This window comes from Tsuneonella rigui (assembly GCF_003958625.1).
Taxonomy (GTDB): Bacteria; Pseudomonadota; Alphaproteobacteria; order Sphingomonadales; family Sphingomonadaceae; genus Tsuneonella; species Tsuneonella rigui.
The window spans coordinates 113,101-167,821 of record NZ_RSEL01000015.1; the positions used below are offsets into that span (position 1 = coordinate 113,101).

The window sequence follows — 54,721 nt, forward strand, 5'->3', positions numbered from 1 at the left end:
GGCGAGGACAAGCCCGCCCTGATCACCGAATGGATCATGCAGTTCTTCGTCTGATCGCTCCTCCCCGGGGATCGGACCAACTTCGCTTAGCTACAGGAATTGACCATGCGTGACGCCGTCATCGTCTCCACCGCCCGCACCCCGCTCGCCAAGGCGGGCCGCGGGGCGTTCAACAACACCCATGCGGTCGAGCTGGGCGCGTTCTCGGTCAAGGCCGCCGCCGAGCGCGCGGGCCTCCAGGGCAGCGAGATCGACGACGTGATCATGGGCGCGGCGAGCCAGCAGGGCATGCAGGGGATGAACGTCGGCCGCCAGATCGCGCTGATGGCCGGCTTCCCCGACAGCGTGCCGGGCATGTCGATGGACCGCCAGTGCTCGAGCGGCCTGATGAGCATCGCCACCGCCGCCAAGCAGATCATCGTCGACCGGATGGACATCTGCGTCGCCGGCGGCCTCGAATCGATCAGCGGCATGGCCGCGGGCGGCGGCCGGCTGGTGCAGAGCGAGGCGTTGCTGGCGCTCCACCCCGACATCTACATGCCGATGATCGGCACCGCCGAAGTGGTCGCCAAGCGCTACAACATCAGCCGCGAGGCGCAGGACGAGTACAGCCTCGAATCGCAGAAGCGCACCGCCGCCGCGCAGGCCGCCGGCAAGCTCGACGACGAGATCATCCCCGTCACCGCGACGATGAAGGTCACCGACAAGGCGACCGGCGAGACTAGCGAACGCGAAGTCACCATCTCGATGGATGACTGCAACCGCCCGGACACCACGCTGGAAGGGCTCGCCAGCCTGAAGCCGGTGATGGGCGAAGGCCACACGATCACCGCCGGCAACGCCAGCCAGCTCGCCGACGGCTCTGCCGCCTCGGTGCTGATGGAGGCCGAAGTCGCGAAGGCCCGCGGGCTGACCCCGATGGGCCGCTACGTCGGCATGGCAGTCGCCGGCACCAAGCCGGACGAGATGGGCATCGGCCCGGTGTTCGCGATCCCCAAGCTGCTCGACCGGTTCGGCCTCAAGATCGACGACATCGGCCTGTGGGAGCTCAACGAGGCCTTCGCGGTGCAGGTGATCTACTGCCGCGACCAGCTCGGCATCCCGAACGACCGGCTGAACGTCAACGGCGGCTCGGTCTCGATCGGCCACCCCTTCGGCATGACCGGCGCGCGCTGCGTCGGCCACGCGCTGATCGAGGGCAAGCGGCAGGGCGTGAAGTACGTCGTGATCACGATGTGCGTCGGCGGCGGCCAGGGCGCGGCCGGGCTCTTCGAAGTCCTGTGATATGAGGCTGCGCACCCCGCGCGTCGCCCCGCTCGACCCGGCCGCGCTCTCGCAAGAGCAGGCCGAGGCGCTGGCGCCGGTGACGCGCGAGGGCGCGCGGCCGCTCAATATCTTCCTGACCTTCGCCCGCGCACCGGAAGCGCTCACGCGGTTCCTGGCGTGGGGGAACTACATCCTCAGCCGCAAGAACACGCTCGACCCGCGGCGGCGCGAGATCGCGATCCTGCGCACCGGGTGGAATTGCCGCTCGGGTTACGAGTTCGCGCAGCACGAGCGGATCGGCCTCGCCTCGGGCATGAGCGAGGCGGAGGTCGCCGGCACGATGGAAGGCCCGCACGCCAAGTGCTGGGACGACCTCGACCGCGCGATCGTCACCGCCTGCGACGAGCTGGTGCGCGATCACTTCGTCTCAGATGCGACCTGGGCGGCGCTCGCGCCGCTCGGCGACAAAGGCCGGATGGACCTCGTCTTCACCGTCGGCCAGTACACCCAGGTCTCGATGATGCTGAACAGCTTCGGCGTGCAGCTCGAAGACGACAGCCAACTCAACCCGGAGCTCGATCTCCGGTGACGGGGCGGCTGGCGGGCAAGATGGCGGTGGTCGTCGGCGCGGGCCAGCAACCGGGCGAGACGATCGGCAACGGCAAGGCGATCGCGCTGACTTTCGCGCATGAGGGCGCGGAAGTTCTGTGCGTCGATCGCGACCTCCCGCGCGCTGAAGGGACGGTAGCCGAAATCATGGCGGCGGGCGGCACGGCGTTCGCGCTTGGCGCTGACATTGTCGTCGATTCAGAGGCGATCGTCGCGGCAGCGCTGGAGCGCTGGGGCCGGATCGACATCTGCGTCGACAACGTCGGCATCGGCCACCGTGGGGATGGGCCGGCACACGCCCACGACGATGAGGCTTTCGAGACGGTGTTCGCGGTCAACTTCACCGGCGCGCGGCGGCTGGTGAAGGCGGTGCTCGCGCCGATGCGGGAAGCGGGCGCTGGGTCGATCGTACTGATCAGTTCGCTCGCCTCAACCGCGGGCGCGAATATGGTCGCGTACGAAATCTCGAAAGCCGCGCTCAACCGGCTGGCGATCGCGACTGCATTGGGCTCGGCCAAGCGCGGGGTGCGCTGTAACGCCATCCTCCCTGGGTTGATCGATACTCCGATGGGCGTCGGTGGGACCGCAGAGCGCGACGGACGCGACCTCGCCGCCCAGCGCGAGGCGAGGAGCGCGATGGTGCCGCTGAAGGGCGGCATGGGCACCGCCTGGGATGTCGCCAACGCGGCGCTGTTCCTCGCCAGCGACGAGGCGAAGTTCGTCACCGGCGTGCTGCTGCCGGTCGATGGCGGCCAAGGGGCCCGCATCGGCTGATTGCGCGTTACCTCCGGCGGGCGCATGCTGAGCCCGCAAGAGGAGCGCTTATGGGCATCGTCGAAGTTCTCGGGCTCGCCGGCAGTGTCAGCCTGCTCGCCGGCTGGCGGCTCTATCTCGCGATCCTCGCTACCGGCATCGCCATGCGGGTGGGCGCGCTGCCTTTGCCCGATCACCTCCATTCGCTCGACGTGGTCGCAAATCCGTGGGTGATGGGCGTCGCCGCAATCGCCGCGTTGGCCGAGTTCTTCGCCGACAAGGTCGCCTGGCTCGATAGCGCGTGGGACGCGGTGCACACGGTGGTGCGCCCGATCGGCGGCGCGCTGCTGGCGCTGGCGATCGTCGATCCGGGCGATCCGGCGACCCAGGCGATCGCCTTCATCCTCGGTGGCGGCGCGGCGCTCGCGGCGCACGGCGGCAAGGCGGGCGCGCGGGCGGTGGTCAACGCCAGCCCGGAGCCGTTCAGCAACATGGTCGTCTCGACCGCGGAGGATGTCGCCAGCGCCGGCCTGCTGTGGCTCGCCTACGCGCACCCCTACGTCGCCGGCGGCATCGCGCTGGTGCTGCTGGCGCTGACCGTCTGGCTGCTCCTGCTCGCCCGGCGGGTGCTGCGACGGCTGTTCGGCCGCCGCAGCGCGGCGCCGGAGGTCACGCCGCCAAGCTAGCCGATCCTGCCATCCCCGGCTTGAGGACGATCTTGGTGTAAGTGTCCTGCTCGTCGTGGAACTTCTGGTAGCCGGTCGGCCCTTCCTCCAGCGCCATCCGGTGGCTGATGAGGAAGGTCGAATCGATCTTGCCCTCGGCGATCGCGGTGTAGAGCGGGCGCGTGTATTTCTGGACGTGGGTCTGCCCGGTCTTGAGCGTCAGGCCCTTCTCCATCAGCGCGCCGAGCGGGAACTTGTCGACGAACCCGCCGTAGACGCCGGGCATCGATACCCGCCCTCCGCGCCGCGCGGCCATGATCACCTGGCGGATGACATGCGCGCGGTCGGTGCCGAGGAAGGTCGAGACCTTGATCTGGTCGATGATATTGTCGGCGAACGCGCCGTGGGCTTCGAGGCCGACGCAGTCGATGCAGGCGTCGGGGCCGATCCCGCCGGTCATGTCCTGCAGCGCCTCGTAGACCTTGGTTCGCTCGAAGTTGATCGTCTCGGCGCCGAACTGCCTGGCGAGCTCGAGCCGGTGCGGGAAGTGGTCGATCGCGATTACCCGCTGGGCGCCCATCAGGAACGCCGACTGCACCGCGAACAGCCCGACCGGGCCGCAGCCCCACACCGCAACCGTGTCGCCAGGTTCGATGTCGGCATTCTCCGCCGCCATCCAGCCGGTGGGGAGGATGTCGGTCAGGAACAAGACCTTGTCGTCCTCGACGCTGTCGTCAGGGATCACCAGCGGGCCGACATCGGAAAACGGCACGCGGACGTATTCCGCTTGGCCGCCCGAATATCCGCCGGTCATGTGGCTGTAGCCGAACACCCCGCTCATCGGCTGGCCCAGCCCTTCGCGGCCGATGTCGTGCTTGTCGGCGGGGTTGCTGTTCTCGCAGGCGGAGAACTGCGCCTTCTCGCAGTGGTAGCACTTGCCGCAGGAAATGGTGAACGGCACCACCACACGCTGGCCCTTCTTGAGCGTGCTGGCGGCGCCCACTTCCTCGACCACGCCCATGAATTCGTGGCCGAGAATGTCGCCCGGCTTCATCGCGGGCACGTAGCCGTCGTAGAGGTGGAGGTCGGAGCCACAGATGGCGGTCGAGGTGATGCGGATGATCGCATCGCGCGGGTTGAGGATTTCGGGATCGTCGACCGTGTCGCAGCGGACGTCGTGCTTCCCGTGCCAGGCGAGTGCCTTCATGCCCCTGTCTCCTCGAGTTCGCGGGTGATCGTCTGGTCTTCGTTGCGCTCCTCGCGCTGGCGGCGGTTCCGTGCGCTGGTGGCGATCTCGCCTGCTTCCATCAGCTGCTTGAAGCGGTGGAGGTCGCGCCGGGTCTGGATGCGCGGCTCGCGCTGGAACAGCTTGGCGACGATCCGGCCGATCGCGCCTGCCGGCGGGTCGTAGGCGATTGTCGCGCGCACCACCGTGCCGCGCAGCTCTGCATCCTCGAAGCGGATGCGGCCCGAATTGGCGACGTCGGCGCCATCTTCGGACTGCCACGACAGCTCGCGGTCGGGGATGTCGTTGGTGATCGCGGCGACCCAGCTCACTTCCTTGTCGCCCGGCGCCTTGACCGTCCAGCGGAAGCGGTCGGCGCCCTCGGGCACGATCGAGACCACGTTCTCCATCACCGCGGCAAGCTTGGTCTGGTCGCGCCAGAACTGGTAGAGTTCGCTCGCCGGGCGGTTGATGGTCACCGCCTCCTCGATCAGCGTGCGGTCGGGATCGGCGACCTTGGAGTAAGCGACGGGAGCGTCGTCAGGCGCGTCTGAGTGGTCGGACAAAGGGGGCATCCTCGGCTGAGTGGTACAGCCGGCCAATCCCCCGCCGCGGCGTTAAGTTCCTGTATTAACGTGCATCAAGCGGCGACGCGCAGCGCCTTTGCGCCGTGCCGAGCGATGAACGCTTCGACCACCGGCGCGATCTTGTCGCGCCAGCGGCTGCCGTTGAAGATGCCGTAATGACCCGCGCCCTCGGCCAGCAGGTATTGCTTCTTCGCCCTGGCGAGCCCGGTCGCGAGATCGAGCGCCGCCTTGGTCTGGCCGATGCCGGAAATGTCGTCGCGCTCGCCCTCGACCGCCAGCAGTGCAGTGTCGCGGATCGCGCCGAGGTCCACCACCTCGCCGTGGTGCACGAAGGTGCCGTTCGGCAGCGAGTGCTTCTGGAACACCTCTTCCACCGTCTGGAGGTAGAACTCGGCAGTCATGTCGCAGACGCTGCGGTACTCGTCGTAGAAGTCCTTGGTCGCCTGCGCGCTTTCCTCGTCGCCGGCGGTGAGATGCTTGAACATCTCGTAGTGGCTCATGAGGTGGTTGCCGAGGTTCATGCTCATGAACCCGGCGAGCTGCAGGAAGCCCGGATAGACCTGCCGGCCCGAGCCGCGATACTGCAGCGGCACGGTGGCGATCACGTTCTGCCGGAACCACGCGATCGGGCGGTTCATCGCGAGGTCGTTGACCGTGGTCGGGGATTCCCGCGTGTCGATCGGCCCGCCCATCATCGTCAGCGTCGCCGGGCGCGCCGGGTGGCGTTGGTTGTTCATCGCCGCCGTCGCGGCGAGCGCGGGGACCGAGGGCTGGCACACCGCTATCACGTGCGTGTCAGGACCGATGAAAGCGAGGAAATCGATGAGATAGTCGATGTAGTCGTCGAGATCGAACTTGCCCGCGCTCGCCGGTACGTCGCGCGCGTCGGCCCAGTCGGTGATGTAGACCTCGCTGCTCTCCACCATCCGCGCGACCGTGCCGCGCAGCAGGGTGGCGTAATGCCCGCTCATCGGCGCGACGATCAGCACCTTGGGCGCATCGTCCGGCAGGCCATCGCGGGTGAAGCGGCGCAGGTCGCCGAACGGCTTGTTGTAGACGATCGCCTCGGTGACCGCGCGCGAGCGGCCGTCGAGCGTGACCGCCTCGATGTCGAAGGCCGGCTTGCCGTAGGTCTGTGTCGCATGCGCGAACACCTCGAGCGCGCTTGCCGCCATCGGACCCATGCCCATGTAGGCGGCGGGGTAGCGCGGGTTGGTCATCAGCTCGGCGCCGATCGAGGCCCAGGCGCTCGCGCCGCTGAGCCAGGCGCGCTGCAATTCGTATGCGTGGTAAAGCAACCGTATTCCCCTGCTGACGCCTCTTTCGAGCGTTCGGTATGGGCATCCTGCCGACAATCCGATTCTTGTGCAACGCACAAACTGCGCGGTCGGGTCCCTTCGCAGTGCAGCACTGTGGATTTAGCTCACGGGCGGGCTTATGTGCGCGGCAATGGACGAGAGCGAGCGCGGCGACCTCGAAGGGGTCGAGACGGAACCTGCAGGCGAGCGGCGCGGGCTGTTCAGGCGCAAGCTGCGCGACCCCGGCGAGCCCAAGCCCGCCCGGAGCGTGCGCCCGCTGCTGATGATCTGGCGGCAGGCCCTGCAGTACCCCGGCCGCGTGGCGCTGGCGCTGGTCGCGCTGACGATCACCGCCGGAGCGACGCTGGCGATCCCGTCGGGCTTCAAGCTGATCATCGACCGCGGTTTCTCCGCCGGCGGCAACCCGGACGATATCGCGCGCTGGTTCCGCTACCTGTTCCTGATCGTCGGTGTGCTCGCGCTCGGCACGGCGATGCGGTTTTATTTCGTGAGCTGGCTGGGCGAGCGGGTCGTCGCCGACATTCGCGAGAAAGTGCAGGACAACCTCCTGCGCCTCGCGCCGGGGTTCTACGAGCAGAACAGCCCCAAGGAAATCTCCAGCCGAATGACCAGCGACACCACGCTGATCGAGCAGGTCGTCGGCACCACAGTCTCGGTCGCCCTGCGCAACACGCTGATGGGCGTGGGCGGCGTCGCCTACCTGTTCTACCTCGTCCCCCAGCTGACGATGTGGATGGTGCTGGTGATCCCCGCGGTGGTGATCCCGATCACCGTGTTCGGCCGCCGCCTGCGCAACGTCTCGCGCACCAGCCAGGACCGGGTGGCCGATATCGGCGCGATGGTGTCCGAAGTGCTGGGCGCGATGAAGATCGTGCAAGCGTTTGGCCAGGAAGAGCGGGAGCAGAAGCGTTTTCGCGACGCGGTCGAGCGCAGCTTTGCCACCGCGAAGCGGCGAATCATGATCCGCGCGGCGATGACCGCGCTGATCATCTCGGTGGTGTTCGGCGCGATCGTGCTGCTGATGTGGCGCGGCGCTGTCGGCGTCGCGAGCGGCGCCATCTCGGGTGGGACGATCGCCGCGGTGGTGATCACCGCTGGCCTCGTCGCCGGTTCGCTCGGGGCGCTGACCGAGGTATACGGCGATCTCCTGCGCGGCGCGGGCGCGGCAAGCCGCCTCGCCGAACTGCTCGAAGAGAAGCCCACCATCGCGCCGCCCGCACGCCCCGAGGCGCTGCCCGAGCCGCCGCGCGGATCACTCTCCTTTCGCAACGTCAGCTTCCGCTATCCCACCCGGCTGGAAAGCCCGGCGCTGCGCGATTTCACGCTCGAGGTGCAGCCGGGCGAGACGGTGGCGATTGTGGGCCCTTCGGGCGCGGGGAAGAGCACGATCTTCCAGCTGGTCGAGCGGTTCTACGATCCGCAGGCGGGCACCATCCGGCTCGACGGGGTGCCGCTGACCAGTGCGGACCCGGCCGAGATCAGGAAGCGCATCGCGTTTGTCCCGCAGGAGGGCGTGCTGTTCAGCGCCAACGCGCGCGACAACTTGCGCTACGGCAACTGGGACGCGAGCGACGAGGACATCTGGGAGGCTGCCCGCGCCGCCAACGCCGAGGCGTTCCTGCGCGCGCTGCCGCAGGGCCTCGACACCTTCCTCGGCGAGAACGGCACCCAGCTTTCGGGCGGTCAGCGTCAGCGCATCGCGATCGCCCGCGCGATCCTGCGCAAGGCGCCGATCCTGCTGCTCGACGAGGCGACCAGCGCGCTCGATGCCGAGAGCGAGCGGTTGGTGCAGGACGCGCTCGACCGGTTGATGGCGGATCGCACCACTTTGGTCATCGCCCACCGCCTCGCGACCGTGCGGCAGGCGGACCGGATCGTCGTGATGGACGACGGCCGGATCGTCGAGCAGGGCAGCCATGGGGTGCTGGCCGAGGGCGGCGGACTCTACGCCCGGCTCGCCAAGCTGCAGTTCGGCGGAGCCGAAGCGGCTTAAGTTCCGGCCCAATCGACCAAATGCATACCGTACTCGCTCAACGGCGTTGCGCGCGCGCGGGCCGCGGGGGATGAGGTCCAGTCATAGCAATCACAATCGATTGCCATTGGTTGGGGACTCACACATGAACCGCATGTTCGCCACGCTGGCCGCGGCCGCGTCGTTTTCCGCTATCGCCATCGCCGCGCCGGCCGCCGCCGAGGATGCGCCGGCTGCCGGTGCGCCGGCGGTCCAGCAGGAGTACCGCCTGCCCGAGTACGGCGGGTGGGGGTTCAATCCGGCCGAGCTCGACCAGAGCGTCAAGCCAGGCGACGACTTCTTCAAGTACGTCAACGGCAAGTGGGACGCGGCTGAAGTAATCCCGCCGCAGTATCCTTACAGCGGCGTGGCCCTTGGCCTGCGCCTCGGCGCGGAGCGCGACATCAAGGCGATCGTCGACGAGATGGCCGCCGGCACCTATCCCGCCGGCTCGCTCGAACAGCGGGTGAGCGACCTCTACAAGGCCTATCTCGACGTCGACGCGATCAACGCCGCGGGCCTCGCCCCTGCCAAGCCGTTCCTCGACAAGATCGCCGCGGTGAAGACCCGCGCCGACCTCGCGCACGCCTTTGCCGCCACCGGCATTCCGGCGCCGCTCGGCATGTACGTGTCGATCGACACCGCCAGCCCGAAGGACAACGCGCTCTACACCGGCATCGGCGGGCTCGGCCTGCCCGACCGCGACTACTACCTGGTCGATAGCGAGGCGAACCTGGCGATCCGCGCGAAGTACAAGGATTACCTCGCGTTCATGCTCGGCAAGGCCGGGTACGCCGACCCGAAGGCGACCGCCGAGCGGGTCTATGGTCTCGAGAAGCAGTTCGCCGAACTCGGCTGGGATCGCGCGCTGTCGCGCAATCCGGAGCTCACCACCAACCGCGTCACCGTCGACGAGTTGAAGGCGATGTCTGGCGGGTTCCCGGTCGAGCTGGTGCTGCAAGACCGCAAGGTCGCCGATGTCGCCGGCCTCTACGTAGCGCAGCTGCCGCCGACGCAGGACGAGATCGCCAAGCTCGGCCTGACGCCGGAGCAGCTCGCCAAGCTCGGCGGCGGGATGCCCGCGATGCTGTCGCTGCTCAACACCGCGCCGATCGAGGACATCAAGGCGTGGATGGCCGCCCGCTTCCTGTCGGGTGCGAGCCAGGTCCTGCCGAGCGACATCGATGACGCCAACTTCGAATTCTACGGCAAGACCCTGCAGGGCAAGACCCAGCAGCGCGAACGCTGGCAGCGCGCGCTCGACTTCGTGCAGGGTGCAATGGGCGAAGGCCTCGGTAAGATCTACGTCGAGCGCCACTTCCCCGCCTCGAGCAAGGCGGCGATGGAGGAGCTGGTCGGAAACTTGCGCTTGGCGCTGGGGTCGAACCTCAAGGACCTCGCTTGGATGACGCCGACCACGCGTCTCGCCGCGCAGAAGAAGCTCGACGCGTTCGGGGTGAAGATCGGTTACCCCGATAAGTTCGAGACCTATGACGGTCTCACCGTCGTTCCCGGCCAGGCGCTCGCAAGCGCGATGGCGGTCAGCGAATGGGGCTGGAACGACCAGCTCAAGGACCTGCGCGAAGGGGTCGACAAGACCCAGTGGCTGATGACCCCGCAAACGGTGAACGCCTACTACATGCCGCCGGCGAACGAGATCGTGTTCCCCGCCGCTTACCTGCAGCCGCCGTACTTCAACCCCAAGGCCGACGCCGCGGTGAACTACGGCGCGGTGGGCGCGACGATCGGCCACGAGATCGGCCACGGGTTCGACGATTCGGGTGCCAAGTTCGGCCCCACCGGCGCGCTGGAGAACTGGTGGACGGATACCGACCGCAAGACCTTCGAGGCGCTCGGCAACAAGCTCGCCGCGCAGTACGATGCGCAGTGCCCGTACGATGACGGTAAAACTTGCCACAACGGCCGCCTGACCCTGGGCGAGAACATCGGCGACCTCGGCGGCATCTCGATGGCGTACCAGGCGTACAAGCTGTCGCTGAAGGGCAAGCCTGCGCCGATGATCGACGGGCTGACCGGCGACCAGCGCTTCTTCCTGTCCTATGCGCAGGCGTGGCGCTGGAAGTACCGCGAGGCGTTCGCCAAGCAGTTGCTCAAGACCGACAGCCACAGCCTGGCCGAAGCGCGGGTCAACGCGGTCGTGCGCAACTTCGACCCCTGGTACGCGGCGTTCAACGTCAAGCCGGGCGACAAGCTCTACCTCGCACCCGAAGACCGCGTGCACATCTGGTAAGCTGCTGAAACCTGAGCCGGAGGGCGCCCGTCGCGGCGTCCTCCGGCTTGCCGTTCAGCGCCCGGTCAAATCCGCTGTGCTGACACGTGAACAAGCGTTGCCGAATGGGACTTACCTATCGTAAGGTAGGCCTCCAACGCCGTTAACTGCGAGCGCGCGCATCCAAGCCCGCCGCGAACAACCGGGACTCGCCATGAGCTTCAAATCGATTGCCGCGCTGGGCATCAGCGCCCTTGCCCTGACCGTTGCCACCCCCGCGCTCGCCGAGGATGCGCCTGCCGCTCCCGCCGCCGCGCCGGCTCCCGCCGCCGCGCCGGCCCCGACGCCGTTGCCAACGATGAGCTTCGGCTCGTGGGGCTTCGATCCCGCCGACATCGACACCTCGATCGATCCTGGTGACGACTTCTTCGCTTACGCAAACGCCAAGTGGCTCAAGGCCAACCCGCTGCCGCCCGAATTCAGCCGCTTCGGCGCGTTCAACCTGCTGCGCGAGAAATCGACCAGCGACGTGAAGTCGCTGATCGACGAGTTGGTGGCGAAGGACCCGGCCGCGCTCTCGGCGGACGAGAAGCGGATCGTCGATGCCTACAACGCGTTCCTCGACCGGAAAGCGATCGACGCCCCGGGGCTCGCTCCCGCCAAGCCCTACCTCGACCAGATCCGCAGCGCCGACACGCTCGCCAAGATGGCTACCCTTTGGGGCAGCGTCGGCTATCCCTCGCCGATCGGCGGCGGGGTGAGCGTCGATGCCAAGGAGCCCACCCGTTACTCGGTCTCGGTCGGCTCGGGCGGATTGGGCCTGCCCGACCGCGACTATTACCTCGATGATTCCGACGCTGGTAAGGCGATCCAGGCCAAGTACCGCGATTACCTCGCGTTCCTGCTCGGCAAGGCCGGGTACGCCGATCCCGCGGGGATGGCGGCCAAGGTCTATGCGTTCGAGGATAGCGCCGCGCGCAAGGTTTCGTGGGACCGCGCCACTCGCCGGAACCGCGACCTCACCTACAATGCGCTGACCCCGGCCGAGCTCCGCGCGCTCGAGCCCGCGTTCCCGACCGCAGCGTTCCTCGCCGCTGCGGGCTTCGACAAGACCGACCGCTACATCGTCGGCGACCTGCCGCCGACGCCCGAGCGGGCAAAGGAATTGGGCCTCGACGAAGCCACCCTCGCCAAGATCGGCGGCGGCACCCCGGCGATGATGAAGCTGCTCGAGGCCACTCCGATCGACGTGTTGCAGGCGTGGATGATCAAGGGTTTCCTGTCGGGCAACGCCGCCGTCCTGCCGAGTGACATCGATGCGGCGCAGTTCGAATTCTACGGCAAGACGCTGGGTGGCACGCCCGAGCAGCGTCCGCGGTGGAAGCGCGCGATCGACGAGAGCGAAGGCCTGATGGGCGAGCTGGTTGGCGCGGCCTATGTCCAGCGCTATTTCCCGCCCGCCAACAAGGCGGCGATGGTCGAGCTGGTCAAGAACCTGCGCAAGTCGCTCGGCGTCAGCATCCAGGAGAACACCTGGATGGGCGCGGAGACCAAGAAGGAAGCGCTCGCCAAGCTCGACGCGTTCGATCCCAAGATCGGCTACCGCGACAACCTCGAGACCTATCCGGGCCTCGCGATTACCCCCGGCCAGCCGCTCGCCAACCGTATCGCAGCGGCCAAGTGGGAAACCGCCGACGAGCTCAAGAAGCTGGGCGGCCCGATCGACCGCACCGAGTGGGGCATGCTGCCCGAGACGGTGAACGCCTACTACAACTCGACCAAGAACGAGATCGTGTTCCCTGCCGGCATCCTGCAGCAGCCGTTCTTCGGCCTGACCGCGGACATGGCGGTGAACTATGGCGGGATCGGCGCTGTCATCGGGCACGAGATGGGCCACGGGTTCGACGACCAGGGTTCCAAGTCCGACGGCACCGGCATGCTGCGCAACTGGTGGACCGACGCCGACCGCGCCGCGTTCGACAAGCTGACCAGCGCATTGGTGGAACAATACAACAAGTTCTGCCCGCTGGGCGAAGGCAAGCCGTGCGTAAATGGCCGGCTGACGCTGGGCGAGAACATCGGCGACCTCGGCGGGCTGTCGGTCGCCTATCGCGCCTATCACATGGCGCTTGGCGGCAAGCCGGCGCCGGTGATCGACGGGCTGACCGGCGACCAGCGGTTCTTCCTCGCCTGGGCGCAGGTGTGGCGCGCGCAGCAGCGCGACGAGACCGCGCTCCAGCGCCTGCGGACCGATCCGCACAGCCCGGAACAGTACCGGACCAACGGCATCGTCCGCAATTTCGATGAGTGGTACAAGGCGTTCAACGTGACGCCCGACGATGCGCTCTACCTCCCGCCGGAACAGCGCATCCGCATCTGGTAAGCGAAGGCCAGTCGAAACCAACCGAGGGCGGCGCAAGCAATTGACTTGCGCCGCCCTTGCTTCATGACGCCACGCCCATGGGCCTGATCCTCACCGCCATCCTCCTCGGCATCGTCGAGGGCCTCACCGAATTCATCCCCGTCTCCTCGACCGGACACCTGATCCTGGCGTCGGAGCTGTTCGGCTACGATGCCGGCCAGTGGGCGATGTTCAACGTCGTCATCCAGCTGGGTGCGATACTGGCGGTGGTGTACCAGTATTTCGGCAACTTCTGGTCCGCCGGAATGGGCTTCATTCGCCGCGAGCCGGCCGGCCTGCTGTTTGTCCGCAATCTCCTCCTGGCGTTCTTGCCGAGCGCGGTGCTGGGTCTCGCGCTCAAGGACTACATCGACGTGATGCTCGAAAGCCCCGAAGTGGTGTGCTGGGCACTCATCGCGGGCGGCATCGCCATTCTCATTATCGAACGCCGGCACCCTCCCGCCGAGATCGAGCTGGCCGAGGGCCCGCGTGAAGGGGACGACGGCGTGGCCGACCTCTCCTTCAAGACGGCGCTCGGGGTTGGGCTAGCCCAATGCCTGTCGATGGTTCCCGGGGTCAGCCGGTCGGGCGCGACGATCATGGGCGCGCTGGCGATGGGCGTCCCCCGCAAGACCGCGGCCGAGTTCTCGTTCTTCCTCGCCATTCCGACGATGCTGGGCGCGACCGCACTCAGTCTTTTCCAGCATGGCGACGAGTTGGCGACGGGCGCGAGCGTCGTCGGCTGGACCGAGATCGCGGTCGGCTTCGCCGTGTCGTTCGTGGTTGCGCTGATCGTGATCCGCGCGTTCGTCGCCTACGTCTCGCGCCGCGGCTTTGCGCCGTTCGCCTGGTATCGGATCGTCCTCGGAGCCGTCGCGCTCGTGTGGCTTGCGTTGCGCTGAAACCACACCCGGGATTCTTCGCGCGCCAACGGAACCCCTGCCATTTTCGGAGATTGGTGCCTCCGAAGGTGGATTCGAATTTAACATGGGTTTCCTGGTTCTGATCGCGGTGGGCGGCATCCTGGGATGGCTGGCCTCGATACTCACTCGCAGCGACGACGGGCGCGGGATCGCGCTCAACGTCGGACTGGGGATCATTGGCGCGCTCGTCGCGGGCGCGCTCGCGAGTTCGGATTCGCTGCTGATCGGACTGTCCGCGACGGCGTTGCTGCTGGCGCTGCTCGGCGCGAGCGTGGTGCTCGGCGCACTCTATTTCGCGCGCCGCGCGAATGCCAACCGTGACGGCGCACGGTCCTGACACGCCGTAATTTTTTCTTACCGTGGGTGCCTGTGCTTGTTATGCAGGCGTCCCATCCAAAAAGGGGAAGACTGAAATGAAGAAACTCATTGCTCTGTCGTCGGCGCTCGCCCTCGGCCTGACCGTCGCCGCTTGCGACGGCCCGAAGGAAAATGCCGCCGAAGACGCCGGTGAGCAGGCTGCCGAAGCCACCAACGCCTCGGCCGAAGCTGCCGCCGACGCCGGCCAGATCACCGACGAGCAGGCCGACGCCATGACCGACAAGGCCGAAGACAAGGCCGACGCCATGGAAGAAGCCGGCGAAGCCGCTGACAAGAACGGCACTGCCGGCCCGGCCGCGACCACCGCTCCGGCCGCTCAGTAAGCCAAGCCGAATTCAGGAAGCCGGCTCGGGAGCGATCCCGGGCCGGTTTTCTTTTTGCCCAAGCGAAAGGTTTAGACCGGCCGCGCCCCGCTGCCGCGCCCGCCGCGCAGCAGGTATTCCTGCGTCCCCACGTTTACCACGTTGTCGAGATCGATCACCGCGCTGTTGGCGTAGGTGAAGCCTGGGTGCAGGCTGCGATACAAGCGGTCGAAATCGCGCTCAACCGTCTGGCGGTAGAGATCCTCGAAGCTCTCGATCACGAAGTAGGTCGGCTGCAGGTCGCTGATCACGTAGTCGGTGCGCATCACCCGGTCGACGTTGAGCATGATCCGATTGGGGCTCTTGGCTTCGGTCGCGTACACCACCTCGGTCGGGCCCGAGAGGATGCCGGCGCCGTAGGCCCTGATCTGCCCCGCCTCCTCGATCAGCCCGAACTCGACCGTGTACCAGTACAGCGCGCCCAGCGCCTTCAGCCGGTTGTAGCGCCTCGCCTTCCACCCGGCGCGGCCGTACTCCTGCATGTAGTCGGCATAGACGGGGTCGGTCAGCATCGGCACATGGCCGAACACGTCGTGGAAGACGTCAGGCTCCTGGATGTAGTCGAACGTCTCGCGGGTGCGGATGAAGTTGCCGGCCGGGAAACGCCGGTTGGCGAGATGCCAGAAGAACACGTGATCGGGGATCAGCATCGGCACCGGCACTACCGACCAGCCGGTCAGGTGGCCGAGGTCTTCGCTGAGCTTGCCGAATTCGGGCACCCCGCCGCGGTTGAGGTTGAGCTTCTGCAGGCCCGCCATGAACGCGCCCGCGGCCCGTCCGGGGAGCACGTCCATCTGCCGGGCAAACAGGTCGTTCCAGATCGCATCGTCATCGCTGGAGTATTCGGCTTGGCGTGGCTCGAGCCAGTCATCGCCGACGTGCGCGGGCTTCTGCAGCGGCGCGGTGAACACGTCCGCCGGCATCTCCGGCAGGGCGGTAAAGTCGGCGTCGGGGGTTGCTAGAGTGGCCATGGTTTCAACTGAAACGTCTAGCAGGCGTGCCGGGGTCCGGCAAACTGCCTAGCGTGTAGCTTCAGCCTGCACGACCTGACGCCCGTCATCCGCGAACGCGCCGAGCGCGAGGGCGTCTCCCTTGGCGCGCGAGACGAGGTGAAGCGACTCGCCAACGATCGCGGGGCTGACCGCGCGGAATGCGAACCGCTTCATCGGACCGCCCAGTTGCAACAGCAGGCTCGCCATCAGCGGGCCGTGGACGACGAGGCCGCGATAGCGCTCGAAATCGCGCGCATAGGGCAGGTCGTAGTGGATGCGATGGGTGTTGAAGGTGAGCGCGGAGAAGCGGAACAGCAGCGGCTCTTGCGGCGTCAAGGCGCGGTGGCTCTGCCATTCGCCGGAATTGAACCGGCCATCGCCGAGCGGCGCGGGCTGCAAGGGCGCGTCGGACGCGGCCGCCTCGCGATACACCAGCGTCTGCGTCTCGCGCACGGTCAGCGCGCTGTCGGCGAAGGTTTCGTGCAGCACCTCGACGAACACCATCTCGCCGCTCTTGCCCGATTTCGGCGTGATCGAGGCTACGCGCGAGACCCGCTCTATCTCCGCGCCGATTGCGATCGGGGCGTGGAACTCGATCTCGCTCGCCGCCCACATTCGGCGCGGGAGTGGAACGGGCGGGAGGAGGCTCGTCGCGCTGTCGTCGCGTTTGGGGTGACCGTCCTCGCCCAGCGCGACGGTCGGTGCATCTGGGGTGCAGAGGCAGAAGTGGATGCCCTGCGGCATCGCGCCTTCGCCCTGTGCTGGCAGATCGAAGGTCGCCAGCCACCGCGCCGCGAGCGCGGGGTCGAGCCGGTCGCGGCGCCGTTCCTCGCGCCCGACCCAGGCTGACCAATCAGTCACCTTCCCCCTTCCTTGTCACCCCCGCGAAAGCGGGGGCCCATCATCTGCCGTAGGAGATGGGTCCCCGCTTTCGCGGGGATGACGGGAGAAGGGATCGCACGCGGCTTCGTCAAGCCGCGCGCTCGAACACTGCGGCGATGCCCTGACCGCCGCCGATGCACATTGTCTCGAGGCCGTAGCGACTCCCGCGCCGTTGCATCTCGTAGGCCATGTCGGCGAGGATGCGCCCGCCGGTCGCGCCGATCGGGTGGCCGAGGCTGATGCCCGAACCGTTGACGTTCAGGATCTCGCGGCGGCTGTCGTCGGCCGACCAGCCCCAGCCCTTGAGCACCGCGAGCACCTGCGGCGCGAACGCTTCGTTGAGTTCGACCAGGTCGATGTCGTCCCAGCGCATGCCGGTGCGCTTGAACAGCCGCTCGACCGCCGGGACTGGACCGATGCCCATCCGGCTCGGGTCGCAGCCTGCCGCGGCATAGCCGTTGAACCACAGCATCGGTTCGAGCCCGAGCTCTTCCAGCTTATCCTCCGCTACCACCAGGCACGCGGCGGCGGCATCGTTCTGCTGGCTGGCGTTGCCCGCGGTGACCACGCCGCCCTCCAGCGCGCGCAGCTTGCCGAGGCTATCCATGCTGGCATCGGCGCGGTAGCCCTCGTCGCGCTCGAACATCACCGGGTCGCCCTTACGCTGCGGCACCGGAACCGGGACGAGCTGCGCGTCGAACTTGCCCTGGTCCCACGCCCTCGCGGCGTTCTGGTGCGAGCGGACTGCATAGGCGTCGGCCTCCTCGCGGGTCACACCGTAGTCCTTGGCGAGGTTCTCGGCGGTTTCGATCATGCCGGTGATCACGCCGAAGCGCTCGACCGGCTGGCTCATCAGTCGCCCGCGGGTGAGCCGGTCCCACAGCTCGACGTTGCCGGCCTTTACCCCGCCACGCAGGGCCGTGGTGTAGTGTTCGACGTTGGACATGCTCTCGCACCCGCCCGCGACCACCACGTCGGCGTGCCCCGCCTCGATCATCATCGCTGCGTTGACCACCGCCTGCAGGCCCGAGCCGCAGCGGCGGTCGAGCTGGTAGCCGGGCACTTCGAGCGGCAACCCGGCGGCGAGCCAGGCCCAGTGCCCGATCGCAGGCGCCTCGGCATTGCCGTAGCCCTGGCTGAACACGACGTCGTCGACTCGCTCCGGATCGATTCCGCTGCGCTCGATCAGCGCCTTCAGGATGACCGCGCCCAGCTCGCCCGCGCCGAGAGGCGCCAGCGTGCCGAGGAACTTGCCCACCGGCGTGCGCAGGGGGCTGACGATGGCGGCGCGGCGTTTGCTCATTCACATTTCTCCATCAACATCCGCCCATGCTGAGCCTGTCGAAGCATCATCGCGTGGCCTTCGACAAGCTCAGGCTGAGCGGAGGTTGGTAAACTGATCGGACCCGGCGACGACTCCGCGATCAATAAGCGCGTGGATCGATCCCGACGACAAACCGAGTCTTTCCGACAGCACCTCCTCGCTATGCTGACCGAGATAAGGCGCCGGCTCCGGCTGCCCGGCGGCCTTCCCACCAAGGTGCGCGAAACTGCGCGCGGCCGGATATTCGAATCCGCTCGGATTGGCGGGCGAGGGGCCGAACAGCGGGTTGTCCGCCACCAGCACCGGGTCGTTCGCCGCTTCGAACATCGTGCGGTAGCGCTCGAACGTCGCGCCGGCCTTGGTCAGCCGTTCGGCGAGATCCGTATAGTCGAGCTTCTCTGCCGCGCCCTGCACGATCGCGAACAGCGCCTCGCGGTGGACGAAGCGGTTGTGGTCGGAGCGCGCAAACTCGACGCCGGTCTCGGCTTCCAGCGCGGCGATCGGCTCGGCGATATTCAGCGCGCCGACCATCGCGTTCCACTGGTTGGGAGTGAGCACCGCGACCATGAAGCGCTTGCCGTCGCGGCTCTCGAAATCGCGCCCGAGCGCGCCCCAGATCGCATTGCCGAGCCGCGGGCGGTCGCCGCCACGATAAAGCATCTCCGCCATCGCGCCTGAATTGGCGACCGTGCCGATCGCCACGTCGCCCAGCGGCACGCGCACTTCGCTGCCCTCGCCGGTCGCGGTGCGGTGATGGATCGCCGCCATCAGCGCGAACGCGCAGTACGCGCCGGTGATGAAATCCCACGCGGGCAGCACCTGGTTGACCGGCGGGGCGCTGTCCTGGTCCCATTCGGCGGGCCCGGTCATCAGCGGGTAGCCGCTCGCGGCGTTGACGGTGAAGTCCATCGCCTGGCGCCCGTCGTGCCAGCCCATGATGCGGACCGAGATCATGTCCGGCCGCCCGTCGCTCACCGCCGCGTGGCTGAGGAAGGACTTCTCGGGCAGGTTGGTGATGAGCTGGCCCGTCTTGCGCGCCAGTTCGACGCACAGCTCGCGCCCCTCGGCTGAGCGGAGGTCGAGCGCGACCGATTTCTTCGCGCGGTTGAGGTTCTCCCACGCGAGGCTGCGGCCCTCGGCGGTCTGCATGTAGCGGTCGTAATCGAGCCCGCCGCCGATCTGATCGACGCGGATCACCTCCGCTCCCATCTGCGCGCAGTACAGCCCCGCGGTGGGTGAGGCGACGAAGCTGGAGACTTCGACGATGCTGAGGTCTTTGAGAAGCTGGTACATCTACGCCTGCGCCGCGAAATCGCGCAGCATATGCTTGGCGATCTGCAGCTGGAGGATCTGCGTGGTGCCTTCGTAGATCCGATAGATGCGCGCATCGCGGAAGAACCGCTCGGCGTCGTACTCGGCGAGGTAGCCCGCGCCGCCGTAGATCTGCACCACCCGGTCGACCACCCGGCCGCACATCTCGCTGGCAAACACCTTGAACGCCGCGGCCTTCCTCAGGATGTTCTCGCCGCGATCGGCGCGCAGCGTTACGTCGGTCATCATGCACTCGGCGGCGTAGATCTCGGTCTCGCTCTCGGCGAGCATCTGCTGGATCAGCTGGAAGTTGGCAATCGGCTCGCCGAATGCCTTGCGCTCGGTGGCATAGCGCAGTGCGCTGTCGAGCGCGCGGCGGGCGTAGCCTGTGGCCGCCGCGCCGACCGAGATGCGCCCGTTGTCGAGGCTCTTCATCGCGAACACGAAGCCCTTGCCGGTCTCCCCGCCGAGCAGCGCCTCGCCCGGCACGTGCACGTCCTCTAGGATCACGTCGGCGATGTGGCTGCCCGACTGGCCCATCTTGTGGTCCGGGCTGCCGACGGTGACGCCGGGCGTGTCCATCGGGACGATGAAGGCGGAGACGTGCGCATTCTTGGGCAGCGCTTCCTTCTCGGTGCGCGCCATGATCAGCCCGACCGCGGCATGCGGCGCGTTGGTGATGTAGCGCTTCGTACCGTTGAGGATCCATCCGTTGCCATCCGGATCGGGCCGCGCGGTGGTCGCCATCGCCGCGCTGTCGGAGCCGGAGCCGGGCTCGGTCAGGCCGAAGCAGGCGATCTCGCCCGCCGCGACGCGTGGCCACCACTCGGCCTTCTGGGCCTCGGTCCCGCCGTTCTTGATCGCCGAGTTGAACATGCCGACGTTGATCGAGAAGATCGAACGATAGGCCGGCGCGGCATAGGCCATCGTCTTGACCACCCGCGCGTACTGCGAAGTCGACAGGCCCGCGCCGCCATACTCCTCGGGCACGGTCAGCCCGAACAGGCCCATGTCGCGCATCTCCTGCACGATCTCGTCGGGGATGCGGTCGGCCTCGATCACCTCGCGCTCGGCGGGGATCAGCCGCTCGCGCACGTAGCGTTCGAGCTGGTCGATGAACTGTTCGAACAGCTCGGGGTCCATACCGCTCATTGGGGTTCTCCCGTCGCACTCGTGCTAGGTGAGGGGCTCGCGTTCGGCAGCGCCTCGGGCGGCAGGCGCCGCTGGTCGAGCATCTCCGCCGCCTCGTCGAGCGCTTTGGCCTCGCCGACCGTCACGCCGCCAGGTCCCGGATCGCTGTCCGATGGCCCGCAGGCGGCGAGGAGGGCGAGCGGGAGCAGGGCGAGGATGCGCATGGCGCTTGCATACCTTGCTCACGAAAAAGAAAAAGCGGGCGAATCGCCGCAGCGACCGCCCGCCTTTCGTTGCGCCGGGAGCGCGGAGCTTACTGCGGGGTGGCTTCCGCGGTCGGCTCAGCGGCCGCAGCAGCGGCGGCTTGGGCGCGGGCTGCGACGTCGGCGGCGTTCTCGCCGGCTTCCTGCGCGGTCGCGGTGGCAGCTTCGCTCGCGGCGGCGCTGGCGTCGGCGGTGGCGTTGGCGCTCGGGTCGGCGGCCGGCTCGGCGGTCACGCCGGCCATCGCGTCATCGGCGGGCATCTCGACCGTATCGGCCTGCGCCTCGGTCGAGGCGTCGTCGGCCCCGCCGCAGGCGGCGAGCGCGCAGGTCAGCGGGGCGAGAACGAGAGCGAGCTTCTTCATCAGGTATTCTCCATCGGAGGTAGGGGCTGCCCCGTATCCTACCGGCGCCACAATCGCGCCGCAATCGCCGCTGTCCACAAGCGGCGCATTTTCTCCTGCGCGAGCGTGTGCCAAGGCCGCAGCGATGGCGACGGTCGCAAGCGAAGCTCCCACTCTCGATGCCGCGCGCGGGCGGCTTCGCGAGCTGTTCGGGTTCGACGACTTCCGCGGCGTGCAGCCGCAAGTGATCGAGCGCGTGCTGGCGGGGCAATCGACGCTGGCGGTGATGCCGACCGGCGCGGGCAAGTCGCTCACCTACCAGCTCCCCGCGACGATGCTGCCGGGCACCTGCGTGGTGGTGAGCCCGCTGATCGCACTGATGCACGACCAGCTGCGCAGCGCGCGCGCCAACGGGATCGCCGCCGCCACGCTGACCAGCGCCGATGCCGACTGGCGCGAGACATTGGACGCCTTCCGCGCCGGCCAACTGGATCTGCTCTACGTCGCGCCCGAGCGGGCCAGCCAGCCCAGCTTCCGCGAGCTGCTGTCCGCCGCGCGGGTGTCCATGTTCGCGATCGACGAGGCGCACTGCGTTTCCGAGTGGGGCCACGACTTCCGCCCCGACTACCGCCTGCTGCGCCCGCTGATGGACGCTTTTCCCGGCGTCGCGCGCCTCGCGCTGACCGCCACCGCCGATGCGCACACCCGGGCCGACATCCTCGTCCAGCTCGGCATACCGGAGGACGGCCTGATCGTCGCCGGGTTCGACCGGTCCAACATCCGCTACGCGATCCGCCACCGCGACAATCCCGTGCGCCAGGTCGCCGACCTGATGCGCGCCGAGCCGGGGCCGGGGATCGTCTATGCGCCAACCCGCGCCAAGGTGGAGAAACTGGCCGAGCAGCTCGCCGCCGCCAGCGGGCGCGAGGTGCGGCCCTATCACGCGGGGCTCGAGCCCGAGACCCGCGCCGCCAACCAGGCCGCGTTCGTCGCGAGCGAGGACATGGTGATCGTCGCCACGATCGCGTTCGGCATGGGGATCGACAAGCCCGACGTCCGCTTCGTCGCCCACGCGGGCATCCCCAAGTCGATCGAGGCCTTCTACCAGGAAACCGGCCGCGCGGGGCGCGATGGCGACGCCGCGCAGACGCTGATGCTGTGGGGCGCGGGCGATTTCGCGCAGGCGCGCCAGCGACTCACCGAAGTGCCCGAGGACCGCCGCGCCTCCGAACGCGCGCGGCTCGATGCATTGGCGGGGCTGGTCGAGACCGCCGGCTGCCGCCGCGCGGTGCTGCTGCGGCACTTCGGCGAGGACCCGCCGGCCTCGTGCGGCAATTGCGACAATTGCCTCGAAGCGCCGGGCGTCACCGACGTGACGGAGATCGCGCAGAAGCTGCTTTCCGCCGCTTATCGCACCGGGCAAAGCTTCGGCTTCGGGCACCTGCAGAAAGTCCTCACCGGGGTTCCCGACGACCGCATCGCCCAGCGCGGCCACGACCACCTGAGCGTGTTCGGCATCGTCGGCACGGAGGACGCGCGGCTGCTTCAGCCGGTAGCCCGCGCGTTGCAGGCGCGTGGCAGCCTGGTCGCGACCGAGCACGGCGGGCTGCAACTGGGCGGCGACGCCAAGGCGATTCTCAAGGGCGAGCAGAGCGTCGAGATCGTCGTCCCGCCGCCCTCGGCACGCTCGCGGCGGCGCCGCGGCGGCGAGGCCAACCCGATCGGCGATCCGCTGTTCGAGGCGTTGCGCGAGGTCCGCCGCGAACTCGCGCGCACCGCCGGCCTGCCGCCGTACGTGATCTTCCACGACGCCACCTTGCGCGAGATGGCCGCGATGAAGCCGCAGACGCTGTCGGAGCTGGCCGAGATCGGCGGAGTCGGCGCGCGCAAGCTGGAAGCCTACGGCCAGGACTTCGTCAACGCGATCCGGGCGCACGAATAGAAAGAGGAACACAATGCGAATGATGGCGATCCCGTTGGCCTGTGCGCTGCTTGGCGCCTGCCAGACCGTGCCTGCCGAGCCGGCCGCACCGCCCGCCGCGCTGGCATTCGAGGTCAAGTCGTGGGGCGCGCTGATCCATAGCTGGTCGGTCGCCGCTGATGGCGCCGCGACAACCGTCACGAGGCAGAGCAAGAGCGGATCGCCCTGGCCGCCCTACACGCTGGAGCATCGCCGCTTCACGCTCGCGGCCGTCGATCTTGCGAGGCTGCAGGCGCTCGCCGCCGCCCTGCCGAACCCCGAACCGACCGACGACAAGTGCCAGCAGCGCATGACCGACGCCGCGTACGGCAGCCTGTCGATCGCGCGCGGCGCGGAGGCGCGCGCGCTCAAGTTCTACGAGGGCTGCTTCGACGCCTACTACGCGCCGTACATCACCCAGATGAAGGCGATCGACGCGCTGGTGATGGACGCCGCCGCGAAAGCTCCGATCGAGCGGCGCGAGGAGGTCGCCGCCGATTCCAATTGACCGCCGCTCCGGTTGATATAAAGATGATATCACTTTTTAACTGGGAGTGATTCGTCATGTCGACCGATCCAGTCGGAATGGTCCGCAGCCAGGAGCGGCCCGCCCGGGCGTTCAACGGCTATTTCATGTTGCTCGTGCTGGTTGCGGCGCTGGCGTTCGGCGGGTGGCTGTTCGCCGCCGACGTGCCGCCCGATGGTTCGGAGAATGCCGCGTATTTCGCGTTCGTTGCCAAGCTGGTGACCACCGGGCTCGTCATCCTGATCGTCTCGATCGGGTTCTACATGATCCAGCCCAACCAGGCGGCGGCGCTGACGCTGTTCGGCGCCTACTCGGGGACCGACCGGACCGAAGGGCTGCGCTGGGTCTGGCCGTGGATCGGCAAGACCAAGGTCTCGGTCCGCGCCAACAACCTCATTTCGGAACGCATCAAGGTCAACGACCTGCGCGGCAACCCGATCGAGATGGCGGCGCAGGTCGTCTGGCGCGTGGTGGATACCGCACAGGCGCTCTACGACGTCGACGACTACAAGGCCTTCGTCACGGTGCAGATCGAAGCCGCGGTTCGGACCATCGGCGCGCGCTATCCCTACGACGACTTCGCGCATGCCGAGGTGACCCTGCGCGGCCATCACGACCAGGTCGGTGCCGAGCTGCGGACCGAGCTGATCGCGCGGCTGCAACAGGCCGGCATCACGGTCGACGAGTGCGGCTTCACCCACCTCGCCTACGCGCAGGAGATCGCCGGCGCGATGCTCCGCCGCCAGCAGGCGGAAGCGGTGGTCGCCGCGCGCAAGACGCTGGTCGAAGGCGCGGTCGGCATGGTCGAGATGGCATTGGAGCAGCTCTCGGCCAAGAACGTGGTCGAGCTCGACGACGAGCGCCGCGCGGCGATGGTTTCCAACCTGATGGTCGTGCTGTGCGGCGAGCGCGACACCCAGCCGGTCGTCAACACCGGTACGCTCTACCAGTAACGCGCGATGGCCGACGCGCAGCAGAAGAAGGCCTTCGCCTTGCGCCTCGACCCGGCGGTCCACGCCGCGGTCGAGCGCCTGGCGGCAGGCGAGCTGCGCAGCGCCAACGCGCAGATCGAGGTGCTGCTGCGCGAGGCATTGGAGGCGCGCGGTTGCCATGTCGGCAAGACCAAGCCCGCCAGGCGCGGGCGGCCGCCGAAAGGAGACTGATCATGCTGCACAAATTCTTCGAAGACGGCGATTGGTTTGCGGCCAAGCGCTACGGCTACGGCGCCGGCCTCCCGATCGCCTGGCAGGGCTGGGCACTGCTCGCGGCCTACATAGGCGCGGTGCTCGTGCTTTGCCTGCTGGCCGAGCGAGGCTGGCCGCAGAATGTGGGGGCGTTTGCGGGGATCGCCGTGTTGACCATGGCCTTCGTGGTCATCGTCCACCGGCACACGCGCGGCGGGTGGCGCTGGCGGTGGGGCGCGGACGATTGAGCGAGCGGCTGTCTTAGCCGCCTGTTAACCAATTTCCCTTAGCGCGGGCGTCATGGAAAGCCTCGCCCGCAGCACGCCCGCTCGCCCCTCGGTCCTGGCCGTCTGCGCGATCGCCGCGCTGGCCGTAGCCGCTATCCCTGTCGCTGCGGTGCTGGCGCAGCCTACCGCGCAGCCATTTACCGTGGTCGAGACGGGGCGCGGCTATGGCAGCCTGCAGGATGCGGTGAACGCCATCGGCAACGGCCAAGGCTCGATCTCGATTGCGCCCGGCACCTACCGCCAGTGCGCGGTGCAGGAGGGCGGCACCGTCACCTACCTCGCCGCCGAGCCGGGCAAGGCCGTGTTCGATCGCACGACCTGCGAAGGCAAGGCCGCGCTGGTGCTGCGCGGCAAGGCGGCGCGCATCTCGGGCCTCACCTTCCGCGGGATGGCGGTGCCCGATCACAACGGCGCCGGCATCCGGCTGGAGCAGGGCGACCTCACCGTCGCGCAGTCGTGGTTCACCGACAGCCAGCAGGGTATCCTCACCGGCAGCGATCCTTCGGGCACGATCGTCATCGACAAGAGCACCTTTTCCGGCCTCGGCAACTGCGAGGACGAGGCGGGCTGCGCGCATTCGGTCTATGTCGGCGACTACGGCCTGCTGCGGGTGACCCGCAGCCGCTTCGAGCGCGGCACCGGCGGGCATTACCTCAAGTCGCGCGCGCGGGCGGTGCAGGTCGCGGCCAACAGCTTCGACGATTCGGCCGGGCGCGGGACCAATTACATGATCGACCTGCCCGAAGGATCGGCCGGGCAGATCACCAACAACTGGTTCGTCCAGGGGCGCGACAAGGAGAATTACTCCGCCTTCATCACCGTCGCCGCCGAGGATCACACCCATTCGGCCGACGGCCTGACCATCGCCGGCAACGACGCCCGCTTCGCGCCCGATGTGCGCCGTTCCAGCGCGTTCGTCGCCGATTGGTCGGGTGACAAGCTGGCGGTCGGGCCGAACATGCTCGGCACCGGCCTCAAGCCGTTCGAGAAGCGCTGAACCACTCAAGGGAACGCGTGCTTGCTCTCGCCGGTTGATCCGGCAAGGAGCTTCTCATGGCAGGCGGTTGGACCCGCGACGGCGCGGTGCAGGATCAGATCGACGACACAGTGAAGGACGCGGTCGCCGCCGCGCGTGCGCGCACGCCCACCGGGCCGAGCGCGGAGTTCTGCGACGACTGCGGCGAGCCGATCCCGGTGCGCCGGCGCGAGGCGCTGCCTGGCGTGCGCACCTGCGTTGCATGCCAGGCCGAGCGCGATACCGAGGTGCGCCACTCGGCGATCAACCGGCGCGGGAGCAAGGACAGCCAGCTCCGCTGATGTCCGCCGCGTTCATCCGTCTCCAGCACCTGACCCCGCAGCACGCCCTCTCGCGGCTGGTCGGGCGCTTCGCCGACAGCACTGTTCCGTGGGTCAAGAACACCCTGATCAAGCGCTTCATTGACGCCTATGATGTCGACATGCGCGAGGCCGCCGAGCCGGCCAGCGTCTATCCCACCTTCAACGCGTTCTTCACCCGCGCCCTGAAACCCGGCGCGCGGCCGCTGGGCGACGCGGCGCAGTGCGTGCTCGGCCCGGCGGATGGCGCGGTCAGCCAGTTGGGCGCGATCGAGGGCGGCCGCATCGTCCAGGCCAAGGGGCGCGACTACTCGGTCGCCGAGTTGCTCGGCGGGGACAGCGCCAACGCCGCGCGGTTCGATGGAGGGCGGTTCGTCACCATTTACCTCTCGCCCAAGGACTACCACCGCGTGCACATGCCCGCGGACGGCACCCTGCGCAGCACCCGCTACGTTCCGGGCGACCTGTTCTCGGTCAATGCGGTCACCGCCGACGGGGTCGACCGCCTGTTCGCCCGCAACGAACGCCTTGCTGCTGTCTTCGACACCCCGCTCGGCGCGATGGCGAGCGTGATGGTCGGCGCGATGATCGTCGCCGGGATCGAGACGGTGTGGAGCGGCCGGCTCCAGCCGCACGGCAAAGCGGTCGAGCAGCGGACCTTTGCCGACGGACCCAAACTCGCGGCGGGCGACGAGATGGGACGGTTCTACCTCGGCTCGACCGTCGTGCTGCTGTTCGAACCCGGCAAGGTCGAGTGGCTGCCTGACCTTGTCCCCGGCAGCACGGTACGGATGGGCCAGCCGATCGGCCGCCGGCTCTAGCCGAACGCCTTGGCGTACCTGACCACGCCAGCGGGCGGTTCTCCCGCGATAACCAACCGCTGAAAATACTCCGGTGGTGGTCCGGGATACGCCAACGCCGGATCATGCTCGAAACCGAAGCGGCGGTAGTAGGCCGGATCGCCCAGCAGCACCACGCCGCGCGCGCCGCGGCTGGCGAGCTCGCGCAGGCCATGTTTAACCATTTGTGCGCCGACCTGGCGGCGCTGTTTTTCGGGCAGGACACCGACTGGGCCGAGGCCGTACCAATCGGCCGCACCGTCCGAGATGGTCACAAGCGAAAAAGCGATATGGCCGATGATCCGCCCATCTTCCTCGGCCACCAGCGACAGCGCGAGATCGCCATCGGCGCGCAGCCGATCGACGATCGCGGGCTCGCTTCCATCGCTGTGCGGCTGGCCCGCGAACGCTTCGCGGGTGACCGAGCGGATCGCATCCTCGTCACCGACACGCTCGGGGCGGATCGTGAGGTTCACCGCAGCAGATGCCCCGCCCGGTCGCGCTTGGTGGCGAGGTAGCGGGCATTGTGGGGGTTGTCGGGGAGTTGGTGCGGCACCCGCTCGACCACCAGGACGCCCGCTGCCTCGAGCGCGGCGACCTTGGCCGGATTGTTGGTCATCAACCGAATTTCCCGCGCGCCAAGCAGCCCCAGCATCCGCGCCGCCACCGGGAAGTCGCGCGCTTCGTCGGGCAGACCCAGCCGCTGGTTGGCGTCGACCGTGTCGAACCCCTGGTCCTGCAATCGATAGGCGCGCAGCTTATTGATCAGGCCGATCCCGCGCCCCTCCTGCCGCAGGTACAGGACAACTCCCCAGCCGCCCGCCTTCGCCTCGGCAGCGGCTGCGTGGAGCGCGGCATCGAGCTGCGGACCGCAATCGCACTTGAGGCTGCCAAGCACGTCGCCGGTCAGGCATTCGGAATGCAGCCGCACGAGCGGTGGCCGGTCGCTGCGCGCCTCCCCGAACACCAGAGCGACATGCTCGCGCAAATCGTCGGCGCTGCGAAAGGCAACGATCTCGCATTCCTCGCTGGTATTGACCGGTAGCCGGGCGCGCGCGGCGATCACCAGCCGTGCCGGGTCGGTCAAGGCTGCCAAGTCGGAGGCGTCGAATGGTTGCGCTTCCCCCGCGGCGTGGGGATCGACCAGGAAGGCCGGCAGGATGCCCGCGATCCGCGCTAGCTCCAGCGCCGCCGCCGCCCCTTCCGACCAGTCGAGCGGTTCGGCCTTGAACGGCCCCTTCAACGGGGTCGCAAGATCGAGTGCAGGGTCCGCCAGCGCGCGCGAAGCGGACAGGTCGAACAGCTCCGCGCCGCGCACTAGCACTGGTGCATGCGGCTCGGCCGCCTCGCGTTGGTTGACCAGTTTGAGCGTCTCCGCCCGCGCTGCCGAAATCAGCATCTGCCGGGAGAGGGCGCCTGCCGCAACGGCGGTCTCGGCCGGCAGCAGGACCGGACCACCTTCGAGCGCGATCGGCCACCCGTGGCGCAGCGCATCGACCGCCTGCGCCGCGCGGCGGGCCGGGCTGGGCGCGGTCAGAGATCGAACTCCGTCACCAGCGGAATGTGATCGCTCGGGCTATCCCACCGGCGAGTGTCTTCGACCAGCCGGTGGCTCACCGCGTGCTTTGCCAGCTCGGGACTGGCCCACATATGGTCCAGCCGCCGCCCCTGATCCTTTTGCCGCCAGAAGCTGCGGTAGGACCACCAAGAGTAATTCCGCTCCGGAGCCGGGATGAACTGCCGGCCGAGATCGACCCAGCCGTGCGCGTCGCCGAAGCGGGTGAGCGCCTCGACTTCGACGGGTGTGTGGCTGACGACCTTCAGCAGCGCCTTGTGGTCGTAGACATCGCATTCGAGCGGGGCGACGTTGAAGTCGCCGACGATCAATGTCGGCCGGTCGAGCGCATCGGCCCAGTGGGTCATGCGCTCGAGGAAATCGAGCTTCTGGCCGAACTTCGCGTTCACCTCCCGGTCGGGCACATCGCCGCCCGCGGGAATATAGACATTCTCGACGATCAGGCCCGAGCCTTCAAGCTCGACACCCACATGGCGAGCCTCGCCGTTATCCTGCCAGTCGTGCCGCCCGAGTTCGCGGAACGGCAGCCGGCTGACGGTGGCGACCCCGTGATAGCCCTTCTGTCCGTGCACGGCCTGGTGGACGTAGCCGAGCTCCGCCAGCGCCTCGGCCGGAAACTGGTGCGGCTGGCACTTGATCTCTTGCAGGCAGAGCACGTCGACGTCCTGCTCGCGCAACATGCGCGCGACCTGGTCGATGCGCAGGCGGACCGAATTGATGTTCCAGGTGGCGACGGAAACCATGGGAGCCGGATAGGGAGCGCGCCGCCCCCTTACAACCTCAACAAAAAACCCTCGCACCGGGGGCATTGGTGCGAGGGTTCCTTGTAGCGTTCGTCACGCTTGCGCAGGTGGCCTCTGATGAGGTCAGGGCAACAGGGGGGAAACCCGCCTCAGACCGTCCTGCTGAACATGGTTTACGGCTGGCCGGCTTTCCGCCCCATGAACGCTTTGGCGCGGCTGGTCGCAGCCGGCGAACGGCGTTCGGGCAAGACGGTGCCTAGCGGCGACCAGTCGAGCGGCGCGGGTCCTTGAAGGTGAACGCACTGTCAGGGACGGCAACACCGTAGCGCTGATTGGTCAGCCGCACCGTGGTCCGGCCGTTCTGGGAATCGAGCGCGACCCAGTTGGTCAGTTGCAGCCCGCCCGGCGCGTTCGCGTTGCGCACGAAGATCAGCGTGATCACCCCGTATTCGGGGTGCTTGCTGTCCCTAACCTCGACGGTGACGACGTTGTCGGTCCCCGAGGGGATCAGCTTGCCGTACTTCTTCACGTCGCGATTGGGATCGAGCAGCGCGCCGAGCGGCGAGTTGCCGATCGGCCAGCGCTGGACCTGGTTGACCTCGTAATCGACCAGATAGAGCGACTTGCCGTTCGAGACGACGAGCATCTTGGCGCTCTTCTGATACTCAAAGCGGATCTTGCCCGGGCGCTTCAGGGTCAACACGCCCGACAGGGTCTGGCCCTTGCGGTCGGTCTGGGTGAAGTTCGCCGTCATGGTCGAGATACCGCGCAGCGCGGCGACCGCCTGATCGAGCTGGCTGGTCTGCGCCACGGCAGGGGCCATCGGCACTGCCAACATTGCGGCAGGCACGGAAACGGACAGCGCGCCGGCAATCGCGGCGCGCAAAGTGATCTTGGGAAATTCGTGCAAGGTAAACATGCTCCGGCGGTTAGCGTCGGGGCATTGAACCGCCACTGAACCCTGGTGGTTCCGGCGGTTCAGGATCACTTGATCTTGGCTTCCTTGAACTCGACGTGCTTGCGCGCGACGGGATCGTACTTGCGGAAGGTGAACTTTTCCGAGTGGTTGCGCGGGTTCTTCTTGGTAACGTAGAAGAAGCCGGTGTCGGCGGTCGAGACCAGCCGGATCTTAACGGTTGCGGGCTTCGCCATGGCGTTTTCCTGATCTGCTAGAGGGCCACAGCGGGCCACAAATACCAAGGGCGGCACACGCGCGCCGCCCGTCGGGGGCGCCCATTGGTGCAAACACCGGCGAAAGTCAAGCGCGCGGACGCCCCGCTACCACTCGACCTTGCCGCGCCCGGCCTTCACCACGCCGCGCGATTTCTTGGCCTTGATGCGCGCTTCCTTGCCCACCCGGTTGAGCCGGCTTTTGGCGCGCGGGGTGGGACGGTCATGCGCCTCGCGGATCAACGCCTCGAGCCGCTCGCGCGCGTCCGTGCGGTTCGCCTCCTGCGTGCGAAAGCGGCGCGCGGCGAGGACGATTTCGCCAGCCGCGGTCATGCGGCTTCCGGCGAGCGACTTGAGGCGGGCGAAGACGTCGGGCGACAAGCGAAGTGCGTAGGCGTCGACCCGTAGTTGCACCGCGCTCGCAACCTTGTTGACGTTCTGTCCGCCGGGCCCGGTGGCGGCGAGGAAGCTTTCGCGCGCGCTGGCCAAGGCGCGCTCGACCGCTGCATCCACCAGCGATTCGCCCTCAACCATCGGGGAATCCGAGTGCCGCGAAATCGGCCGGTAACGGTGCTTCCGCGACGATCGCAGGCTTCTCGCCTCGTGGGACCGTCAGGCCGGCAGCGTGAAGCATCGTGCGCGGGCCGGTCGCCTTGCTCCCATAAACCGGGTCGCCCGCGAGCGGCACGCCTAGCCCGGCCAGCGCATGGATACGAATCTGGTGCGTGCGCCCGGTCTCGGGGCGAAACTCGACCAGCGTACGGCCGCCCGCTACGGCCAGCCGGCGCCAGTGGGTGACGGCGGGCTTGCCCTTCTTGGCGGCGATCATCCGCCAGCCCTTATCCGCCGAGCTGATCTTCGATAGCGACAGCGCGATCGTGCCCTCGTCGCCGCTAATCTCGCCCGCGAGAATGCCGAGGTAGCGCTTCTCGACCTGCCGCTCCTCGAACGAGCGGGCGAACCGCGCCAGCGCTTTCGGATTGCGCGCAAGGAGCAGGCAGCCGGATGTGTCGGTATCGAGCCGGTGCACCGGCGCAGGCTCGCGCTGGAAGCCCAGCCGCAATTCGTCGAGATGATCCGCCAACGATCGGCCGCCGGCGCGCGGGCGATCGACCGGCAGGCCAGCGGGCTTGTCGATCACCAGCGCCTCGCCGTCCTCGAACAGGATCGGGATCATGCGAGCCGCGCCTGCATCAGGCCGCGCAGAGCGTTGCCGATCAGGAAGCCATCGACGAGGTCGCCGAGGGTCAGGTCGGCTTCGCGCGCTTGTCCGCTGTCGATTAGCGAACGGCGGAGCACGCCGGGGAGCAGACCGAGCGAAGCAGGCGGGGTCAGCAGCACGCCGTCGCGCTCGACAAACAGGTTGGTGAAGCTGCCCTCAGTCACGCGGCCGTCGTCGAGGACGAACAGCGCCTCGGTTGTCCCTTCATCGGCCGCCACCGCGCGCGCGCGATCGTAGAAATCGCGGTCAGTGGTCTTGTGCCGCAGGCGCCAGTCACCGGGATCGACCGGCAGCGGTAGGGCAATGCAGGCGACCGGTTCGGCGAACGGCTCGGGGAGGGGCGCCGCTTCGAGCGCCAATTCGCCCCGGTGCGATGCAAGGAGCCGGACTCGTGCAGGGCCGTCGAGATCGAAGCACAGCGCCTGGATACGGTTGCGTGCGACGTGCCGGTCGAATGTGAAGCCGAGCTCCGCGGCGCTGGCCTTGATCCGTTCGAGATGCAGTTCGAGCAGGGGAATGCCCTCGTTGGGAGTGAAGCGCATCGTCTCGATAAGGTCGAAGCCCGGTGCGGCGCGGGCAGCGAATCCAGCTTTGATCAGGCTTTCGCGAAATTCCGGCAGCGTCTCGCTGTCGGCGACGATGGCGGAGCCGACCCCGAGCACGGCGCTCCCTTGCGCGTTCTCGATCTCGGTCAGGCGCAGGGTGCGGATGGCGACATTGAACGCCGCCTCGCCGCCGGGCCCGATGCGGCCGATCGCCCCGCAGTACGGCCCCCGCGCGTCGCGCTCGACCTCGGCGATCAGCTCCATCGCGCGAATCTTGGGCGCGCCGGTGATCGATCCGCAGGGGAACAGCGCGCGAACCAGGTCCATCGCGCCATGCCCCTCGTGGAGCCGCGCGCGGACAGTGGTCACCATCTGGTGGACCGTCGGATAGCTTTCGACCGCGAAGGGGGCATCGACCCGGACCGATCCCGGCTCGGCGACGCGCGACAGGTCGTTGCGCATCAGATCGACGATCATCAGGTTCTCGGCCTTGTCCTTGACCGAGCTCGCCAACTCCTCCGCCAGCGCGGCATCTGCGCTCGTGTCGGCGGAACGCGGGCGCGTACCCTTCATCGGCTTGGCCTTGGCTTCGCCGTCGCGCAGGCTGAAGAACAGTTCGGGCGACAGGCTCAGCAGCCAGTGCTGTCCGTCGAACACCGCTCCGCCGTACCCCGCTCGGGCATGTTCGCGCAGCGCGGTATAGAGCGCTAGCGGATCGCCACGAAAGCTGCCGGCGAGCGGAAAGGTCAGGTTGGCCTGGTAGATGTCGCCGGCCCGGATCGCTTCCTGCAGCCGGTCGAAATCGTCGGCGTAACCACCGGGCGAAAGCTGCGGCACCAGGGGCCCGAGCGAGGCATGTCCACCGCCGTGCTCGCCCAACCACTGGGGCACATTCGCGGCGGGTATCGTCCGCGGCTCCTCGAACAGCCCGAGCCACACCAGCGGCCCGGCAGCGCCCGTCCGGCTGGCTGCGAGCGGCGCGAGTTTGCCTTCCAGCGCCAGGCCCGCTTCGTAGGCGATATAGCCGGCCAGCGTCCCGCCGCTGCTGCGCGCGGCGTCCGCTGCCGCGAGCACCTCGGCGACTTCCGCCGGTCGGCGGGCGACGAATATCTGGACGGGGTTCTCGAACACGTGCGCATCGGCCGCGCCGTCGCCGCGGGCATCGTCGAGCAATACGAAAGGGGCGCGCCCGGCCATCCCTTTCGCATTAGCGGCTTCGACCTCGCTGTCGAGTAACTGTGTCGCGGGAACTTGACCGGGGCGGAGCCGCCCCGCAGACGGAGCGCGCGCAGCGGGAGAATCGTGCGATGGGCGGGATATTCATCGGCCTGGCCGACAACGGCGAGAAGCAATTCCTCGAGCTGTCGCGCGCCAACCGCCACGGCCTCATCGCCGGCGCGACTGGCACCGGCAAGACGGTGACGCTGCAGGGCCTCGCCGAAGGCTTCTCGGCCGAGGGTGTGCCTGTGTTCCTCGCCGACGTAAAAGGCGATTTGAGCGGCATCTCCATGCCGGGCTCGCCCGCGTTCAAGAATGCCGCGGCGCTCGAGCAGCGCGCGCGCGATCTCGGCATGACCGACTATTCCTACGCCGATAATCCCGTCGTGTTCTGGGATCTCTACGGTCAGCAGGGCCACCCCATCCGCACGACGGTGTCGGAGATGGGGCCGCTCCTGCTCGGCCGCCTCCTCGATCTCAATGAGACCCAGCAGGGCGTGCTCGACATCGTCTTCCGCTTTGCCGACGAGCAGGGGCTGCTGCTGCTCGACCTCGAAGACCTGCAGGCCATGCTCGCGCATGCCAGCGAGCACGCGAGCGAATTATCGGCGCGGTTCGGCAATGTCACCAAGCCGAGCGTGGGCACCATCCAGCGGCAGGTGCTGAGTCTCGACAGCCAGGGCGGGGCGGAATTCTTCGGTGAGCCAGCGCTTGAGATCGCCGATTTCATCCGCACCGACGACAAGGGCCGCGGGATCGTCAACGTGCTCGCCGCCGACCGGTTGATGCAGAGCCCCAAGCTCTACGCGACGTTCCTGCTGTGGCTGCTCGCCGAATTGTTCGAGGCGCTGCCCGAGGTCGGCGATCCCGAGAAGCCCAAGCTGGTGTTCTTCTTCGACGAGGCGCACCTGCTATTCGACGAGGCTCCTGATGCGCTGCAGGACAAGATCGAACAGGTCGTACGCCTGATCCGCTCCAAGGGCGTGGGCGTCTATTTCATCACCCAGAACCCGATCGACATTCCCGAGAAGGTCGCGGGCCAGCTCGGCAACCGGGTGCAGCATGCGCTGCGCGCCTATACCCCGCGTGACCAGAAGGCGATCCGGGCAGCGGCAGAGACCTTCCGCATCAATCCCGAGCTCGATGTAGCTGAGGCCATCACCGAGCTGAAGACCGGCGAGGCGCTGGTCTCGACGCTGATGGAAGATGGCGCACCCTCGATCGTGCAACGCACGCTGATCAAGCCGCCGCGCAGCCGCATCGGCCCGATCGACGCCAAGGAGCGCGCAATCATCCAGTCGATCAGCCCGTTCTCGGGCAAGTACGATCAGCGGGTCGACCGCGAGAGCGCTGCGGAGGTGCTGGCGCAAAAAGCCACCGACGCCGCCGCGACCGCCGAGGAGGTCGAGGCAAGCAGCCGCGAAGAAGTCGGCCAGCGCGAGCGCAAGAGCACCAGCCTGTGGGGCAGCATGTTCGGCCGCGCCACCAAGGCGGCGGCAAGTGCAGCGGTGGGATCTGCCGCGACGATTGCCTCAGCCAAGATGCTGGGCAAGTCGTCGCGCTCCAATCCGATGCGCAACGCGGCGATTTCCGGAGCAGGCTCGCTCGCGACCAGCGTGGCGGGGCCATTCGCGGGCCGCTTCGTGCGCAACCTGATCGGTGGCCTGATGCGCTGATCGGCGCCAGTCGTCGGATCGTCGACAATCCAGTTGCGCCGCAGATGGTTGCGAGTGAAACCGTTCCGGCAAATAGTGTTCGAGGGGGGATTTTATGCGCTTGTTCTCGCTGTCCGCGGCATTGCTGGCGGGCGCCGCAGCGTTCGCCGCGCCGGCATTCGCGGCCGATGCCCCCACGGCCGACCCGGCAGTCATCGCGCTCGGCGCGGTTCCGCATGGACGGCTGACCGATGCGGTAGTCCCTTCGGCCTATCGGATCGACACGCGGTTCGATCCGGCAAAGGACGGGTTCTCGGGCGAGACTGAAATCGAAGTGACGCTGGCGCGTCCGAGCCGCTACATCGATCTGCACGGCCGCAACCTGACGATGAGCTCAGTAACCGCGACGGCAGGCGGCAAGAGCTACACCGGTCACTGGCACGAGGTCGATCCGACCGGCGTTGCGCGGCTGGTGTTCGACGAGGCGATCCCGGCGGGCAAGGCGACGCTCGCGTTCGCCTACACCGGCAAATACCAGGGCAATGCCAGCGGGCTGTTCCACGCCAAGGTGGGCGACGACTGGTACGGCTGGAGCCAGTTCGAATCGATCGACGCGCGCGCCGCGTTCCCCGGCTTCGACGAGCCTGGCTTCAAGGTGCCATTTACGCTCACCATCCGCACCCCGCCCGGCCAGACCGCGGTGAGCAATGCGCCTGAGGTTTCGAGCACGCTCGAGGATCGCTGGCAAGTTCACCGCTTTGCGCCGACGCTGCCCCTGCCGACATACCTGGTCGCGATGATGGCTGGGCCCTTCGCGGTGGTGGAGGGCGAGGTGCCGCCCACACCGCAGCGCGCCACGCCGCTGCCGTTGCGGATCGTCTCGACCAAGACCAATGCCGCCAACCTGCAGTTCGCGCTCGAGAACTCGAAGCCGATCGTGCAGCATCTCGAAGCCTACTTCGGGCAGGCGTTCCCCTATCCCAAGCTCGACCAGATCACCTCGCCGCTGATGGGCGGGGCGATGGAGAATGCCGGCGCCGATCTCTACGGCGACGGCATCCTGGTGATGAACGATGCTGCGCCGGTCGACCAGAAGAAGCTCTTCGGCATGGTTGTCGCGCACGAGCTGTCGCACCAGTGGTTCGGCGATCTGGTGACGCCGAGCTGGTGGGATGACATCTGGCTCAATGAGAGCTTCGCCAACTGGATGGGCTTCACCATCGGTGGCGAGTGGCGGCCCGACCTGAGCATCGGCGAAGGCGCGCTCGAGGAAGGATTCGCCGCGATGAGCACCGACGCGCTCACCGCCGGGCGACCGATCCACCAGCCGATCGAGACCAACGACCAGACCGATTCGGCGTTCGATTCGATCACCTACGGCAAGGGCGGTCACGTCATCTCGATGATCGCGGCGTTCTTGGGGCCCGACAAGTTCCGCGCCGGCGTGCGCGATTACATGGCCGCGCACCGCTATGGAAATGCCACCAGCAAGGACTTCTTCGCCGCGATGGCCAAGTCCGCGGGCGATCCGCGGTTCACCGCGGCGATGCAGAGCTTCACCGATCAGCAGGGGGTGCCGCTGATCACCGTCAGCGGAGCGGACGGCAAATACACCATCAGCCAGAGCCGCTATGCTCCCCTTGGGGTCACCGCGCCTGCCACCACCTGGGGCGTGCCCGTGTGCATGCGCCGCGGCGACGCGCGCGATTGCCAGTTGCTGACCGACCGCAGCGCGCCCTTCGCCATCGCCGGCTCGGACCCGCTGATGCCCAACGCTGGGGGGACCGGATACTACCGCTTCGAACTGCCGGCGAAGGACTGGGACGCGCTGATCGCCACCGCCGATACGCTCGGCGCGGCCGAGGCAATGGCGCTCGCCGACAGCTTCGATGCAAGCTTCCGAGCCGGCCGCGCGACCCCGGCGCAAGCCATCGCGCTCGCCGAAAAGCTCAAGGCCAACCCCGACTCCTACGCGAGAGGGTGGGCGACGAATTCGCTCGCACCGCTCCGGCGATCGGGAATTCTGGATCAGGAGGCGGCCGCCCACTATCGCCGGTGGGTCGGCGACCTCGCCCGCAAGGATTTTGCGGCGCTGGGCTTCGATCCGGCGGCGGGCGCCTACACGGGCGGCGACCCGGCCGATCTGCAGCGCCGGGAGAGCGCGGTCGGGGACCTCGCCTTTGCGCGCGACACGGCGGTCGAGGCGACGCTCGACCGGGCGGCGGCTGCTTACCTCGCTGGCGATGCCAAGGCGCTCGACCCGGCATTCATGAGCCTGGCGCTCGAGGCGTACGTCCGCAAGGGCGGCCTCGCCGCGGCCAAGACGCTGGCCGACGCCGCGCTCAAATCAGAAGACCCGGTGTTCCGACCCGCAGCCTTGGGCGCAATCTCGGGTTCGGGCGACGCGACCATCGCGCGGTGGGTGCTCGACGAGTTTACCGACAAACGGCTCCGGGCGACCGAGCGCCTTTATGCGGTGCTGGGAGTTGCCGGCGCGGTCGAGACCCGCGACCTCGGGTATGATTGGCTGTCCGCCCATTTGAAGGACCTGATGGCGGGGTCGAGCGGCATCTTCTTCGCAGGCGCCGCGCCCGGCGCGCTCGGCGGTTTTTGCTCGACCGTCAAGGCGGACGAGATCGCCGAGCGGTTCCGGCCGCTGTTCGCGAACACCCCGGGTGCGCTTTCGCTCGAGCGGGCGATCGAGAGAGTGCGGAACTGCGGCGCGTTGAAGGACGCGCGCGGGGCGGAGATCAACGCGGCCGTGAAGCGGCTCTAGCGGGAAGAGCCGGCGTAGCGGACAGATCGCGGTGATGCGGGACCGTTCGCGAGCGAGCGGCGTTCCTACCGACACGTGCAGCTGACGTTCGCCAGTTACAACATCCACAAGGCCGTGGGGAACGACGGGAAGCGCGATCCCGATCGCATTCTCGCGGTGCTGCGCGAGCTCGATGCCGACGTGATTGCGCTCCAGGAATGCGACCGCCGGTTCGGCGCGCGCGAGAGCGTGATCGACCGCGCGGCGCTGGAAGAGACGGCGTGGCAGGCGCTCCCGGTAGCGCGCCGGCCGCATAGCCTGGGGTGGCACGGGAATGCGCTGCTCGTGCGCAAGCACTTCGAGGCTCTTGAGGCGCACGCCGTCGAACTGCCGCGGCTCGAACCGCGCGGGGCGGTGCGGGGCGACTTTTTGGCAAACGGCGTGCGGCTGCGCGCAGTCGGCGTTCACCTCGACCTGTCCGGGCTAAGGCGGCGCGATCAGGTGCGCGCGATCATCAAGCACGTCGAAGCCTGTGAGCACGGCTGTCCGACCGTCTTGATGGGCGATTTCAATCAATGGGGCGCGGGCACCGGCGCGATGCGCGAGCTCGCGAGCGGGTGGCACTCGTTGACGCCCGGCCGCAGCTTTCCGGCCAACAATCCCGTCGCCCAGCTCGACCGGGTGGTCGCCTGTCATCGCTGGAAGGTGGTTGCGCAGGGGGTGCACCACAGCGCGCTGGCGGCCCAGGCTTCTGATCATCTGCCGGTCTGGGCGCGGCTGGAGCTGCCTGCCGAATAGGCATTGCCTATTTTCGCGGCACGAAATCTCCGCGAGGCGGCTCCACTTCCGGCGACGATCTCAGTTGGCACGCCTTTTGCTGCACCTGCGAAGCCGGTTCGATCCGGCGCAGCAGGGAGGCAGGCGTGAAGTTCATCATCGCCGTGATCAAACCGTTCAAGCTCGACGAGGTGCGCGAGGCGCTGTCGGGCATCGGCATCGCCGGAATGACCGTGACCGAGGTCAAGGGCTTCGGCCGGCAAAAGGGCCAGACCGAAATCTACCGGGGTGCCGAATACTCGACCAACATGCTGCCCAAGGTGAAGATCGAACTCGCCACCAGCGACGCGCTGGCGCCGCAAGTGGTCGAGACGATCCAGTCGGTCGCGCGCACCGAGGCGATCGGCGACGGCAAGATTTTCGTCCTCGACCTCGCCTCCGCCACCCGCATCCGCACCGGCGAGACCGGCGATACCGCACTGTGAGGGACCGTCCAATGATCCGCAGAATTCTTGCCGGCGCGCTCGTCGCAGGCACAGCTCTCCTCGCCGTCCCCGCCTATGCGCAGGAAGCGGCGGCCAAAGTCGCCAATCCCGGCAACAATGCCTGGATGATGACCTCGACCATCCTCGTCCTGATGATGATCCTGCCCGGTCTCGCGCTGTTCTACGGCGGGCTCACCCGGTCGAAGAACATGCTGTCGACGATGACCCAGATCGGCGCGGTCGCCTGCCTGGCGATGCTGGTCTGGGTGATGTGGGGCTACGGCATGGCCTTCGGGCCGGAAGGCAACGCCTTCGTCGCCTGGGGCAAGTTCTTCCTCGCCGGGGTTACCTCCGACAGCACCGCGGCCACGTTCTCCGACGAGGTGATCAGCGAATACGTGTTCATCTGCTTCCAGATGACATTCGCGGCGATCACCGCCGCGCTGGTGCTCGGCTCGACGGTCGAGCGAATCAAGTTCTCGGCGGTGATGGTGTTCGCGGCCATCTGGCTCACCATCGTCTACTTCCCGATCGCGCACATGGTGTGGGCGGGCGGCGGCCTGTTCTTCGAGATGGGCGCGCTCGATTTCGCCGGCGGCACGGTGGTGCACATCAACGCCGGCGTCTCGGCGCTGGTCGCCGCGATCATGCTCGGCAAGCGCAAGGGCTACCCGGCCGAACCGATGCCGCCGCATTCGCTGACGCTGACGATGGTCGGCACCGGCCTGCTGTGGGTGGGCTGGTTCGGGTTCAACGCCGGCTCGGCGCTCGAGGCGAACGGCTCGGCGGGCCTGGCGATGATCAACACCTTCGTCGCCACCGCCTCGGCCGCGCTGTTCTGGATGCTCACCGAGCGGGCGATGGGCCACAAGGGCTCGGCGCTGGGCTTCTGCTCGGGCATCGTGGCGGGTCTCGTCGCGGTGACCCCGGCGGCGGGCAACGTGGGCGTCTTCGGCGCGATCGTGCTCGGCGCGCTGGCCTCGGTGATCTGCTTCTTCGCGGTCTCCAAGCTCAAGCCGATGTTCGGCTACGACGACGCGCTCGACGCCTTCGGCATCCACGGCATCGGCGGGATGATCGGCGCGATTGGCACCGGCATCCTGCACGACCCGCTGTTCGGCGGGCCGGGCGATGGTTCGGTCGGCATGGGCGCCCAGACGCTGGTGCAGATCGAGGCGGTCGGCACCACCATCGTGTGGGCCGCGGTCGGCACCGCGATCGCCATCACGATTGCCAAGGCCGTCACCGGCCTGCGCGTTACCCCGGAGGTCGAATACGACGGCCTCGACATCGGCGAGCACGGGGAGCGCGCCTACAACTGATTTGACGAGGTTCCTCCTGCGAACACCGCCTTCGACGGGCCGGAGCGCAATGCTCCGGCCCCTTTTTTATGCAGCGAGCGACGCTTTCACGAAGTCGGCACAGCGTTCGCCGATCATGATGCTCGGCGCGTTGGTATTGCCCGAGACCAGCCGCGGCATGATCGAGGCGTCCGCGACCCATAGTCCTGCGATCCCGCGCGCCTTGAGCGTCGGGTCGACCACGCTGTCGGCATCGCCGCCCATCCGGCAGGTGCCGACCGGGTGGTAAACAGTGTCGGCGCGGTTGCGGATGAGCTCATCGAGCGCCGCGTCGTCGTTGATGTCGATCGGATAGCGATCCTGCGGCGCGTACTCCTGCAGCGCGGGCGCTTCGGCGATGCGGTGTGACAGGCGCACGCCCGCGCGCAGGGTCGCGAGATCGCGCTCGTCGTCGAGGAAGTTGGGATCGATCAGCGGCGCTGCCGTCGGATCGGTGTTCGCCAGCCGCACGGTGCCGCGGCTTTCGGGGCGCAGGACGCAGGCGTGAAGCGAGAAGCCGTGGCCCTTCACTTTGGTCCGCCCATGATCTTCGAGCATCGCGGGGACGAAGTGCCACTGGATGTCCGGCGCCGGCGCGCCGGGCATGACAGTCCAGAAGCCGCCGGCCTCGGCGAAGCAGGTGGTCATGATGCCGGTGCGCTTGCGGCGATGCTCGAGCACAGCCTTGGCCATGCGGAACGTGCCCGCGAGACTGTCGCCGAAGAAGTCCCGGCTCTTGCTTTCCCAGCTCGAGACGTAGTCGATGTGGTCTTGCAGATCGGCACCGACCGCCGGCCGGTCGAGCGCGACGTCAATGCCCATCTCGTGCAAGTGCTGGGCAGGCCCGATGCCCGACAGCATCAGGATCTGCGGGCTGTTGAACGCGCCCGCGGACAGCACCACGCCTCGTGCGTGGATCGTGCGCTCCTTGTTGCCGACGAGATAGGTCGCGCCGGTCACCTGGCCGTCCGCAATCTCCAGACGCTTGACGGTAACCCCGATGCGCACGTCGAGATTGCGGTTGCCCCGTAGCGGCTCGACGTAGGCGCGCGCGGCGGACCAGCGCTCGCCGCCCTTCTGGGTGACCTGGTAAAGCCCGAATCCGTCCTGCTTCGCGCCGTTGAAATCGGCGTTGTGCGGCAGTTGAAGCTGTGTTGCAGCTTCGACGAAAGCGAGGCTGCCAGGGTTGGCATGGTGCTGGTCGGCGACGTTGAGCGGGCCATGGTCGCCGTGGAAGGCATCCGCGCCGCGTTCATTGTGCTCGGCGCGCTTGAAGTAGGGCAGCACGTCCTCGAAGGCCCACCCGGTGCAGCCCAGCGCCGCCCAGTTGTCGTAATCCCACGCGTTGCCGCGGATGTAGACCATCGCGTTGATCGCGCTCGACCCGCCGAGGCCCTTGCCGCGCGGCTGGTAGCCAGTGCGGCCATTGAGGCCCTTCTGCGGAACGGTCTCGAACCGGTAGTTCGACTTCTCGTCGATGAAGGGCATAAACCCGGGCGTCTTGACCCGCATGTTGTCGTTGCGGCCTCCGGCTTCGAGCAGGCAGACCGTCTTGCCGCTCTGCGCGAGCCGGCCCGCGACCGCGCTGCCCGCACTGCCGCCGCCGACGACGATGACGTCGAATGTGTCCATGACCCTAACCTCTCCTTTACGGAAACGTTAGGCAGCCTCTTGGCGATCCGCAATCGGGTTTTCGGGCGCAACCGATTGCCGGCGCGCTTCCCAGCGGGCGCGGATCATGCCGCTGGTCTCGCGACTGCCGTCGTGACTCCAGCCGGGCTCGCGGATCAGGTAGGACAGCTTGTGCCGCCACGGCGCGCGCCACATATCCTGCGCGATGCCGATCCACTCGTGGAATACCGAATGCAGCAGATTGAAGCTGCCGAGCTGCTTGACGATGCCGTAACGGATGCGTTCGTCGTCCACCTCGGGCTCGAAGGTGCCGAACAGCTTGTCCCACACGATGAACACGCCGGCATAGTTGCGGTCGAGGTAGCGCGGGTTGGTCGCGTGATGGACGCGGTGGTGGCTGGGCGTGTTCATCACCGCCTCGAACCAGCGCGGCATCCGGCCGATCGCCTCGGTATGAATCCAGAACTGGTAGATCAGGTTGAACCCGCCGACGATGGCGATCATCACCGGGTGAAAGCCGAGCAGCACCAGCGGCAGCTTGAACGCGAACCCGAGCGTCAGAAATCCGGTCCAGGTCTGCCGCAGCGCGGTCGACAGGTTATAGTGCTGGCTCGAGTGGTGATTGACGTGGCTCGCCCAGAACCACCGCACCCGGTGGCCGAACCGGTGGATCCAGTAGTAGGCGAGGTCGTCGAGTACGAAGCACACCGGCCACGCCCACCACTGCCAGCCGATGTCGAACAGGCGGAACTGCCACGCCCACAGGAAGAGGGCCAGGAACACACCGCCGGTGAGCAATCCCGCGACCGTGCTACCGAGTCCGAAGGCGAGGCTGGTGAGGGTATCGCGCGGCTCGTACGCCTCGCGCCGCAATTTGCGCGCCCAGATCATCTCGATCAGGACGAGGAGGACGAACCCGGGCACGGCGTAGTCGGTGGGCGAGAAGTGCGGCATCGCGCGGCCCTTATAACCGCCTGAGGCTCGCCGCCCAAGCGGGTGCTTGGTCGCCGAGGTCGAGGGTGATGGTCCCGAAGCGCGTCTCGCCAGTGCCGACCGTGATCAGGTTGCGGTCGAGCCGAACATGCAAATGATTGTCGAGCAGGCGGGAGGCGAAGTGCGCGCCGTGGCGACGCAGCAGCATCACGCGCCCCTGCGCATCGCGGGCCAGCGCGCCCATGCCGCTGCGGTCGATCGCCATATCGACCGGATCGAACCCGCATAGGGCCTCTTCGGCCAGTTCGCGCAAGTGAGCCTCGTCCCGGATCCTCGTGTCACCGCCCAAGCCGAGCTTGTGCGCAATCCACGCGAGCGCGAGAATCGCGACCAGAGAGCCGCCGAACTGCAGCAGCTCGGCGTTCATTTCGCGGCGGCGAGGGCGTCCATCGCGGGGCGCACCGGCGCAACGTCATAGCCTGCCTGGGCGGCCGCGGCGGCGAGCGCCTCGGGGTCGTCGCCCATTTCGGCCTTCGCGAGCGCCCACAGCAACGTCGACCGTGTGCCTGAGCGGCAATAGCCAAGCACGGTCCCCTCCGCACCAGCGAGCGCCTCGGCCAGCTTGGCGACCTGCGGATGGCTGAAGCCCGAGTGGCCGATGGGAATTTCAAGGTAGTCGATCCCGGCCGCCCGCGCGGCCGCTTCGATTTCGGTGCCGGGCGTCTGATCGTCGCTTTCGCCTTCGGGCCGGTTGTTGACGATCAGCGTCACCTCGGCGTCTTTCGCCGCTGCGACATCCGCAACCGTAATCTGCGGGCTCGCCAGCATCGTATCGGAGAGGCGGCGGAAATCAGGCATCGGGGGCTCCCTTCTGGCGCCGCTTGCGCTGAGCCATGTTGAGCCCCTCGACCGCGACCGAGAAGCCCATCGCGGCGTAGATGTAGCCCTTGGGCACGTGGAAGCCGAACGCGTCGGCGATCAGGACGAAGCCGATCATCACCAGGAACGCCAGCGCCAGCATCACCAGCGTCGGGTTCTTCTCGATGAATTTTGCGAGCGGGTCGGCGGCGAACAGCATCACGGTCACGGTGATGATCACCGCCGTGATCATGATCGGCACGTCGTCGGTCATGCCGACCGCGGTCAGGATCGAATCGACCGAAAAAACGATGTCGAGCGCGATGATCTGCGCGATCGCCGCGCCGAAGGCGATCTGCGCCGGGCCCTTCGTCTTGTCGAGCAACTCGCCCGAATCCTCCTCGGGCGAGACCGCGTGGTGGATTTCCTTGGTCGCCTTCCACAGCAGGAACAGACCGCCGGCGAACAGGATCAGGTCGCGGCCGGAGAAGGCTGTCTCGAAGGCAGGCTCGCCGTGCGCGCCTTCCGGACCGACGAGGCCCAAATCGAACAGCGGCTGCTGCAGCGTCACCAGCCAGCCGATCAGCAGAAGGAGCAGGATACGCATGATCAGCGCGAGGCTGAGCCCAATGCGCCGCGCCTTGGTCTGCTGCTCGGGCGGCAGCTTGTTGGAGAGGATCGCGATGAACACGAGGTTGTCGATCCCGAGCACGATCTCGAGCGCGACCAGGGTGATGAGCGCCAGCCAGGTGGAGGGCTCGGAGAACAGGGCGATGAGGTCCATGGACGGTTCATTGCCGGTCCGATGCGTGCGAGGCAAGCACCGTCGCTTTTGCCGAAATGACACATTCATGCGCCACGAAGGGCCGTGCGGTTAAATCGTTCGCGCAGGGCCGACTCTTGCGCTATGAACGCCGCTTGATCGACGGGGAGGATGGCCGGAAATGGCTCGTCCGCCCCGCCCCGGTGCGCTCCGTCCGCGTCTCCCGGGAAAGGCGAAACGGGCGGCGAGGCAGGCGAAGGTACGTTTTTAGGCATGGGTTACGATAAAGGGCGGCGCCGCGGTAAGGACAAGCGCGACGGATTTGGCGAAGACAGCTTCGATCCGTTTGGCGGCGGCGGCGGTGACTTCGGGGGCGGTGACCGCGGCGGCTTCGGCGGCGGCGACCGTGGAGGTTACGGTGGTGGCGGCGGCGGCAGCTACGGCGGCGGTGGTGGCGGCGGCTACGGCGGCGGTCAGCGCAGCGGCGGCTTCGGTGGAGGCGGCGGCGGTGGCCGCGGCTTCGGCGGTGGCGGCGGTGGTGGTGGCGGCGGTTTCAACCGCATGCCCCCGCAGGTCGTTGGTGCCGGCAAGGGCACGGTGAAGTTCTTCAACGCCCAGAAAGGCTTCGGCTTTGTGGCGCAGGAAGGCGGCGGCGAGGATGTGTTCGTGCACATCAGCGCGGTCGAGCGTGCCGGCCTTACGGGCCTCGGCGAAGGCCAGGAGCTGGCGTTCAACCTGGTCGATCGCGGCGGCAAGATTTCCGCGCAGGACCTGCAGATCGTCGGCGACGTGGTTCCGGTAACCGATCGTGGTCCGCGGGAAGATCGTGGCGACCGCGGTGATCGCGGCGGCTTCGGCGGCGGCGCGGGCGCTCCGCGGCGCGAGCTGACCGGCGAGAAGGCGACCGGCACGGTCAAGTTCTTCAACTCGATGAAGGGTTTCGGCTTCCTCGTCCGCGATGATGGCCAGCCCGATGCGTTCGTGCACATCAGCGCGGTCGAGCGTTCGGGCCTCTCGGGCCTCAACGAAGGCGAGAAGTACGAATTCGATCTCGAGGTCGATCGACGAGGCAAGCACTCGGCGGTCAACCTGGTGCCCGTACAGGGCTGATCGTCGGCGAAACCCCCGGTCGTTTGACCGGGGTAGCGCCCACCTCTAACGGTGCGAATGGCGGCTCTTCGGAGCCGCCATTTGTCGTTGTGAATTCCCAATCTCGAAGGAAAGTCCGATGTCGATCACCCCGCTGATGCCCGTCTACCCCCGGTGCGGCGTGCGGCCCGTGCGCGGCGAGCATTGCCACCTGATCGACGAGGACGGCACCCGCTACCTCGACTTCGCGAGCGGCATCGCGGTCAACCTGCTCGGGCATAGCCACGAAGGGCTGATTGGGGCGATCCAACGCCAAGCCGCTACGCTGATGCATGTGTCCAACCTCTACGGCAGCCCGCAGGGTGAGAGCCTCGCGCAGCGGCTGGTCGACCTGACCTTCGCCGACACGGTGTTCTTCACCAACTCGGGCGCCGAGGCGGTGGAGTGCGCGATCAAGACTGCGCGCGCCTATCACCAGCACGTCGACAACGACGACAAGTACGAGCTGATCACGTTCAAGAACGCGTTCCACGGCCGCACGATGGCGACCATCAGCGCGTCCAATCAGGACAAGATGCACAAGGGCTTCATGCCCCTGCTCGCCGGCTTCAAGTACGCCGAGTTCGACGACCTCGAGAGCGCCAAGGCGCTGATGGGGCCGAACACCGCGGGCTTTCTCGTGGAGCCGATCCAGGGTGAAGGCGGTATCCGGCCCGCATCGGACGAATTCATGCAAGGACTGCGCAAGCTCGCCGACGACAACGACCTCATGCTGGTACTCGACGAAGTGCAGTGCGGCGTTGCGCGCACCGGCCGGATGTACGCTTATGAGCACTACGGCATCGAGCCCGACATCCTCGCCACGGCCAAGGGCATCGGCGGCGGATTTCCGCTTGGCGCGTGCCTTGCGACCGAGAAGGCCGCACGCGGCATGGTTATCGGCAGTCATGGCTCGACCTATGGCGGTAATCCGCTGGCGATGGCTGCGGGCAATGCGGTCCTCGACGCGGTCGGCAACGACGCGTTTCTCGCTGAGGTGCGCGAGAAGGGCGAGCGGCTGCGCAGCCGGCTCGAACAGTTCATCGGCAACTACCCCGAGCTGTTCGAAGGCGTGCGCGGCAAGGGCCTGATGCTCGGGCTCAAGATGAAGTCGGAAAGCCGCCCGTTCTACGCGCATCTTCGCGACAACCATCAGCTGCTGACGGTGGCGGCGGGCGACAACACGCTGCGCGTATTGCCGCCGCTGGTCGCGGGCGACGCCGAATTCGACGAGTTCTTCGACCGGCTCTCCGCCGGCGCGGCGAGCTACCAGCCCGCCGAAGCGGCATGACCGCGCGGCATTTCCTCGATCTCGGCGATGCCGGTGCCGAGGCGGTGCGGGCGATGCTCGCCGACGCGCACACCCGCAAGTCCGCGCGGCAGGGTTGGCCTAAGGGCAAGTCCGACGCCGATGCGCCGCTCGCCGGCCATGTGCTGGCGATGATCTTCGAGAAGAATTCGACCCGCACCCGCGTGAGCTTCGACATGGCGATGCGCCAGCTCGGCGGCAGCGCGCTGATCATGGACGCCGGAAGCACGCAGCTCGGCCGCGGCGAATCGCTCGCCGACACCGCGCGGGTGCTCAGCCGCATGGTCGACGCTATCATGATCCGCACCGACGACCACGCCAAGATCGAGGAACTGGCGCATCACGCGACCGTGCCGGTGATCAATGGCCTGACCGATCAGTCGCATCCGTGCCAGATCATGGCCGATCTGCTGACCATCGAGGAGCAGGGGATGAGCCTCCGGGGTCTCGAACTGGCTTGGCTCGGAGACGGCAACAATGTGCTGCACTCGATCCTTGAGGCAGCGGGCCTGCTGGGATTCAACGTCCGGGTCGGCACGCCCCAAGGTTACGAGCCGGACAATCGCTTCGTCGCTCAAGCGCGCGCGGCCGGGGCTACCGTCACGCTTACCCGCGATGCGGCCGAGGCAGCCAACGGCGCGGACATCGTCGTGACCGACACCTGGGTCTCGATGGGCCAGGACCATGCGCACAACAAGCTGGCGGCGATGGCGCCGTACCAGGTCAATGCTGCGCTGATGGCCGGCGCCAAGCCCGATGCGCGCTTTCTGCATTGCCTTCCCGCCCACGTCGGTGAGGAAGTCGATGCCGAGGTATTCGAAAGCGACCGCTCGGTCGTCTTCGACGAGGCCGAGAATCGCATTCACGCGCAGAAGTCAGTGCTGCTTTGGTGCCTCGGCGAGCTGTAACCGGCTAGATTGCGTCAGCGCCTGCCATCCCCATATGGCCGGCGATGATTGAAGCGCCTGAAACCTACGCCGATCGCCTGCTCGGCTTCTCGATCCCCTCGCGGCATGCTCGGGGGCGCGCTGTGCGGCTGGACGCCGTGCTCGACGAAATTCTTTCTGCGCACGCCTATCCGCCGGCCATCACGCACCTGCTCGCCGAGGCGCTGGTGCTCGCGGCGCTGATTGGCGGCTTGCTCAAGGAAGATAGCGCGCAGCTCACGTTGCAGGCGCAGACCGAGGGCGGTGTCGTGCGCTTGCTGGTATGCGACTGGCAAGGCGGTAATTTGCGAGGGTACGTCGATTTCGACGCCGACCGGCTCGCAGCGCTGGGCGCCAATCCGTCGCTCTACGCCCTGTTCGGCAAGGGCTATCTGGCCATGACCTTCGACCTGCCCGAGGGCAAGGGCCGCTATCAGGGGATCGTGCCGCTGGAGGGCGAATCGCTGGCGCAGGCCTGCGAGAGCTATTTCAGCCAGTCCGAACAGTTGCCGACGTTGATCCGTACGGCGGTGCGCTCGAACGGCTCGCACACCGTCGCGGGCGGGATCGTAGTCCAGCACCTTGCCGACGGGGAAGAAGGGCGCGAGCGGCTCCATGTCCGCATGGATCATCCCGAGTGGGAGCATGTCGCGACGCTGGCGGGCAGTACGCGCCACGATGAATTGCTCGATCCCGAACTGTCGCTTGAGGCGCTGGTGTGGCGGCTCTTTCACGAGGAAGACCAAGTCCGCGTCGAACGCGGCGCGCAGCTTGCTCGCGGATGTCGCTGCTCGGACGAACACTACCGCGCTGTCATTTCGCGTTTCCCTGAAGAAGAGCGAGCCGAGATGCGCAACGACGAGGGCGTGATCGTGGTCGACTGCGCGTTTTGTTCGCGCAGCTTCCCGATCCGGGACTAACGGCTCATCGTTCAGACGGAACACTTTATCGCGCGGCTGGTTCTGTGCTAAAGGCCGTGCCGGTCGAAACTTCGCGGGCGCACGGTGGAGTTCATTGATGCGACTGAAGACCATTACCGGTCGGCGATCCGCCGTGATCGCGGCCGGCCTCTACGCAACCGGAATACTGACGCCCGCCGCGGCGCAGGGTCCTTCGCTTGCCATGCTCACTGGGCTCGACGATGGCCAGTGGGAGGTGCGCTATCGCGACGGCACCGCGCCGCGCAAACTGTGCGTGCGCTCTGGGCTCGAACTGATTCAATTGCAGCACGCCGATAGCGGCTGCAGCCGCTTTGTGGTCGAAGATGGCGCCAATGCGGTGACTGTCCAATATACCTGCCGCGGCAACGGTTACGGCCGCACCAGCGTGCGCCGTGAGAGCAACAGCCTGGTCCAGATCGACAGCCAGGGCATCGCCGGCGGGCTGCCGTTCCAGTTCTCGGCTGAAGCGCGCAAGGTCGGCGCCTGCCGCTGACCGCGGTTGCCGCGCTGCGCGGCAAGGCTTAGCGGGCCCGAATGCAATCCGAGACGAAAAGTGCGGTGGTCCTGCTATCGGGCGGGCTCGATTCCATGGTGGTGGCTGGGCTGGCGCGCGAGCAGGGCTTCGGCGTGCTGGCGCTGACGATCGACTACGGCCAGCGTCATCGACGCGAACTGGCGTCCGCGAAACTCGTCGCCGGCGCGATCGGCGTCGAGCGCCATGTCGTTCTCCCGCTTGACCTGCGCGCGTTCGGCGGGTCGGCGCTGACGGCGGATATCGCGGTTCCAAAGGACGGTGTGGGGTCGGACATCCCCGTTACGTATGTGCCCGCGCGCAATCTCGTGTTCCTGTCGCTCACTGTAGCTTTCGCGGAAGCGAGCGGCGCGCATGACGTGTTCATCGGGGTCAATGCGCTCGATTATTCGGGCTATCCCGATTGCCGGCCCGAGTTCATCGCCAGTTTCGCGGAGACCGCGCGCCTGGGAACCCGCGAAGGCGCGGAAGGGCGGCCGTTCACGATCCACGCGCCGCTGCAGCACATGACCAAGGCGGACATCGCGCGGGAGGCCGCGCGGTTGGGGCTCGACACGGGGCTTTCGTGGTCGTGCTACGATCCGACCGACGACGGCCTCGCCTGCGGTACCTGCGACAGTTGCCGGTTGCGGCAAAAGGGCTTCGCCGAAGCGGGATTGACGGATAGGGTGGCTTACGCCGGGGCCTGACCGGCATGCCGGGAGAGACCCTTTGACCGATCCGAACGCGGCCGCCGAAGGCGCTCCGCAAGACGCCCCTGTCCCGGCCTATAGCTGGTACGCGCTGAGCGTACTGGTGTTGATCTATGTCCTGAACTTCGTCGACCGGCAGATCCTCTCGATCCTCGCCAACGACATCAAGCGTGACCTGCACGTCGACGATGCCTTCCTGGGCTTTCTCTACGGCACCGCCTTCGCGATTTTCTATGCGCTGTTCGGCATTCCGCTCGGCAAGCTGGCCGACAGCTGGAAGCGCGTGCGACTGATGAGCATCGGGCTGGCACTGTGGTCGCTGATGACCGCATTCTCCGGCTTCGCCCGCAACGGCGCGATGCTGACCGGCGCGCGCATCGGCGTCGGCGTGGGTGAGGCCACCGCCAGCCCGTCCGCCTATTCGCTCATCTCCGACTGGTTCCCCGCCCGCCTGCGCGCGACCGCGCTCGCGATCTATTCATCGGGATTGTACTTCGGGGGCGGCGTCTCGCTGCTGATCGGTGGGCTGATCGTCGAGAGCTGGAACAAGGCCTATCCGAACGGCGGCCCGCTTGGCCTGGTTGGCTGGCAAGCCGCATTCGTGTGGGTCGGCGTCCCCGGCCTGCTCCTCGCGCTATGGGTTCTGACCCTGCGCGAGCCGGTGCGGGGCCTGATCGATGGCATGCCGAGCGAAGAGGACCCGGCGCCGTTCCGGGGTTTCTTCGAAGAGCTGATGCTGATCATTCCGCCGTTCACGTTTGTCGGCGCATTGCGGCGCGGACCGGGCGCACTGGCGATCAACGTGCTGGCTGCGGTCGGCTTCGCCGCGGCTGCCGTGCTGCTGACAAAGCTGATCTATGCCGGTCCGGGCGCCATCATACCGGCGGTATCGGATCAGTGGCTGTTTCTCGGGATCGGCTACTACGCCGTGTTCAGCTGGGCGACGGCGCTGCGCTCACGCGACTTGCCGACCTTCCGCCTGACCTGGGGCTCGCCCGCATTCCTTGCGACGATCCTCGGCTACGGCGTGGTCTCGTTCATGTCCTACGCCAGTTCGTTCTTCGCCGCGCCTTATGGCGAATTGGCGTTCTCCATTCCCAAGACCGAGATCGGCTGGCTGCTCGGTGCGCCCGCTGCCGTCGCGGGCTTCCTGGGAGTCATTGCGGGCGGGCGCGCGGCGGACTGGTTGTTTGCCCGTCATCCGGCGGGCCGGCTGTTCGTCGTTATGTTCGGGCTCGTGGCGCCGCTGCCGGTAGTGTGGGTACTGTTCACCACGCCCGATCAGAAGGTATTCTTCATTTGCGCGAGCCTCAGCCAGTTCCTCGCCGCCAGCGCACTCGGCGCGGCCGCCGCGACCAGCCAGTCGCTGGTCCTGCCCCGGATGCGCGGTGTGGCGACGGCAACCTTCTTCCTGGCCACCACTCTGGTCGGCCTCGCGCTCGGGCCATTTCTTGCCGGGTGGATTTCGGCGACGCACGGCGGCGACGTTTCGTTCGGCGTGCGCTCGGTCCTATGGGCCGGCCCGATCGGGTTTGTCTGCCTGCTGGCTGCCATCCGCCTGGTGCCGGAGGCTGCACGCTCGCTGATAGAACGGGCCGAAGCGGCCGGCGAAGGAGCGCTCAGGCCGGCTTGATCACCCCGCAGGCGATCCGGGCACCGGAATTGCCCGAGGGATCGGTCTTGTAGTCGTCGGGATCGGCGTGGACGACGATCGAGGCCCCGTCGGTATCGAACAGCCAAGCCCGCACTTCCTCAGGCGTGCCCGAGAGGTCGGCGGTCAGCGCGCCGCTGCCGCCGGACTGGATCACCACATTGGGCAAGTCGCCCTCGTGCTTCCCGTCAGCCGCTAGCGAGCCGTGGTGCCGTCCGAGCGGGTTGAGGTGCCCGCCCGCCGAGGCAAAATCGGGCCCGTTGCAAGCGCCCACCGTATGCAGATGGATGCCATGCGCGCCCGGGGCAATACCGGTGAGCCCGACCGCGAGCGTGACTCGACTCCCTGCGGCGACGATTTGCGCGCTGCCAGCCGGTTGGCCATTCGCGAGCGTCAGCGTCGCGCTTCCGATCCGCTGCCCGGGCAGATCCGCAACCGTGTTGCACCCGGCAAGCGCTAGCGCGAGGGGAGCGGTGACAAGGGCGACAGGCAGGCGATGAGACATGCGGGCAACTCCAGGACGGTTCGATAGTCAAACGAAAAAGGGGCCGGATTTCTCCGGCCCCAATCGTTTTTCGGCTGAGCCGAAGCTTACATGCCCGAACCCGGACCGTAGGTGATTTCCACCCGGCGGTTCTGGAGTTCGCGCACGCCGTCCGCGGTCGGAACGCGCGGCTGCGATTCGCCGAAGGCTTCGGTCGTGATCCGGCCGTCCGGAACGCCGCGCCCAGCCATGTAGCTGCGCACGTTGTTCGCACGACGCTGCGACAGACCCACGTTGTACGTCGCCGTACCCGAACGGTCCGCGTGACCGGCGAGCATGACCGACGCCGCACCGCAGTTGGCGTAAGCCGAAACCGCGTTGTTGAGGATCGTCGCGGCTTCCGGAGTGATGTCCGCCTTGTCCCACTCGAAGAACACGATGTACGGGCCCTTGTTGCAGACCGGAGCGGTAACCACCGGCGGGGGCGGCGGGGGCGGCGGCGGCGGAGTCGGACGAGCCGGGCAAGTCGCGTCCATCGGCAGCTGTGTGCCGTCCCAGCAGGTCTGCATCGGGGCCGGAGCGCCGCCGAAGTTGAACCCGATGGTGCCGAGGATCGAGTGCGAACGCCACTTGGCGCTGGCTTCGCGGCCGAGGCTGTCGACGACATCGTTGTTGCTGGTGTTGAAGAAGCGATACTTCAAGCCGACGTCGATGGTGTCGGTGAGCGGAGCGCGCACACCGGCGAGCAGCTGCCAGGCGAAACCGCTGTCCGAATCGTCGAGGAAGCCCGCGCCGGCCGTATCGACGGTCACGCCGTCGAACTTGGTGCGCGCCACACCGACACCGCCGCCGACGAAGCCCTGCAGGCCATCGTCGTCACCGAAATCGGCGAGGGCGTTGACCATGAAGCTCAGGACGCTCGAATCGCCATCGGCGCCAAGCGTGGTGTTACGGTAGATGAAGCCACCCGGCGCGCCGAGGACGCCAGCCGCGCCGATCTGCAGGTCCTGGATGTCCGCCGCACGATAGCTGCCTTCCGCTTCGAGGCGGATGAAGCCGAAGTCATAACCGACGATGCCGCCGAAGTCATAACCCTTGTGGTGGTCGACGTGAACCGCGTTGGTCGCGGCCGGCAGATCGAATTCGATGTCTTCAACGATCATCGGACCGCCATCGAGTTCGACATACCACGCGCCATCACGCGCGAGAGCAGGCGATGCAATGGCAGTCGATGCCATCGCCATGCCAATGACGAGTTTCCGCATTATATAATTCCCCTTTTTAGCGAATTTGAGCCATCGAGCGGCCCGATTTCTAACTTTTCCCCATCAACGAGGCAAGCGGGCTTTGACTCCAAACTGTTGCAAGAAGGCATCGTTTGGCGACAAACACGAAAAAATCTTGTTTTCCAACCCTCCTTGTCCCCGCCGAACGCCTGCTCGTGGGGAATGTTCCCATCACTCGGCCGGGAATATTCCGGCATCGCGCAAAGCCTGGATTAGTGTGGCAATCGTGCCACGGGCCTCTTGGTCGACAATGGCTCCGCCACCCGGCAGATCGGGCGCGGCCACCTGCCTCCATCCGTCCGAATAGACGAGGAAATGCCGCGCAGCGCGGTGGTACAAACGCATTCCCTCGACGGGAGCGGCAAACACCCACGTCCCGCCGACGAAGCCCGCGAGACCATGCGGGTGGCCGGCGAAGATGCCGCTCGGCTCACCGCCGACCAGCCAGCACTGGCCCTCGCCCGGATCGCTCGGCGGCACATCGACCTCGCCCTCGATGGCCGGATGCAGCAACATGTCCAGCAGCGCATGAGCGGCGTTGACGGTTGCCTCCTTTTGCGATTGCCCGGGGTGCGTGGCTGTGCTGCGGACCGCGCAGGGTCTCGGGCTCACCCGCGGAATAGAGCCAGGCGATCGCGCCGTTCTCCCACGTCAGCTTGCGCAAGCTCGGCTCGAACACCGGGGCGAGCGCGCCGGGCGCGGCGGCGAGCACCCCGCTGTCGCCTTCCACCATCACGTTGCGCACTTCGGTCAGGCTCGCGCCGACCAGCGCGATCCGCGCATTGCCGTCCTGGCGGGCGACGTCGCGCACCCATTCGGCCCCGGCGCGGGTCTTGCCGAAGCCGCGCCCGGCGCAGATCAGCCAGGTGCGCCATGCCTGTTCGGGCGGGAGCTGCTCGTCGCGCGCCCAGCCTTCCCAATAGTAGCTGCCGAGCGCGGCGAGCTCGTGCGGTGCGAGCAGCCGGGCGAGCTCCTCGCGCTCGGCGTCGGCGGCCG

The 54,721-nt window shown here is 67.5% G+C and carries 57 protein-coding genes and 1 pseudogene (1 of these 58 cut by a window edge); 31 read left to right on the plus strand and 27 right to left on the minus strand.

Features of this window, described 5'->3' with window-relative positions; all coding sequences use genetic code 11:
- The 5 genes in view from ELY12_RS07410 to ELY12_RS07430 are tightly spaced (at most 51 nt apart) and all read left to right on the plus strand, a layout consistent with a single transcriptional unit that may run on beyond the window.
- Positions 1-54, plus strand: partial view of a MaoC family dehydratase gene (locus tag ELY12_RS07410; RefSeq protein WP_126176066.1) — the end only. Its footprint begins 396 nt before the window's first position; 54 of the gene's 450 nt are visible here — the last part of the coding sequence; its start codon lies beyond the left edge, outside the window; the stop codon is at positions 52-54.
- Positions 55-105: 51 nt separating this feature from the next.
- Positions 106-1,284, plus strand: coding sequence for an acetyl-CoA C-acyltransferase (locus tag ELY12_RS07415; protein ID WP_126176067.1), 1,179 nt, complete (start codon positions 106-108; stop codon positions 1,282-1,284).
- A 1-nt stretch (position 1,285) separates the two neighbouring features.
- Complete coding sequence (locus ELY12_RS07420) at positions 1,286-1,855, plus strand: carboxymuconolactone decarboxylase family protein (RefSeq protein WP_126176068.1); 570 nt, start codon at positions 1,286-1,288, stop codon at positions 1,853-1,855.
- Complete coding sequence (locus ELY12_RS07425; protein ID WP_206435793.1) at positions 1,852-2,649, plus strand: SDR family NAD(P)-dependent oxidoreductase; 798 nt, start codon at positions 1,852-1,854, stop codon at positions 2,647-2,649. Before ELY12_RS07420 ends, ELY12_RS07425 begins: the two co-directional genes overlap by 4 nt.
- 50 nt (positions 2,650-2,699) lie before the next feature.
- Positions 2,700-3,314: a DUF4126 domain-containing protein gene (locus ELY12_RS07430; RefSeq protein WP_126176069.1), complete on the plus strand. Its 615-nt coding sequence runs from the start codon at positions 2,700-2,702 to the stop codon at positions 3,312-3,314.
- Here ELY12_RS07430 and ELY12_RS07435 read toward each other — a convergent pair.
- The 3 genes from ELY12_RS07435 to ELY12_RS07445 all read right to left on the minus strand — a co-directional run bounded on the left by ELY12_RS07435 (position 3,298) and on the right by ELY12_RS07445 (position 6,403).
- Complete coding sequence (locus ELY12_RS07435) at positions 3,298-4,500, minus strand: zinc-dependent alcohol dehydrogenase (protein ID WP_126176070.1); 1,203 nt, start codon at positions 4,498-4,500, stop codon at positions 3,298-3,300. The two genes, ELY12_RS07430 and ELY12_RS07435, sit on opposite strands and share 17 nt — an antisense overlap.
- The gene (locus ELY12_RS07440; protein WP_126176071.1) at positions 4,497-5,093 is read right to left on the minus strand and encodes an SRPBCC family protein; all 597 of its coding nucleotides are present in this window, start codon (positions 5,091-5,093) and stop codon (positions 4,497-4,499) included. Before ELY12_RS07440 ends, ELY12_RS07435 begins: the two co-directional genes overlap by 4 nt.
- 65 nt (positions 5,094-5,158) lie before the next feature.
- Positions 5,159-6,403, minus strand: a complete 1,245-nt coding sequence (locus ELY12_RS07445; RefSeq protein WP_126176072.1) for a polyhydroxyalkanoate depolymerase — start codon at positions 6,401-6,403, stop codon at positions 5,159-5,161.
- 151 nt (positions 6,404-6,554) lie between these two features.
- Here ELY12_RS07445 and ELY12_RS07450 point away from each other — a divergent pair, with 151 nt between their 5' ends.
- The 6 genes from ELY12_RS07450 (at position 6,555) to ELY12_RS07475 (ending at position 14,690) form a co-directional block, all read left to right on the plus strand.
- Positions 6,555-8,417 carry an ABC transporter transmembrane domain-containing protein gene (locus tag ELY12_RS07450; RefSeq protein WP_164549442.1) on the plus strand — a complete coding sequence of 621 codons (1,863 nt, stop codon included), beginning with the start codon at positions 6,555-6,557 and terminating at the stop codon, positions 8,415-8,417.
- A gap of 124 nt (positions 8,418-8,541) precedes the next feature.
- Entirely contained in the window at positions 8,542-10,686 is a 2,145-nt protein-coding gene (locus tag ELY12_RS07455) for a M13 family metallopeptidase (protein WP_338142054.1), read from the plus strand.
- A gap of 193 nt (positions 10,687-10,879) precedes the next feature.
- Positions 10,880-13,048, plus strand: coding sequence for a M13 family metallopeptidase (locus ELY12_RS07460; RefSeq protein WP_126176074.1), 2,169 nt, complete (start codon positions 10,880-10,882; stop codon positions 13,046-13,048).
- A 77-nt stretch (positions 13,049-13,125) separates the two neighbouring features.
- Positions 13,126-13,968: an undecaprenyl-diphosphate phosphatase gene (locus tag ELY12_RS07465; protein ID WP_126176075.1), complete on the plus strand. Its 843-nt coding sequence runs from the start codon at positions 13,126-13,128 to the stop codon at positions 13,966-13,968.
- Positions 13,969-14,053: 85 nt separating this feature from the next.
- On the plus strand, positions 14,054-14,326 hold the full coding sequence (locus ELY12_RS07470; protein ID WP_126176076.1) for a GlsB/YeaQ/YmgE family stress response membrane protein: 273 nt from the start codon (positions 14,054-14,056) through the stop codon (positions 14,324-14,326).
- 76 nt (positions 14,327-14,402) lie between these two features.
- The gene (locus ELY12_RS07475; protein WP_126176077.1) at positions 14,403-14,690 is read left to right on the plus strand and encodes a hypothetical protein; all 288 of its coding nucleotides are present in this window, start codon (positions 14,403-14,405) and stop codon (positions 14,688-14,690) included.
- A 71-nt stretch (positions 14,691-14,761) separates the two neighbouring features.
- Here ELY12_RS07475 and phhA read toward each other — a convergent pair whose 3' ends face one another.
- The 7 genes from phhA to ELY12_RS07510 form a co-directional block, all read right to left on the minus strand.
- The gene (gene phhA, locus ELY12_RS07480; protein ID WP_241229768.1) at positions 14,762-15,700 is read right to left on the minus strand and encodes a phenylalanine 4-monooxygenase; all 939 of its coding nucleotides are present in this window, start codon (positions 15,698-15,700) and stop codon (positions 14,762-14,764) included.
- A gap of 48 nt (positions 15,701-15,748) precedes the next feature.
- On the minus strand, positions 15,749-16,582 hold the full coding sequence (locus tag ELY12_RS07485; RefSeq protein WP_126176078.1) for an HTD2 family dehydratase: 834 nt from the start codon (positions 16,580-16,582) through the stop codon (positions 15,749-15,751).
- Positions 16,583-16,691: 109 nt separating this feature from the next.
- The gene (locus ELY12_RS07490) at positions 16,692-17,906 is read right to left on the minus strand and encodes an acetyl-CoA C-acetyltransferase (RefSeq protein ID WP_126176079.1); all 1,215 of its coding nucleotides are present in this window, start codon (positions 17,904-17,906) and stop codon (positions 16,692-16,694) included.
- Positions 17,907-17,975: 69 nt separating this feature from the next.
- Complete coding sequence (locus tag ELY12_RS07495; RefSeq protein WP_126176080.1) at positions 17,976-19,220, minus strand: CoA transferase; 1,245 nt, start codon at positions 19,218-19,220, stop codon at positions 17,976-17,978.
- Positions 19,221-20,381 (minus strand): acyl-CoA dehydrogenase family protein, encoded by a 1,161-nt coding sequence (locus ELY12_RS07500; RefSeq protein ID WP_126176130.1) that lies wholly within the window; start codon positions 20,379-20,381, stop codon positions 19,221-19,223.
- Between the two features lie 5 nt (positions 20,382-20,386).
- Positions 20,387-20,593 (minus strand): hypothetical protein, encoded by a 207-nt coding sequence (locus tag ELY12_RS07505; protein WP_126176081.1) that lies wholly within the window; start codon positions 20,591-20,593, stop codon positions 20,387-20,389.
- 89 nt (positions 20,594-20,682) lie between these two features.
- Complete coding sequence (locus ELY12_RS07510; protein WP_126176082.1) at positions 20,683-20,994, minus strand: hypothetical protein; 312 nt, start codon at positions 20,992-20,994, stop codon at positions 20,683-20,685.
- A gap of 124 nt (positions 20,995-21,118) precedes the next feature.
- Here ELY12_RS07510 and recQ point away from each other — a divergent pair, with 124 nt between their 5' ends.
- From recQ to asd, 8 genes are read left to right on the plus strand one after another with little or no spacing between them, the layout of a single operon-like run.
- Positions 21,119-22,915 carry a DNA helicase RecQ gene (recQ, locus tag ELY12_RS07515; RefSeq protein WP_126176083.1) on the plus strand — a complete coding sequence of 599 codons (1,797 nt, stop codon included), beginning with the start codon at positions 21,119-21,121 and terminating at the stop codon, positions 22,913-22,915.
- 22 nt (positions 22,916-22,937) lie between these two features.
- Positions 22,938-23,441 carry a hypothetical protein gene (locus ELY12_RS07520; protein WP_126176084.1) on the plus strand — a complete coding sequence of 168 codons (504 nt, stop codon included), beginning with the start codon at positions 22,938-22,940 and terminating at the stop codon, positions 23,439-23,441.
- Between the two features lie 56 nt (positions 23,442-23,497).
- Positions 23,498-24,412 carry an SPFH domain-containing protein gene (locus tag ELY12_RS07525; RefSeq protein ID WP_126176085.1) on the plus strand — a complete coding sequence of 305 codons (915 nt, stop codon included), beginning with the start codon at positions 23,498-23,500 and terminating at the stop codon, positions 24,410-24,412.
- Positions 24,413-24,418: 6 nt separating this feature from the next.
- Positions 24,419-24,622, plus strand: coding sequence for a type II toxin-antitoxin system antitoxin (locus ELY12_RS07530; RefSeq protein WP_126176086.1), 204 nt, complete (start codon positions 24,419-24,421; stop codon positions 24,620-24,622).
- A 2-nt stretch (positions 24,623-24,624) separates the two neighbouring features.
- Entirely contained in the window at positions 24,625-24,891 is a 267-nt protein-coding gene (locus ELY12_RS07535) for a hypothetical protein (RefSeq protein WP_126176087.1), read from the plus strand.
- Positions 24,892-24,943: 52 nt separating this feature from the next.
- Positions 24,944-25,927, plus strand: coding sequence for a right-handed parallel beta-helix repeat-containing protein (locus ELY12_RS07540; RefSeq protein ID WP_126176088.1), 984 nt, complete (start codon positions 24,944-24,946; stop codon positions 25,925-25,927).
- Positions 25,928-25,983: 56 nt separating this feature from the next.
- The gene (locus ELY12_RS07545; protein WP_126176089.1) at positions 25,984-26,247 is read left to right on the plus strand and encodes a DksA/TraR family C4-type zinc finger protein; all 264 of its coding nucleotides are present in this window, start codon (positions 25,984-25,986) and stop codon (positions 26,245-26,247) included.
- Complete coding sequence (gene asd, locus ELY12_RS07550) at positions 26,247-27,086, plus strand: archaetidylserine decarboxylase (protein ID WP_126176090.1); 840 nt, start codon at positions 26,247-26,249, stop codon at positions 27,084-27,086. The genes ELY12_RS07545 and asd overlap by 1 nt, the downstream gene beginning before the upstream one ends.
- On the opposite strand, the gene ELY12_RS07555 is transcribed toward asd, so the two are convergent.
- The 8 genes from ELY12_RS07555 to pabB form a co-directional block, all read right to left on the minus strand.
- Positions 27,083-27,580, minus strand: a complete 498-nt coding sequence (locus ELY12_RS07555) for a GNAT family N-acetyltransferase (RefSeq protein ID WP_126176091.1) — start codon at positions 27,578-27,580, stop codon at positions 27,083-27,085. The two genes, asd and ELY12_RS07555, sit on opposite strands and share 4 nt — an antisense overlap.
- Positions 27,577-28,503: a GTP cyclohydrolase II gene (gene ribA / locus ELY12_RS07560; RefSeq protein ID WP_241229769.1), complete on the minus strand. Its 927-nt coding sequence runs from the start codon at positions 28,501-28,503 to the stop codon at positions 27,577-27,579. The genes ELY12_RS07555 and ribA overlap by 4 nt, the downstream gene beginning before the upstream one ends.
- A 134-nt stretch (positions 28,504-28,637) precedes the next feature.
- A complete protein-coding gene (gene xth, locus ELY12_RS07565; RefSeq protein ID WP_126176093.1) occupies positions 28,638-29,423 on the minus strand; it encodes an exodeoxyribonuclease III in 786 nt (261 codons plus the stop codon).
- 256 nt (positions 29,424-29,679) lie between these two features.
- Positions 29,680-30,342, minus strand: a complete 663-nt coding sequence (locus tag ELY12_RS07570) for a LolA family protein (RefSeq protein WP_126176094.1) — start codon at positions 30,340-30,342, stop codon at positions 29,680-29,682.
- A 65-nt stretch (positions 30,343-30,407) separates the two neighbouring features.
- The gene (gene rpmG, locus ELY12_RS07575; protein ID WP_126176095.1) at positions 30,408-30,575 is read right to left on the minus strand and encodes a 50S ribosomal protein L33; all 168 of its coding nucleotides are present in this window, start codon (positions 30,573-30,575) and stop codon (positions 30,408-30,410) included.
- Positions 30,576-30,701: 126 nt separating this feature from the next.
- Positions 30,702-31,127, minus strand: a complete 426-nt coding sequence (arfB, locus tag ELY12_RS07580) for an alternative ribosome rescue aminoacyl-tRNA hydrolase ArfB (RefSeq protein ID WP_126176096.1) — start codon at positions 31,125-31,127, stop codon at positions 30,702-30,704.
- A complete protein-coding gene (locus ELY12_RS07585; RefSeq protein ID WP_126176097.1) occupies positions 31,120-31,770 on the minus strand; it encodes an RluA family pseudouridine synthase in 651 nt (216 codons plus the stop codon). The genes arfB and ELY12_RS07585 overlap by 8 nt, the downstream gene beginning before the upstream one ends.
- Positions 31,767-33,557, minus strand: a complete 1,791-nt coding sequence (pabB, locus tag ELY12_RS07590) for an aminodeoxychorismate synthase component I (RefSeq protein WP_126176098.1) — start codon at positions 33,555-33,557, stop codon at positions 31,767-31,769. Before pabB ends, ELY12_RS07585 begins: the two co-directional genes overlap by 4 nt.
- 110 nt (positions 33,558-33,667) lie before the next feature.
- On the opposite strand from pabB, the gene ELY12_RS07595 reads away from it, so the two are divergent.
- The 5 genes from ELY12_RS07595 (at position 33,668) to ELY12_RS07615 (ending at position 40,572) form a co-directional block, all read left to right on the plus strand.
- Entirely contained in the window at positions 33,668-35,254 is a 1,587-nt protein-coding gene (locus ELY12_RS07595) for a helicase HerA-like domain-containing protein (RefSeq protein ID WP_126176099.1), read from the plus strand.
- 94 nt (positions 35,255-35,348) lie between these two features.
- On the plus strand, positions 35,349-38,009 hold the full coding sequence (locus ELY12_RS07600) for a M1 family metallopeptidase (protein ID WP_126176100.1): 2,661 nt from the start codon (positions 35,349-35,351) through the stop codon (positions 38,007-38,009).
- A 75-nt stretch (positions 38,010-38,084) separates the two neighbouring features.
- A complete protein-coding gene (locus ELY12_RS07605; protein WP_126176101.1) occupies positions 38,085-38,786 on the plus strand; it encodes an endonuclease/exonuclease/phosphatase family protein in 702 nt (233 codons plus the stop codon).
- Between the two features lie 125 nt (positions 38,787-38,911).
- Positions 38,912-39,250, plus strand: coding sequence for a P-II family nitrogen regulator (locus ELY12_RS07610; RefSeq protein ID WP_126176102.1), 339 nt, complete (start codon positions 38,912-38,914; stop codon positions 39,248-39,250).
- An 11-nt stretch (positions 39,251-39,261) separates the two neighbouring features.
- Positions 39,262-40,572, plus strand: a complete 1,311-nt coding sequence (locus ELY12_RS07615; protein ID WP_126176103.1) for an ammonium transporter — start codon at positions 39,262-39,264, stop codon at positions 40,570-40,572.
- 66 nt (positions 40,573-40,638) lie between these two features.
- Here ELY12_RS07615 and ELY12_RS07620 read toward each other — a convergent pair whose 3' ends face one another.
- The 5 genes from ELY12_RS07620 to ELY12_RS07640 are packed head-to-tail and all read right to left on the minus strand — an operon-like array spanning position 40,639 to position 44,797.
- Positions 40,639-42,222: a GMC family oxidoreductase gene (locus ELY12_RS07620; RefSeq protein ID WP_126176104.1), complete on the minus strand. Its 1,584-nt coding sequence runs from the start codon at positions 42,220-42,222 to the stop codon at positions 40,639-40,641.
- Positions 42,223-42,249: 27 nt separating this feature from the next.
- Positions 42,250-43,176 carry a sterol desaturase family protein gene (locus tag ELY12_RS07625; RefSeq protein ID WP_126176105.1) on the minus strand — a complete coding sequence of 309 codons (927 nt, stop codon included), beginning with the start codon at positions 43,174-43,176 and terminating at the stop codon, positions 42,250-42,252.
- A 10-nt stretch (positions 43,177-43,186) separates the two neighbouring features.
- The gene (locus tag ELY12_RS07630; RefSeq protein ID WP_126176106.1) at positions 43,187-43,582 is read right to left on the minus strand and encodes a hypothetical protein; all 396 of its coding nucleotides are present in this window, start codon (positions 43,580-43,582) and stop codon (positions 43,187-43,189) included.
- Positions 43,579-44,013, minus strand: coding sequence for a protein tyrosine phosphatase family protein (locus ELY12_RS07635; RefSeq protein ID WP_126176107.1), 435 nt, complete (start codon positions 44,011-44,013; stop codon positions 43,579-43,581). Before ELY12_RS07635 ends, ELY12_RS07630 begins: the two co-directional genes overlap by 4 nt.
- Positions 44,006-44,797, minus strand: coding sequence for a TerC family protein (locus ELY12_RS07640; protein ID WP_126176108.1), 792 nt, complete (start codon positions 44,795-44,797; stop codon positions 44,006-44,008). Before ELY12_RS07640 ends, ELY12_RS07635 begins: the two co-directional genes overlap by 8 nt.
- 252 nt (positions 44,798-45,049) lie before the next feature.
- Between ELY12_RS07640 and ELY12_RS14570 the strand changes: the two genes are divergently transcribed.
- The 7 genes from ELY12_RS14570 (at position 45,050) to ELY12_RS07675 (ending at position 51,937) form a co-directional block, all read left to right on the plus strand.
- The gene (locus ELY12_RS14570) at positions 45,050-45,886 is read left to right on the plus strand and encodes a cold-shock protein (RefSeq protein WP_126176109.1); all 837 of its coding nucleotides are present in this window, start codon (positions 45,050-45,052) and stop codon (positions 45,884-45,886) included.
- Between the two features lie 118 nt (positions 45,887-46,004).
- The gene (locus tag ELY12_RS07650) at positions 46,005-47,195 is read left to right on the plus strand and encodes an aspartate aminotransferase family protein (protein WP_126176110.1); all 1,191 of its coding nucleotides are present in this window, start codon (positions 46,005-46,007) and stop codon (positions 47,193-47,195) included.
- Positions 47,192-48,121 (plus strand): ornithine carbamoyltransferase, encoded by a 930-nt coding sequence (gene argF / locus ELY12_RS07655; RefSeq protein WP_126176111.1) that lies wholly within the window; start codon positions 47,192-47,194, stop codon positions 48,119-48,121. The genes ELY12_RS07650 and argF overlap by 4 nt, the downstream gene beginning before the upstream one ends.
- Before the next feature lie 44 nt (positions 48,122-48,165).
- On the plus strand, positions 48,166-49,059 hold the full coding sequence (gene hslO / locus ELY12_RS07660; protein WP_126176112.1) for an Hsp33 family molecular chaperone HslO: 894 nt from the start codon (positions 48,166-48,168) through the stop codon (positions 49,057-49,059).
- 97 nt (positions 49,060-49,156) lie between these two features.
- A complete protein-coding gene (locus ELY12_RS07665) occupies positions 49,157-49,573 on the plus strand; it encodes a DUF3617 domain-containing protein (protein WP_241229770.1) in 417 nt (138 codons plus the stop codon).
- 41 nt (positions 49,574-49,614) lie between these two features.
- Complete coding sequence (queC, locus tag ELY12_RS07670; RefSeq protein WP_126176113.1) at positions 49,615-50,301, plus strand: 7-cyano-7-deazaguanine synthase QueC; 687 nt, start codon at positions 49,615-49,617, stop codon at positions 50,299-50,301.
- A gap of 22 nt (positions 50,302-50,323) precedes the next feature.
- Complete coding sequence (locus tag ELY12_RS07675) at positions 50,324-51,937, plus strand: MFS transporter (RefSeq protein ID WP_126176114.1); 1,614 nt, start codon at positions 50,324-50,326, stop codon at positions 51,935-51,937.
- On the opposite strand, the gene ELY12_RS07680 is transcribed toward ELY12_RS07675, so the two are convergent.
- The 4 genes and pseudogenes from ELY12_RS07680 to ELY12_RS14285 form a co-directional block, all read right to left on the minus strand.
- Positions 51,924-52,460 carry a superoxide dismutase family protein gene (locus ELY12_RS07680; RefSeq protein WP_126176115.1) on the minus strand — a complete coding sequence of 179 codons (537 nt, stop codon included), beginning with the start codon at positions 52,458-52,460 and terminating at the stop codon, positions 51,924-51,926. The two genes, ELY12_RS07675 and ELY12_RS07680, sit on opposite strands and share 14 nt — an antisense overlap.
- An 86-nt stretch (positions 52,461-52,546) precedes the next feature.
- Positions 52,547-53,704: an OmpA family protein gene (locus ELY12_RS07685; RefSeq protein ID WP_126176116.1), complete on the minus strand. Its 1,158-nt coding sequence runs from the start codon at positions 53,702-53,704 to the stop codon at positions 52,547-52,549.
- A 192-nt stretch (positions 53,705-53,896) separates the two neighbouring features.
- Positions 53,897-54,241, minus strand: a complete 345-nt coding sequence (locus tag ELY12_RS07690) for a DUF2793 domain-containing protein (RefSeq protein ID WP_126176117.1) — start codon at positions 54,239-54,241, stop codon at positions 53,897-53,899.
- Positions 54,242-54,299: 58 nt separating this feature from the next.
- Positions 54,300-54,686 (minus strand): annotated as a pseudogene (locus ELY12_RS14285) (terminase large subunit domain-containing protein); the annotation flags it as partial.
- Positions 54,687-54,721 lie beyond the last annotated feature (35 nt).

Coding starts and splice junctions, on each gene's coding strand:
- ELY12_RS07595 (WP_126176099.1), top strand. CDS start 33,668: ATGGGCGGGATATTCATCGGCCTGGCCGACAACGGCGAGAAGCAATTC.
- ELY12_RS07640 (WP_126176108.1), bottom strand. CDS start 44,797: ATGGACCTCATCGCCCTGTTCTCCGAGCCCTCCACCTGGCTGGCGCTC.
- ELY12_RS07570 (WP_126176094.1), bottom strand. CDS start 30,342: ATGTTTACCTTGCACGAATTTCCCAAGATCACTTTGCGCGCCGCGATT.
- ELY12_RS07615 (WP_126176103.1), top strand. CDS start 39,262: ATGATCCGCAGAATTCTTGCCGGCGCGCTCGTCGCAGGCACAGCTCTC.
- rpmG (WP_126176095.1), bottom strand. CDS start 30,575: ATGGCGAAGCCCGCAACCGTTAAGATCCGGCTGGTCTCGACCGCCGAC.
- hslO (WP_126176112.1), top strand. CDS start 48,166: ATGATTGAAGCGCCTGAAACCTACGCCGATCGCCTGCTCGGCTTCTCG.
- arfB (WP_126176096.1), bottom strand. CDS start 31,127: ATGGTTGAGGGCGAATCGCTGGTGGATGCAGCGGTCGAGCGCGCCTTG.
- ELY12_RS07690 (WP_126176117.1), bottom strand. CDS start 54,241: ATGTTGCTGCATCCGGCCATCGAGGGCGAGGTCGATGTGCCGCCGAGC.
- ELY12_RS07510 (WP_126176082.1), bottom strand. CDS start 20,994: ATGAAGAAGCTCGCTCTCGTTCTCGCCCCGCTGACCTGCGCGCTCGCC.
- ELY12_RS07475 (WP_126176077.1), top strand. CDS start 14,403: ATGAAGAAACTCATTGCTCTGTCGTCGGCGCTCGCCCTCGGCCTGACC.
- ELY12_RS07470 (WP_126176076.1), top strand. CDS start 14,054: ATGGGTTTCCTGGTTCTGATCGCGGTGGGCGGCATCCTGGGATGGCTG.
- ELY12_RS07625 (WP_126176105.1), bottom strand. CDS start 43,176: ATGCCGCACTTCTCGCCCACCGACTACGCCGTGCCCGGGTTCGTCCTC.
- ELY12_RS07450 (WP_164549442.1), top strand. CDS start 6,555: ATGGACGAGAGCGAGCGCGGCGACCTCGAAGGGGTCGAGACGGAACCT.
- ELY12_RS07665 (WP_241229770.1), top strand. CDS start 49,157: ATGCGACTGAAGACCATTACCGGTCGGCGATCCGCCGTGATCGCGGCC.
- argF (WP_126176111.1), top strand. CDS start 47,192: ATGACCGCGCGGCATTTCCTCGATCTCGGCGATGCCGGTGCCGAGGCG.
- pabB (WP_126176098.1), bottom strand. CDS start 33,557: ATGGCCGGGCGCGCCCCTTTCGTATTGCTCGACGATGCCCGCGGCGAC.
- ELY12_RS07415 (WP_126176067.1), top strand. CDS start 106: ATGCGTGACGCCGTCATCGTCTCCACCGCCCGCACCCCGCTCGCCAAG.
- phhA (WP_241229768.1), bottom strand. CDS start 15,700: ATGGCCACTCTAGCAACCCCCGACGCCGACTTTACCGCCCTGCCGGAG.
- ELY12_RS07440 (WP_126176071.1), bottom strand. CDS start 5,093: ATGCCCCCTTTGTCCGACCACTCAGACGCGCCTGACGACGCTCCCGTC.
- ELY12_RS07490 (WP_126176079.1), bottom strand. CDS start 17,906: ATGAGCAAACGCCGCGCCGCCATCGTCAGCCCCCTGCGCACGCCGGTG.
- ribA (WP_241229769.1), bottom strand. CDS start 28,503: ATGCTGATTTCGGCAGCGCGGGCGGAGACGCTCAAACTGGTCAACCAA.
- ELY12_RS07495 (WP_126176080.1), bottom strand. CDS start 19,220: ATGTACCAGCTTCTCAAAGACCTCAGCATCGTCGAAGTCTCCAGCTTC.
- ELY12_RS07430 (WP_126176069.1), top strand. CDS start 2,700: ATGGGCATCGTCGAAGTTCTCGGGCTCGCCGGCAGTGTCAGCCTGCTC.
- ELY12_RS07540 (WP_126176088.1), top strand. CDS start 24,944: ATGGAAAGCCTCGCCCGCAGCACGCCCGCTCGCCCCTCGGTCCTGGCC.
- ELY12_RS07600 (WP_126176100.1), top strand. CDS start 35,349: ATGCGCTTGTTCTCGCTGTCCGCGGCATTGCTGGCGGGCGCCGCAGCG.
- ELY12_RS07505 (WP_126176081.1), bottom strand. CDS start 20,593: ATGCGCATCCTCGCCCTGCTCCCGCTCGCCCTCCTCGCCGCCTGCGGG.
- ELY12_RS07685 (WP_126176116.1), bottom strand. CDS start 53,704: ATGCGGAAACTCGTCATTGGCATGGCGATGGCATCGACTGCCATTGCA.
- ELY12_RS07620 (WP_126176104.1), bottom strand. CDS start 42,222: ATGGACACATTCGACGTCATCGTCGTCGGCGGCGGCAGTGCGGGCAGC.
- recQ (WP_126176083.1), top strand. CDS start 21,119: ATGGCGACGGTCGCAAGCGAAGCTCCCACTCTCGATGCCGCGCGCGGG.
- ELY12_RS07500 (WP_126176130.1), bottom strand. CDS start 20,381: ATGGACCCCGAGCTGTTCGAACAGTTCATCGACCAGCTCGAACGCTAC.
- ELY12_RS07535 (WP_126176087.1), top strand. CDS start 24,625: ATGCTGCACAAATTCTTCGAAGACGGCGATTGGTTTGCGGCCAAGCGC.
- ELY12_RS07460 (WP_126176074.1), top strand. CDS start 10,880: ATGAGCTTCAAATCGATTGCCGCGCTGGGCATCAGCGCCCTTGCCCTG.
- ELY12_RS07530 (WP_126176086.1), top strand. CDS start 24,419: ATGGCCGACGCGCAGCAGAAGAAGGCCTTCGCCTTGCGCCTCGACCCG.
- ELY12_RS07630 (WP_126176106.1), bottom strand. CDS start 43,582: ATGAACGCCGAGCTGCTGCAGTTCGGCGGCTCTCTGGTCGCGATTCTC.
- ELY12_RS07635 (WP_126176107.1), bottom strand. CDS start 44,013: ATGCCTGATTTCCGCCGCCTCTCCGATACGATGCTGGCGAGCCCGCAG.
- ELY12_RS07455 (WP_338142054.1), top strand. CDS start 8,542: ATGAACCGCATGTTCGCCACGCTGGCCGCGGCCGCGTCGTTTTCCGCT.
- ELY12_RS07650 (WP_126176110.1), top strand. CDS start 46,005: ATGTCGATCACCCCGCTGATGCCCGTCTACCCCCGGTGCGGCGTGCGG.
- ELY12_RS14570 (WP_126176109.1), top strand. CDS start 45,050: ATGGGTTACGATAAAGGGCGGCGCCGCGGTAAGGACAAGCGCGACGGA.
- ELY12_RS07545 (WP_126176089.1), top strand. CDS start 25,984: ATGGCAGGCGGTTGGACCCGCGACGGCGCGGTGCAGGATCAGATCGAC.
- asd (WP_126176090.1), top strand. CDS start 26,247: ATGTCCGCCGCGTTCATCCGTCTCCAGCACCTGACCCCGCAGCACGCC.
- xth (WP_126176093.1), bottom strand. CDS start 29,423: ATGGTTTCCGTCGCCACCTGGAACATCAATTCGGTCCGCCTGCGCATC.
- ELY12_RS07680 (WP_126176115.1), bottom strand. CDS start 52,460: ATGTCTCATCGCCTGCCTGTCGCCCTTGTCACCGCTCCCCTCGCGCTA.
- ELY12_RS07525 (WP_126176085.1), top strand. CDS start 23,498: ATGTCGACCGATCCAGTCGGAATGGTCCGCAGCCAGGAGCGGCCCGCC.
- queC (WP_126176113.1), top strand. CDS start 49,615: ATGCAATCCGAGACGAAAAGTGCGGTGGTCCTGCTATCGGGCGGGCTC.
- ELY12_RS07420 (WP_126176068.1), top strand. CDS start 1,286: ATGAGGCTGCGCACCCCGCGCGTCGCCCCGCTCGACCCGGCCGCGCTC.
- ELY12_RS07465 (WP_126176075.1), top strand. CDS start 13,126: ATGGGCCTGATCCTCACCGCCATCCTCCTCGGCATCGTCGAGGGCCTC.
- ELY12_RS07520 (WP_126176084.1), top strand. CDS start 22,938: ATGGCGATCCCGTTGGCCTGTGCGCTGCTTGGCGCCTGCCAGACCGTG.
- ELY12_RS07585 (WP_126176097.1), bottom strand. CDS start 31,770: ATGATCCCGATCCTGTTCGAGGACGGCGAGGCGCTGGTGATCGACAAG.
- ELY12_RS07435 (WP_126176070.1), bottom strand. CDS start 4,500: ATGAAGGCACTCGCCTGGCACGGGAAGCACGACGTCCGCTGCGACACG.